The 57,671-nt window shown below is 41.1% G+C and carries 53 protein-coding genes, 2 tRNA genes and 1 pseudogene (1 of these 56 running past the window's edge); 24 read left to right on the forward strand and 32 right to left on the reverse strand.

The genetic code is table 11. From position 1 onward, the window contains the following. Window positions 1-306 precede the first annotated feature (306 nt). From tig to ppiD, 6 genes are all read left to right on the forward strand, one after another. Window positions 307-1,611, forward strand: coding sequence for a trigger factor (tig, locus tag H5200_RS10160; RefSeq protein WP_149980757.1), 1,305 nt, complete (start codon window positions 307-309; stop codon window positions 1,609-1,611). A gap of 164 nt (window positions 1,612-1,775) precedes the next feature. Further along, a complete protein-coding gene (gene clpP, locus H5200_RS10165) occupies window positions 1,776-2,393 on the forward strand; it encodes an ATP-dependent Clp endopeptidase proteolytic subunit ClpP (protein WP_145241466.1) in 618 nt (205 codons plus the stop codon). 135 nt (window positions 2,394-2,528) lie between these two features. Further along, window positions 2,529-3,812 carry an ATP-dependent protease ATP-binding subunit ClpX gene (clpX, locus tag H5200_RS10170; protein WP_145241464.1) on the forward strand — a complete coding sequence of 428 codons (1,284 nt, stop codon included), beginning with the start codon at window positions 2,529-2,531 and terminating at the stop codon, window positions 3,810-3,812. 150 nt (window positions 3,813-3,962) lie between these two features. Next, window positions 3,963-6,323 (forward strand): endopeptidase La, encoded by a 2,361-nt coding sequence (gene lon / locus H5200_RS10175; protein WP_145241462.1) that lies wholly within the window; start codon window positions 3,963-3,965, stop codon window positions 6,321-6,323. A 185-nt stretch (window positions 6,324-6,508) separates the two neighbouring features. Then, window positions 6,509-6,811 (forward strand): HU family DNA-binding protein, encoded by a 303-nt coding sequence (locus H5200_RS10180; protein WP_301562686.1) that lies wholly within the window; start codon window positions 6,509-6,511, stop codon window positions 6,809-6,811. A 170-nt stretch (window positions 6,812-6,981) separates the two neighbouring features. Further along, entirely contained in the window at window positions 6,982-8,886 is a 1,905-nt protein-coding gene (ppiD, locus tag H5200_RS10185) for a peptidylprolyl isomerase (protein ID WP_182761436.1), read from the forward strand. A 162-nt stretch (window positions 8,887-9,048) separates the two neighbouring features. Here the strand turns inward: ppiD and H5200_RS10190 are convergent. The 11 genes and pseudogenes from H5200_RS10190 to pspF form a co-directional block, all read right to left on the reverse strand. Then, a pseudogene (locus H5200_RS10190) lies at window positions 9,049-9,270 on the reverse strand (Txe/YoeB family addiction module toxin); the annotation flags it as partial. A 103-nt stretch (window positions 9,271-9,373) separates the two neighbouring features. Continuing rightward, on the reverse strand, window positions 9,374-10,228 hold the full coding sequence (locus H5200_RS10195; RefSeq protein ID WP_182761437.1) for an acyl-CoA thioester hydrolase/BAAT C-terminal domain-containing protein: 855 nt from the start codon (window positions 10,226-10,228) through the stop codon (window positions 9,374-9,376). An 18-nt stretch (window positions 10,229-10,246) separates the two neighbouring features. Continuing rightward, window positions 10,247-10,957, reverse strand: coding sequence for a LytTR family DNA-binding domain-containing protein (locus H5200_RS10200; RefSeq protein ID WP_182761438.1), 711 nt, complete (start codon window positions 10,955-10,957; stop codon window positions 10,247-10,249). Then, window positions 10,951-11,973, reverse strand: a complete 1,023-nt coding sequence (locus H5200_RS10205) for a sensor histidine kinase (RefSeq protein WP_182761439.1) — start codon at window positions 11,971-11,973, stop codon at window positions 10,951-10,953. The genes H5200_RS10200 and H5200_RS10205 overlap by 7 nt, the downstream gene beginning before the upstream one ends. Window positions 11,974-12,609: 636 nt before the next feature. Then, window positions 12,610-13,434 carry a metal-binding protein gene (locus H5200_RS10210; RefSeq protein WP_182761440.1) on the reverse strand — a complete coding sequence of 275 codons (825 nt, stop codon included), beginning with the start codon at window positions 13,432-13,434 and terminating at the stop codon, window positions 12,610-12,612. Between the two features lie 364 nt (window positions 13,435-13,798). Continuing rightward, a complete protein-coding gene (locus H5200_RS10215) occupies window positions 13,799-14,560 on the reverse strand; it encodes an ATP-binding cassette domain-containing protein (protein WP_145241455.1) in 762 nt (253 codons plus the stop codon). Continuing rightward, window positions 14,560-15,552, reverse strand: coding sequence for an oligopeptide/dipeptide ABC transporter ATP-binding protein (locus H5200_RS10220; RefSeq protein ID WP_182761441.1), 993 nt, complete (start codon window positions 15,550-15,552; stop codon window positions 14,560-14,562). Before H5200_RS10220 ends, H5200_RS10215 begins: the two co-directional genes overlap by 1 nt. After that, window positions 15,553-16,446, reverse strand: coding sequence for an ABC transporter permease subunit (locus tag H5200_RS10225; protein WP_182761442.1), 894 nt, complete (start codon window positions 16,444-16,446; stop codon window positions 15,553-15,555). Then, on the reverse strand, window positions 16,433-17,467 hold the full coding sequence (locus tag H5200_RS10230) for an ABC transporter permease subunit (protein WP_145241448.1): 1,035 nt from the start codon (window positions 17,465-17,467) through the stop codon (window positions 16,433-16,435). The genes H5200_RS10225 and H5200_RS10230 overlap by 14 nt, the downstream gene beginning before the upstream one ends. Then, window positions 17,467-19,074 carry an ABC transporter substrate-binding protein gene (locus H5200_RS10235; RefSeq protein WP_145241446.1) on the reverse strand — a complete coding sequence of 536 codons (1,608 nt, stop codon included), beginning with the start codon at window positions 19,072-19,074 and terminating at the stop codon, window positions 17,467-17,469. The genes H5200_RS10230 and H5200_RS10235 overlap by 1 nt, the downstream gene beginning before the upstream one ends. Window positions 19,075-19,092: 18 nt before the next feature. After that, a complete protein-coding gene (gene pspF, locus H5200_RS10240) occupies window positions 19,093-20,151 on the reverse strand; it encodes a phage shock protein operon transcriptional activator (RefSeq protein ID WP_145241444.1) in 1,059 nt (352 codons plus the stop codon). A 187-nt stretch (window positions 20,152-20,338) separates the two neighbouring features. Between pspF and pspA the strand changes: the two genes are divergently transcribed. The 11 genes from pspA (at window position 20,339) to H5200_RS10295 (ending at window position 31,713) form a co-directional block, all read left to right on the forward strand. Next, on the forward strand, window positions 20,339-20,998 hold the full coding sequence (pspA, locus tag H5200_RS10245; protein WP_145241442.1) for a phage shock protein PspA: 660 nt from the start codon (window positions 20,339-20,341) through the stop codon (window positions 20,996-20,998). 67 nt (window positions 20,999-21,065) lie between these two features. Further along, the gene (gene pspB / locus H5200_RS10250) at window positions 21,066-21,299 is read left to right on the forward strand and encodes an envelope stress response membrane protein PspB (RefSeq protein ID WP_145241440.1); all 234 of its coding nucleotides are present in this window, start codon (window positions 21,066-21,068) and stop codon (window positions 21,297-21,299) included. Beyond that, window positions 21,296-21,697 carry an envelope stress response membrane protein PspC gene (gene pspC, locus H5200_RS10255; RefSeq protein WP_145241438.1) on the forward strand — a complete coding sequence of 134 codons (402 nt, stop codon included), beginning with the start codon at window positions 21,296-21,298 and terminating at the stop codon, window positions 21,695-21,697. The genes pspB and pspC overlap by 4 nt, the downstream gene beginning before the upstream one ends. Window positions 21,698-21,755: 58 nt before the next feature. Next, window positions 21,756-23,171: a YcjX family protein gene (locus H5200_RS10260; RefSeq protein WP_220497014.1), complete on the forward strand. Its 1,416-nt coding sequence runs from the start codon at window positions 21,756-21,758 to the stop codon at window positions 23,169-23,171. Beyond that, window positions 23,168-24,214 (forward strand): TIGR01620 family protein, encoded by a 1,047-nt coding sequence (locus H5200_RS10265; RefSeq protein ID WP_182761443.1) that lies wholly within the window; start codon window positions 23,168-23,170, stop codon window positions 24,212-24,214. Before H5200_RS10260 ends, H5200_RS10265 begins: the two co-directional genes overlap by 4 nt. A 140-nt stretch (window positions 24,215-24,354) precedes the next feature. After that, a complete protein-coding gene (gene megL / locus H5200_RS10270; RefSeq protein WP_182718139.1) occupies window positions 24,355-25,536 on the forward strand; it encodes a methionine gamma-lyase in 1,182 nt (393 codons plus the stop codon). Between the two features lie 212 nt (window positions 25,537-25,748). Further along, window positions 25,749-26,546, forward strand: a complete 798-nt coding sequence (gene phhA / locus H5200_RS10275) for a phenylalanine 4-monooxygenase (protein ID WP_145241432.1) — start codon at window positions 25,749-25,751, stop codon at window positions 26,544-26,546. Window positions 26,547-26,555: 9 nt separating this feature from the next. Then, the gene (locus H5200_RS10280) at window positions 26,556-26,900 is read left to right on the forward strand and encodes a 4a-hydroxytetrahydrobiopterin dehydratase (RefSeq protein ID WP_149980747.1); all 345 of its coding nucleotides are present in this window, start codon (window positions 26,556-26,558) and stop codon (window positions 26,898-26,900) included. 170 nt (window positions 26,901-27,070) lie between these two features. Continuing rightward, the gene (gene hrpA, locus H5200_RS10285) at window positions 27,071-30,958 is read left to right on the forward strand and encodes an ATP-dependent RNA helicase HrpA (RefSeq protein WP_182718138.1); all 3,888 of its coding nucleotides are present in this window, start codon (window positions 27,071-27,073) and stop codon (window positions 30,956-30,958) included. Between the two features lie 72 nt (window positions 30,959-31,030). Beyond that, window positions 31,031-31,408: a PleD family two-component system response regulator gene (locus tag H5200_RS10290; RefSeq protein WP_145241521.1), complete on the forward strand. Its 378-nt coding sequence runs from the start codon at window positions 31,031-31,033 to the stop codon at window positions 31,406-31,408. Between the two features lie 8 nt (window positions 31,409-31,416). Beyond that, on the forward strand, window positions 31,417-31,713 hold the full coding sequence (locus H5200_RS10295) for a PilZ domain-containing protein (protein WP_182761444.1): 297 nt from the start codon (window positions 31,417-31,419) through the stop codon (window positions 31,711-31,713). Between the two features lie 34 nt (window positions 31,714-31,747). Here H5200_RS10295 and H5200_RS10300 read toward each other — a convergent pair whose 3' ends face one another. Continuing rightward, on the reverse strand, window positions 31,748-32,938 hold the full coding sequence (locus tag H5200_RS10300; protein ID WP_145241424.1) for a class I SAM-dependent methyltransferase: 1,191 nt from the start codon (window positions 32,936-32,938) through the stop codon (window positions 31,748-31,750). Window positions 32,939-33,076: 138 nt separating this feature from the next. Here H5200_RS10300 and H5200_RS10305 point away from each other — a divergent pair, with 138 nt between their 5' ends. Both H5200_RS10305 and H5200_RS10310 read left to right on the forward strand, forming a co-directional pair. Then, window positions 33,077-33,742, forward strand: a complete 666-nt coding sequence (locus H5200_RS10305; protein ID WP_145241422.1) for an HD domain-containing protein — start codon at window positions 33,077-33,079, stop codon at window positions 33,740-33,742. After that, on the forward strand, window positions 33,742-34,131 hold the full coding sequence (locus tag H5200_RS10310) for a VOC family protein (protein WP_145241420.1): 390 nt from the start codon (window positions 33,742-33,744) through the stop codon (window positions 34,129-34,131). Before H5200_RS10305 ends, H5200_RS10310 begins: the two co-directional genes overlap by 1 nt. A 7-nt stretch (window positions 34,132-34,138) precedes the next feature. On the opposite strand, the gene H5200_RS10315 is transcribed toward H5200_RS10310, so the two are convergent. From H5200_RS10315 to H5200_RS10325, 3 genes are all read right to left on the reverse strand, one after another. Next, on the reverse strand, window positions 34,139-35,128 hold the full coding sequence (locus H5200_RS10315) for a two-component system response regulator (RefSeq protein WP_182761445.1): 990 nt from the start codon (window positions 35,126-35,128) through the stop codon (window positions 34,139-34,141). Then, window positions 35,128-38,469, reverse strand: coding sequence for an MHYT domain-containing protein (locus H5200_RS10320; protein ID WP_182718136.1), 3,342 nt, complete (start codon window positions 38,467-38,469; stop codon window positions 35,128-35,130). Before H5200_RS10320 ends, H5200_RS10315 begins: the two co-directional genes overlap by 1 nt. 249 nt (window positions 38,470-38,718) lie before the next feature. Further along, the gene (locus H5200_RS10325; RefSeq protein WP_145241414.1) at window positions 38,719-39,699 is read right to left on the reverse strand and encodes an ion channel; all 981 of its coding nucleotides are present in this window, start codon (window positions 39,697-39,699) and stop codon (window positions 38,719-38,721) included. Between the two features lie 85 nt (window positions 39,700-39,784). Here H5200_RS10325 and H5200_RS10330 point away from each other — a divergent pair, with 85 nt between their 5' ends. Then, window positions 39,785-40,516, forward strand: a complete 732-nt coding sequence (locus H5200_RS10330) for a M48 family metallopeptidase (protein ID WP_182718135.1) — start codon at window positions 39,785-39,787, stop codon at window positions 40,514-40,516. A gap of 38 nt (window positions 40,517-40,554) precedes the next feature. Here H5200_RS10330 and H5200_RS10335 read toward each other — a convergent pair. Together H5200_RS10335 and H5200_RS10340 are read right to left on the reverse strand one after the other, a co-directional pair. Continuing rightward, window positions 40,555-40,639, reverse strand: a tRNA-Tyr gene (locus H5200_RS10335). A 49-nt stretch (window positions 40,640-40,688) separates the two neighbouring features. Further along, a tRNA-Tyr gene (locus H5200_RS10340) sits at window positions 40,689-40,773 on the reverse strand. 112 nt (window positions 40,774-40,885) lie between these two features. Between H5200_RS10340 and H5200_RS10345 the strand changes: the two genes are divergently transcribed. The 3 genes from H5200_RS10345 to H5200_RS10355 all read left to right on the forward strand — a co-directional run bounded on the left by H5200_RS10345 (window position 40,886) and on the right by H5200_RS10355 (window position 43,020). Beyond that, window positions 40,886-41,407 (forward strand): VC2046/SO_2500 family protein, encoded by a 522-nt coding sequence (locus H5200_RS10345; protein WP_182718134.1) that lies wholly within the window; start codon window positions 40,886-40,888, stop codon window positions 41,405-41,407. Window positions 41,408-41,566: 159 nt separating this feature from the next. Further along, entirely contained in the window at window positions 41,567-41,869 is a 303-nt protein-coding gene (locus H5200_RS10350) for a DUF6172 family protein (RefSeq protein WP_145241408.1), read from the forward strand. A 206-nt stretch (window positions 41,870-42,075) separates the two neighbouring features. Beyond that, the gene (locus tag H5200_RS10355) at window positions 42,076-43,020 is read left to right on the forward strand and encodes a general glycosylation pathway protein (protein WP_182718133.1); all 945 of its coding nucleotides are present in this window, start codon (window positions 42,076-42,078) and stop codon (window positions 43,018-43,020) included. 45 nt (window positions 43,021-43,065) lie between these two features. Here H5200_RS10355 and H5200_RS10360 read toward each other — a convergent pair whose 3' ends face one another. Both H5200_RS10360 and H5200_RS10365 read right to left on the reverse strand, forming a co-directional pair. After that, the gene (locus H5200_RS10360) at window positions 43,066-44,685 is read right to left on the reverse strand and encodes a M28 family metallopeptidase (RefSeq protein ID WP_182761446.1); all 1,620 of its coding nucleotides are present in this window, start codon (window positions 44,683-44,685) and stop codon (window positions 43,066-43,068) included. Between the two features lie 233 nt (window positions 44,686-44,918). Then, window positions 44,919-45,158 (reverse strand): RNA-binding protein, encoded by a 240-nt coding sequence (locus tag H5200_RS10365; RefSeq protein WP_145241401.1) that lies wholly within the window; start codon window positions 45,156-45,158, stop codon window positions 44,919-44,921. A 200-nt stretch (window positions 45,159-45,358) separates the two neighbouring features. Here H5200_RS10365 and H5200_RS10370 point away from each other — a divergent pair, with 200 nt between their 5' ends. Further along, on the forward strand, window positions 45,359-46,069 hold the full coding sequence (locus H5200_RS10370) for a hypothetical protein (RefSeq protein WP_182761447.1): 711 nt from the start codon (window positions 45,359-45,361) through the stop codon (window positions 46,067-46,069). A 162-nt stretch (window positions 46,070-46,231) separates the two neighbouring features. Here the strand turns inward: H5200_RS10370 and lipA are convergent, their stop codons facing one another. The 13 genes from lipA to leuS all read right to left on the reverse strand — a co-directional run. Then, entirely contained in the window at window positions 46,232-47,197 is a 966-nt protein-coding gene (gene lipA / locus H5200_RS10375; protein ID WP_145240533.1) for a lipoyl synthase, read from the reverse strand. After that, window positions 47,194-47,847 (reverse strand): lipoyl(octanoyl) transferase LipB, encoded by a 654-nt coding sequence (lipB, locus tag H5200_RS10380; protein WP_145240535.1) that lies wholly within the window; start codon window positions 47,845-47,847, stop codon window positions 47,194-47,196. Before lipB ends, lipA begins: the two co-directional genes overlap by 4 nt. A gap of 19 nt (window positions 47,848-47,866) precedes the next feature. Next, entirely contained in the window at window positions 47,867-48,145 is a 279-nt protein-coding gene (ybeD, locus tag H5200_RS10385) for a DUF493 family protein YbeD (protein ID WP_145240537.1), read from the reverse strand. A 221-nt stretch (window positions 48,146-48,366) separates the two neighbouring features. Beyond that, complete coding sequence (locus H5200_RS10390; protein ID WP_145240539.1) at window positions 48,367-49,527, reverse strand: serine hydrolase; 1,161 nt, start codon at window positions 49,525-49,527, stop codon at window positions 48,367-48,369. A gap of 54 nt (window positions 49,528-49,581) precedes the next feature. Next, the gene (locus H5200_RS10395; protein ID WP_145240541.1) at window positions 49,582-50,355 is read right to left on the reverse strand and encodes a septal ring lytic transglycosylase RlpA family protein; all 774 of its coding nucleotides are present in this window, start codon (window positions 50,353-50,355) and stop codon (window positions 49,582-49,584) included. Further along, entirely contained in the window at window positions 50,355-51,461 is a 1,107-nt protein-coding gene (rodA, locus tag H5200_RS10400; RefSeq protein ID WP_145240543.1) for a rod shape-determining protein RodA, read from the reverse strand. Before rodA ends, H5200_RS10395 begins: the two co-directional genes overlap by 1 nt. After that, the gene (gene mrdA, locus H5200_RS10405; RefSeq protein WP_145240545.1) at window positions 51,458-53,326 is read right to left on the reverse strand and encodes a penicillin-binding protein 2; all 1,869 of its coding nucleotides are present in this window, start codon (window positions 53,324-53,326) and stop codon (window positions 51,458-51,460) included. Before mrdA ends, rodA begins: the two co-directional genes overlap by 4 nt. A 9-nt stretch (window positions 53,327-53,335) precedes the next feature. Continuing rightward, entirely contained in the window at window positions 53,336-53,806 is a 471-nt protein-coding gene (gene rlmH / locus H5200_RS10410) for a 23S rRNA (pseudouridine(1915)-N(3))-methyltransferase RlmH (RefSeq protein ID WP_145240546.1), read from the reverse strand. A 36-nt stretch (window positions 53,807-53,842) separates the two neighbouring features. After that, on the reverse strand, window positions 53,843-54,160 hold the full coding sequence (gene rsfS, locus H5200_RS10415; protein WP_145240548.1) for a ribosome silencing factor: 318 nt from the start codon (window positions 54,158-54,160) through the stop codon (window positions 53,843-53,845). A 53-nt stretch (window positions 54,161-54,213) separates the two neighbouring features. Then, window positions 54,214-54,849 (reverse strand): nicotinate-nucleotide adenylyltransferase, encoded by a 636-nt coding sequence (gene nadD / locus H5200_RS10420; RefSeq protein WP_182761460.1) that lies wholly within the window; start codon window positions 54,847-54,849, stop codon window positions 54,214-54,216. 16 nt (window positions 54,850-54,865) lie between these two features. Beyond that, window positions 54,866-55,903 (reverse strand): DNA polymerase III subunit delta, encoded by a 1,038-nt coding sequence (gene holA / locus H5200_RS10425; protein WP_182761448.1) that lies wholly within the window; start codon window positions 55,901-55,903, stop codon window positions 54,866-54,868. Further along, window positions 55,903-56,397 (reverse strand): LPS assembly lipoprotein LptE, encoded by a 495-nt coding sequence (lptE, locus tag H5200_RS10430; RefSeq protein ID WP_145240554.1) that lies wholly within the window; start codon window positions 56,395-56,397, stop codon window positions 55,903-55,905. The genes holA and lptE overlap by 1 nt, the downstream gene beginning before the upstream one ends. Before the next feature lie 2 nt (window positions 56,398-56,399). Then, window positions 56,400-57,671, reverse strand: the end of a protein-coding gene (gene leuS / locus H5200_RS10435; protein ID WP_145240556.1) for a leucine--tRNA ligase. The gene runs 1,317 nt beyond the window's last position; the window shows 1,272 of its 2,589 coding nt (coding positions 1,318-2,589); the start codon falls outside the window, past its right edge; the stop codon is at window positions 56,400-56,402.

A 57,671-nucleotide genomic window follows, 5' to 3' on the forward strand; every position in this document is an offset into this window, starting at 1 on the left:
CTAACTTGCTAACTTGCTAACTTGCTAACTTGCTAACTTAAACGCCTACTTTTTATCCGCTATGCTTGCTTAATCCGCTATCTGACCAAATAATTGCCCCCTAGACTCGACTATCATAAATATTAGGTTATAATGCCGCGTCTATTGTTTAACATAGTGCCCGAAGGGCAGAGCAGCATTGGTATCTTATAGTGAAGATGGGGTTGATAAGTCGCTTTAATGACTTTAAACGTGCCAAAACGCATAGTGATTACCGTGTTTGTAAGGAAGGCGAACAGTCGCCAAAATTGAAGATTGAGGTATATCATGCAAGTTTCTGTTGAGACGACTCAAGGCCTTGAGCGCCGTCTGACCATCACCGTTCCTGCAGAGAACGTTGAGACCGAAGTAAAAAAACGCTTACAACAACTGTCTAAAACCCAGCGTATTGATGGTTTCCGTCCTGGTAAAGTACCAACGTCTGTAATCAACAAACGTTACGGTGGCGCAGTTCGTCAGGAAGTTGCTGGCGAAGTAATGCAACGTAATTTTTATGAAGCTATCGTAGCTGAAAAAATTAACCCTGCTGGCGCACCAACATTTGCTCCTAAAGCACTTGAAGCAGGTAAAGATTTAGAATTTTCTGCAACATTTGAAGTTTACCCTGAAGTTGAAGTTCAAGGTTTAGATAAAATCACTGTAGAAAAACCAGCTGTAACTGTAACTGACGAAGATTTAGCAAACATGCTAGAAACACTTCGTAAGCAACATGCATCATGGGCTGAAGTTGATGTAGCTGCTGGCGAAAAAGACCGTGTAACGGTTGATTTCGTAGGTACTATCGACGGTGAAGTATTCGAAGGCGGAAAAGCTGAAGACTTCCCATTAGAACTTGGTCAAGGTCGTATGATCCCAGGTTTTGAAGATAACATCGTAGGTAAAAAAGCAGGCGAAGAAGTTGTTTCTGACGTAACTTTCCCTGAAGATTACCATGCTGAAAATCTTAAAGGCAAAGCAGCTCAATTCACTATCACAGTGAAGAAAGTTGAAGCGCAAGAGCTACCTGAACTTAGCGAAGAATTCGCAACTAAGTTTGGTGTAACTGAAGGCGGTGTTGACGCTCTTAAAGAAGAAGTTAAAAAGAACATGACACGTGAACTTGACCAAGCGGTTAAAGCTAACGTGAAAGACCAAGCAATTAAAGGTCTTTTAGCTAACAACGAAATCGACGTGCCTAAAGCGCTAGTAGATCAAGAAATTGATGCACTACGTCAACAAGCTGCACAACGTTTTGGTGGCGACGCTAAAAACATGCCTGAGCTTCCAGCAGAGTTGTTCCATGAACAAGCAGTAACACGCGTTAAGACTGGCCTATTATTAGGTGAAGTAATTAAAGCGAACGAGATCAAAGTTGATGATTCAAAAGTTGAAGCATTAATTGCAACAGTGGCTTCTGCATACGAAGATCCAACTGAAGTTGTAGAATACTACAAAGCAAATGATCAACTTATGCAACAAATGCGTAATGTAGCAATGGAAGAGCAAGCTGTTGAAGCTATTTTAGCTAAAGCAAATGTGACTGACGTTGAAAAAGCATTTGATGACATCATGAATCCACAGCAAGGTGCTTAATAAGTCATTGACTTAAGCCCTCGCTAACGATTAAATGGCTCGTGTTACTCTGTATTATGCAGTGTGCCCGAGCCATTTTAGTTTGTGGCCTTCAATTTCGCCAAAAAATAACTATGCTTCCTTATAATAAGGATAAGTATAAGCGCATAAGGAATTAGATAAATATGAACACTGGTATTACAGATCCACTCAATGCATTAGTACCTATGGTTGTTGAACAAACAGCGAAAGGCGAGCGCTCGTATGATATTTATTCGAGACTATTAAAAGAGCGAATCATTTTTTTAACAGGTCAAGTTGAAGACAACATGGCTAATCTGATCTTAGCGCAAATGCTATTTTTAGAATCAGAAAACCCAGAAAAAGATATCTTTTTATATATTAATTCGCCAGGCGGTTCAGTGACTGCGGGTATGGCGATTTATGACACTATGAATTTCATTAAACCAGATGTAAGTACTATTTGTGTTGGCCAAGCGGCGAGCATGGGAGCATTTTTATTGACTGCTGGTGCAAAAGGCAAACGTTATTGTTTACCTAATTCACGCGTGATGATCCACCAACCATTAGGCGGTTTCCAAGGTCAAGCATCTGATTTTGAAATACACGCCAAAGAAATTTTGTCTATTAAAGATAAATTAAACCGTTTAATGGCAGAGCATACCGGCCAACCATTAGATGTGATTTCAAAAGATACAGACCGTGATAACTTCATGAGCGCCAGCCAAGCTGTTGATTATGGTTTAGTTGATGCGGTATTTACTAGTCGCGACAGCAAGTAACAAATACAAGCTGGTAACTAACAGTACTAGCTTGAGCTGTTTACACTGTGAAAACCAATATTTTTTGGTATAGTTAAGCGTATTAAAATAGCTGCTAAGTAGTTTGGCAGCCAACGTATAAGATGAGGTAGCTGAATGTCTGACACTCCTACAGACGGCGACAAAAGTAATAAATTGTTATACTGCTCTTTTTGTGGCAAAAGCCAGCATGAAGTTCGTAAGTTAATTGCTGGCCCTTCAGTATACATTTGTGATGAATGTGTTGAGCTATGCAACGACATTATCAGGGAAGAGATCAAAGACATTGCGCCAAAGCACAATACCTCTGATAAACTGCCTGCACCAAAAGAAATTCGTAATCATTTAGATGATTATGTTATTGGTCAAGATCACGCCAAAAAAGTACTGTCAGTAGCGGTTTACAATCACTACAAACGTTTGCGTAATCAAACCGGTAAAACGGATATTGAGTTAGGCAAAAGTAATATCTTACTTATTGGCCCAACCGGCAGTGGTAAAACATTATTAGCTGAAACGTTAGCGCGTTTATTAGATGTGCCGTTTACAATGGCCGATGCAACCACACTAACTGAAGCTGGTTATGTGGGCGAAGATGTTGAAAACATCATTCAAAAGTTGCTACAAAAATGTGATTACGATGTAGAAAAAGCGCAACGTGGTATTGTTTATATTGATGAGATTGACAAGATTTCACGTAAATCTGATAATCCGTCGATCACTCGTGATGTATCTGGTGAGGGCGTGCAACAAGCACTGCTTAAACTAATTGAAGGTACTGTGGCATCTGTGCCACCACAAGGCGGCCGTAAACACCCACAGCAAGAGTTTTTACAGGTAGACACCTCTAAAATCTTATTCATCTGTGGTGGCGCATTCTCTGGTCTTGATAAAGTGATCGAGCAGCGTAGCCATAAAAATACCGGTATCGGTTTTGGGGTTAACGTAAAAGAATCTGCGGCGAGCCGTTCTTTAAGTGAAACATTTAAAGATGTTGAGCCAGAAGATTTAGTGAAATATGGTTTGATCCCAGAATTCATCGGTCGTTTACCTGTTGTGGCAACGTTAACTGAACTCGATGAGTCGGCTTTAGTGCAAATATTAAATGAGCCTAAAAACGCCTTAACGAAACAGTACGGCGCATTATTTGGTATGGAAGACGTTGAACTTGAATTCCGTGATGACGCACTGCGTGCTATCGCTCATAAAGCGATGGAGCGTAAAACAGGTGCCCGTGGTCTTCGTTCAATCGTTGAAGCGGTGTTACTTGATACTATGTACGAACTTCCTTCAATGGAAAACGTCAGCAAAGTCGTGATTGACGAAACCGTGATCAAAGGTGAATCAGATCCTATTTTGATTTATCAAAGCGCTAGCCAAGATAAAGCAGCGTCTGAGTAAAATTTACTCATTTTGATAATAAAAAGGAGCCTAGTGCTCCTTTTTTTATAATTTATTTAATCCAGTTGCGTTAAATTGTTGAACTTTACTTAGGTTATCCCCATATACTTGAGTAATCTTTAAAATAAATGAAGAGCGAAGAGAAAAATAATGACGCTTGAGAGAACAGATCGAGTCGAAATCCCGGTGCTAGCACTGCGCGATGTCGTGGTATATCCGCACATGGTGATCCCGCTTTTTGTAGGCCGTGAAAAATCAATAAAATGCCTTGAAGCGGCAATGGATAAAGACAAACAAATTTTCCTTGTTGCGCAAAAAGACGCGACCGTAGATGAGCCTGAGCAAGATGATATTTACCGTGTTGGTACCATAGCCACGGTATTACAATTGCTTAAACTTCCTGATGGCACAGTCAAAGTACTGGTTGAAGGCACACAGCGAGCAAAACTAGAAAGCTTTATTGATAATGAAGACTTTTTTGTTGCTAATGCGCAGTTTATTGGTTCAGAAGAAATCGATGAGCAAGAGCAAGATGTATTTATTCGCAGTGCCATCAGTCAGTTTGAAGGCTATGTAAAGCTAAATAAAAAAATACCACCAGAGGTGTTAACCTCGGTCAGTGGCATTGATGAAGCGCCGCGCCTTGCCGATACTATGGCAGCGCACATGCCGCTGAAAGTGCCTGAAAAGCAAAAAGTACTCGAAATCACCAATGTTACAGAACGTCTTGAATATTTAATGGCGTTGATGGAAGGTGAAATTGATTTACTGCAAGTTGAGAAAAAAATTCGTACCCGCGTTAAAAAGCAGATGGAAAAGTCGCAACGTGAGTATTACCTCAATGAGCAAATGAAAGCCATTCAAAAAGAATTAGGCGAGCTTGACGACGTACCAGATGAATTCGAAGCACTGAAAAAGCGCATTGAAGAATCAGGTATGAGCAATGACGCACAAGAAAAAGCGAACTCTGAACTTGCTAAGCTTAAAATGATGTCGCCTATGTCGGCAGAAGCCACGGTTGTACGTTCATACATAGACACATTAATTAATGTGCCGTGGAAAAAACGTTCGAAAGTGAAAAAAGACTTAGCGGGCGCACAAAAGATTTTAGACAGCGACCATCACGGTCTTGATAAAGTCAAAGAACGCATCATTGAATATCTCGCTGTGCAACAGCGTACCAATAAACTCAAAGGCCCTATTTTGTGCCTTGTGGGTCCACCGGGTGTTGGTAAAACGTCATTAGGTCAATCGATTGCTCGTTCTACAGGGCGTAAGTATATTCGTATGGCACTAGGTGGTGTTCGTGATGAAGCAGAAATTCGTGGCCACCGTCGTACTTACATAGGTTCAATGCCAGGTAAGTTGATTCAAAACATGAGTAAAGTGGGCGTTAAAAATCCATTATTCTTGTTAGATGAAATCGATAAAATGTCATCAGATATGCGTGGCGATCCTGCATCGGCACTGCTTGAAGTACTTGATCCTGAGCAAAATAGCCATTTTGCGGATCATTACTTAGAAGTCGATTATGACTTATCTGACGTAATGTTTGTTGCTACATCAAACAGCTTTAACATTCCTGGTCCGTTATTGGATCGGATGGAAGTGATCCGGTTATCGGGTTATACCGAAGATGAAAAGCTGAATATTGCCAAAGAGCATTTAATTGTTAAACAAGTTAAACGCAATGGCTTAAAAGATGGTGAATTAATCATCGAAGACAGTGCAATCATCGGCATTATTCGTTATTACACCCGTGAAGCGGGCGTACGTAACTTAGAACGCGAAATATCTAAGTTATGCCGTAAAGCGGTGAAGAATATCTTGCTTGAAAAAGGCACTAAAACAGTCACTATTAATGCTGACAACCTTGAAGATTTCTTAGGTGTGCAGCGCTATGATTATGGTAAAGCTGAAGACGGCGATCGCATTGGCCAAGTTACAGGTTTAGCGTGGACTGAAGTGGGCGGTGATTTGCTGACCATCGAATGTGCCGCAGTACCAGGCAAAGGTAAACTAAGCTACACCGGGTCACTAGGCGATGTAATGCAAGAGTCGATTCAAGCAGCTATGACAGTTGTACGTAATCGCGCTGATGCATTTCGTATCAACAGTGATTTTTACGAAAAACGTGATATTCATGTTCACGTACCTGAGGGGGCAACTCCAAAAGATGGACCAAGTGCTGGCGCCGCGATGGTAACAGGTTTGGTATCAAGTCTTACAGGTAACCCGGTACGTGCTGATGTGGCGATGACGGGTGAAATCACCTTACGTGGTGAAGTATTACCAATTGGTGGCTTAAAAGAGAAACTATTAGCCGCTCATCGTGGTGGAATTAAAACGGTCATTATTCCAAAAATTAACGAACGTGACTTAAAAGAGATCCCTGACAATGTATTGGCAGGACTTGATATTCACCCAGTTACGTGGATTGATGAGGTTTTAAAACTGGCTTTAGTACACCCAGTTGAGAGTTTTTCAGTCGAAACATCAAAAAACCAGTAAAAAAGCGAAAAAAAGTGCTTTAAAGGGCTTTTCAAATCTAGATGGTATGATAAGTTAAGCACTGGTTTTCAAGCCGAGGCCTTATGTGGCCTAGGCTGAAGAAAAATTACAATCGTATGAGCATGAAAAAGTTTGCTCTAAAATTTTCAAAATAGTGATGTTAGTTTAAAAAACAATCGCTCTTGATAATAACAATGAAAGAGGATGATATTGTGAATAAATCTCAATTAATCGATCAAATCGCAGCTGATGCTGACATTTCTAAAGCGGCTGCGGGTCGTGCACTTGATTCATTCATCGAGGCTGTTTCTGGCGCTCTTAAAGATGGCGACTCAGTAGCATTAGTTGGTTTCGGTACTTTCTCAGTACGTGAACGTGCTGCACGTTCAGGCCGTAACCCACAAACAGGCGAAACAATTCAAATCGCTGCAGCGACTATCCCAGCTTTTAAAGCAGGTAAAGCGCTTAAAGATGCATGTAACAGCTAATCACTGCTCTTTAGTGAGTTAGTTTGGTAGTGTAAGAAGTTAATCGCTTTTACAGCTTAATTAACGTTCTTTCTCGCCAATTGCTTCAAGTAAAAAAGCGTATCTGGTAAGATACGCTTTTTTTACATAAGCAAGGCGATTTCTGCCTCGAATAGAATAGAGATAAATAAATGCTTGAGAAAATCAGAGAAGGTTCACAAGGACCGGTAGCTAAAATTATTTTAGGCGCGGTGATTTTATCTTTTGCCTTAGCAGGGATCGGTGGTTACTTAGGTCAAACCACAGAGCAGCCCGTAGCTGAAGTAAATGGAGTTAAAATTAGCCAAACCGAGTTTAGCCGTGCGTTCCAAAATGAACGTGCACGTTTAGAGCAACAATTTGGCGAATACTTTGCACAAATTGCTGCTGATCCAAATTACATGGCACAAATTCGTCAAGGCGTCGTTGACCGTCTAGTACAACAAGAATTGCAAACTCAACTAGCGGCCGAACTTGGCTTACGTGTTAGTGACGACAGTGTTCGTAAAGCGATTTTAGAATTGCCATACTTCCAAATTGGTGGGCAATTTAACAACGATCGTTACTTACAAGTTATCCGTCAAATGAACTTTCAACCTGACGCATTTCGTGAATATTTACGTGAAGAAATGACTCGTAGCCAGCTAATTTCAGCGGTTGCAGGTACCGATTTTGCTCTAAATAGCGAACTGACTAATGCCGTTGCGCTACAACAGCAAACGCGCAATATTGACTATGTCGTGATCAGCAAAGAGTCTTTACAGCAAAACGTGACAGTAACAGAGCAAGAAATTGCCGATTACTATGATCTAAATATGTCGCAGTTTTTAGCGCCAGAGCAAGTATCAGTAAACTACATTGATTTAAATGCAGCTAACTTAACACTTGAAACTCATGTTAGCGAAGCAGACGTTAAAGCATATTATGATCAAAACAAAGCACAATACGTCGAACCTGAAAAACGCCGTGTATCGCATATCTTAATTGATAACAGTGAAGATGATGATGCAGCAAAAGCCAAAGCAGAAGACTTGTTAGCACAATTACAACAAGGCGGTGATTTTGCGGCATTAGCAGAATCATCATCTGATGATACCGTTAGTGCTGAAATGGGTGGTGACTTAGATTGGATCGAACGTGACATGATGGATCCTGCTTTTGAAGATGCGGCATTCGCATTAGCAAATAAAGGGGATTTTTCAGACGTTGTACAATCTGAGTTTGGTTACCATATTATTCAGTTAACTGATATTCAGAGCCAACAAGTAAAAGCGTATGACACTGTTAAAGCTGATTTACGTGCTGAGCTTGAGCGTACTGAAAAAGTAAATGCATTCTATGAAAAGCAAACAGAAATGGGCGCTATTGCATTTGAAATTTCAGATACCTTAGTTGATGCTGCAGAAGTTGCCGGTGTTGAAGTACAAACAACAGCATTAGTTGACCGTAATTCTCTACCTGCGCCGCTTAATACACCAGCGGTATTAGCTGCAATTTTCTCACCAGATGTGCTTGAAGATAAAATGAACTCTGAAGTTATCGAAGTGGGCGATGAGCATGTTGTGTTAGTGCGTGTTAAAGAGCATGTACCAGCTGCAACAAAAGCACTTGCTGATGTATCAGAGCAAATTAAAGCACGTTTAGTTAGTGAAAAAGCATCAGAGCTTGCGAAAGAAAAAGCAACAACACTATATGCTGAAATTGAAGCTGGCAAGAGCTTAAATGACCTAGTAACTGAGCAAAGCTTAGAACTTCGTCAAGAAGCGGCACTAACTCGTCAAGCTTACACTGTTTCGCCTGCAATCGTTCAACATGCCTTTAAAATGGCACACCCAACTGACACGCCAGTAGTTGAAAAAGTTGATCTAAACAACGGTGATGCGGCAATCGTAGCACTTAAAACAGTGACTAACGCTACTGTTGAAGGCGAGATTGACGCTCAGCTTAAGCAAAATATTACTATGGCCCAAGTTAACAAAAACTACATGGTATTCATTGAAGCTTTAAAAGCAAATGCAGAATTAAACTTACCTAAAGCGCAAGCCGCCACAGAGTAATGCTTAATTAAGCAAACCGAAAAAAGCGCCTAATGGCGCTTTTTTTGTAAGCAAAATATAAAGGTTAAAGGTTAAAGGTGCTAGGTAACTAGGGGCTAGGGGCTAGGGGAGTTGGTTTGGAGACTCGAGTTTACCTTTACCTCGTGCAATGATTGTAATTTTTTAAGTACTGTAGTGATATCTTAATTGCGCGATTAAAAGTGTATCGTCTTGGTACTTGTATACGATTCTATGCTCATCATTTATGCGGTGAGACCAATATCCTGATAAACCATGTTTTAATGGCTCAGGCTTCCCTAACCCTTCATGTGGGCTGCATTGAATATCTTTAATTAATAAATTTATACGTTTCAGTATTTTTTTATCATGACCTTGCCAATAAAGGTTAAAGGCGCTAGGTAACTAGGGACTAGGGGAGTGCGATGTTGTAGGCTCGAGTTTACCTCGCGCTGCTTTTATGTAACATGCCCCCCCATTTTGTCCATTACTACTTATTCGCGCAACGTGCTACCAAGGTTTCGCTTAAAAATTGATTTACCTCAGTTTTCACTTTTTTGTTAAAACTGTAGTGACCCGAATTAAGTGCGATATGTTTAAATGGATGAGAGAAACTAGCTTCGTGTAAACCAGCTTCTATATATCCAGCCATTCTGTACGATGGCCAAATTTCATCGTGTTTGGCAGAGACCAGTAGCACTGGCCCATTGGTTTTTTCAACCGGGATACGAGCGGCTGCAATTGCTTCAGGAGTTGCCTCAGCCAATGCAGCCTCAAAGGCAGGTGTAAACTCACCCGTTACATTCCCCTTTTGCATTTTCCATGACAGCAGTGGTGCATCAATGTAGTCCAGAGCATTGCCGCTGAGCGTCCAACTCGAGCGAGAAGACAAGGTCTTAACAGCATTCCAGCTTATGTGACTAGGCATGATGGACACAACATGGTTTATCTCCTCAAAGTGCGCACCGAGTAACAATGCAAGCTCTGCTCCTTTAGAAAAGCCATATACCGCCACGCAGTTTTGGTTTATCTTTGGGTCTGCACTCAATGCTTTTATCCGTTTGGCTATGCCATCCAAAGATAATTCAGCTGCACTGTTCGGTGTATTATCAGTGCCATAATAACCAAGTGCCGCGACTGAGATACCGATATCATTAAAGCCATCTAAAAATGGTTGCCACTGAGGATTAGCGAGTGTATTTCCCCCTTCGCTGCCACCTAACACCACAACCAGTGGGTGAGTCTGACCATCGTCGATAAACTGGCGCTTAATATCAGGAATAGTCGCATTTGAACAGGCCGCAAGAAGCCCTACCAAAGAAAATGGCATCATAATTTTAATCATTTTATTACCTTTTTTGAGTTAGCTGAGCCCTGTGTTGCTCAGTTGTTGTTTGAGTAGTTTTGCACCGCCACGGCTGTTCACAACTTGCAAATTGCTATCACGTAATTTGACAAGGTAACCCCCTGTAACCCAACGTTCAAAAGCAGTTATCGCACTTTGGTTTACAATGGCATGACGGTGAACTCTTAAGAAATGTGTTGGCAATTGGTGTTGGATCTCCTCAAGGGAGCCATCAATGGGATATTGTTGTCCATTGCTAAACGCGATGGCTTGACCGTATTCCAGTTTTATAAGTTCGATATTACTGACATCAATTAGCGATGTTTTTCCCGCAACCTTACTTGTTAAAGTAGCGACTGACTCTGTTGTTGTAACACGATTGACTCTCGATAAAGCGAGCGCTAGGCGTTCAGTACTATAGGGTTTGAGCAGATAATCAACCGCACCGAGCGTAAAGGCCTCAACCGCAAACTCACTGTAAGCCGTGGTAAAAATTATCGCACCTGAAAACCCCGCCCCTTGTAGTTCTTCGACCAAAGTGACACCATTGCATTCGGGCAAGTTAATATCTACAAACACAATATCTATCGCAAGCTCTTTATGTGCATCAAGAAATGCTAATGCCGTGTTACAAGTTAGTATTAGATTGTGCTTAGTGATCTGGCCAAGTTGTTCAGTTAACTTATCAATGGAAGGTTGCTCATCTTCCACAATCGCAATGTTCAACATTCCTTTGCTCCTCGTGTGAGTGAAAAGCTGACAACTGCACCGCCACTGTGCATGTCGTTACAAAGCTCAAGTTCGGCATTTTCTTCCAACTTTAAGCGTGAGCGCGTGATTGAAAGACCGAGTCCCGCGTCTGAAGAACCCACTTTGTCCAGCTCCTTAAAGCCCATCCCGTTGTCACTGATTTTAAACACTAACTGGTTCGCTACCCTTTTGATTAATACATCAATGTGAAGCGGCCTGCTGTTGCCATGTTTTACTGCATTTTCCAAAATCGGCTGTAAAATCATTGGCGGTATTACTTCGCTCAACAGCGCGTCGTCGATATCAAAGTCGATAATAAGCGCATCCCCAAATCGGTTTTGCTCTATCTCACACCATTGATTTAGTGCAATAAGCTCATCAGCAACGGATACTTTGCTCGGTATTTTTCCGTTTGTTACTGAATGCGTTAATGAATACCTTAATACCGCAGCGAGGTTATGAACCAAAGACTGTGCTACTTCTGGTTGTTTTGGTACAAAGGCTGCGATTGTGTTGAGGCTGTTGAACATAAAGTGCGGGTTTAACTGGCTGTGTAATAACTTAATTTCAGCAAGTTGGCGAAGCTGTTTTTCTTGTTTTAGCAACTTTTGGGAAAGGTAGAACTTAACCACCATAAAAATACCGCTAGACCAAGGCAGTGCGATGGTTAGCGCCTCAAACAGTGAAAATGCATGGGTATTTAACATTCCACTCCTGAGTACACCCCAACATAAGCAGCCCATTACCATCAACCCGTAAAAACCAATATATTGCAGCGGCCAATTGCCTATATTGAAACGAATGATGAGTACGTAACTTATCATCATAGGTAGCCAGTAGAGCAGCACAACAGCCAAAATAGAAGAAAGCGCGATATTCGCCGACAACAACATGCTCCGCTGCACCCAATCAGTAAGGCTGATAGCAAAGCTTATGGCGGCAACGATAGCTAAAATTGCGAATTGTTCATTTCGCTGCAATGTGAGATTGGCCATGATCAATACAAGTAGTTAATGAATATGTTCATGGTACGCATTTAGCGTCGAAAAGCACCCTGAATATTGCTGAATGGTCGCTTTTCAATGCTAAATGGTTATTTGCTTTAGTCGCACTGTTACATCCAAGTAAGCATTAAAAAAGAAGAGATTAACTCACTTTGAATTAAAGCCACAGGAGCTAGGTACAAGGCTAAAGGTGCTAGGTATCTAGGGTCTAGGGGAGTGGCTTGTAGGCTCGAGTTTACCTCGCGCTGCTTTTATGTAACACGCAAGGTAGGGTAGAGTGAAACGAAACTCAACGAAAAGATACCTTGTGAGTCTGGATCTAGGTACTGCATTATCGAGTGTTTTTATTTCTTCGATGTATTCTCAATTTCGGGAAAGCCCTTTAAGTAATTTATTCACAAAGAGGTTAAGAGACGCTGCGCTAAAGAGAAAACATTAAAAATATATCAGTCATGGTGGTAAAAATTAGACCGAAGTGTATGCATATATAGTCATTCCAAAAAAACTGGCAAAAGGCAAGACCCTACTTTCGGCCTTTAAATTTCCACTTTACCTCCTATGACAGTTAACGTCGATTAAGTTTGAGCTAGTACACATAACTCACTGTTTTTTAGTTTAAATGCCTTTTTATACCTTTGTATTTTTAACTGGATAGCTAATTATTGCCTGACATTCATATAATAAATACATTGAGTTTCCATGTAATTCAACAAAAGGGAAATCTACATACTTGATATTGTGTAAAGATAAGTTAAGAACAAGTTTGCTCATTGTTAATTCAAGCTTCTGTGCATGTGCTGGATATATTCCTGCATTTTTAGGGGTAATTAGAAATGCCAACGGATAAAATGCCAATAAGCTAATACCAGCAGAATGCCCTTTATTTACAAAATGGACATATTTTGCACTGACATGACGATCACGGGGGTAAAACCAAAAATACAAATCATGTGTTTCATTAAGTGCATTATCATTACCCAATACGAAATCCTGAAGAGGTGTAAAGTATGGTGAGGGTTCAGATGGCTGAAGACATTCAGTAACAGATGTGGCCGCTAAAATATGTCCAATCATTGCACGAGCATAATTTAATGCATTTATATTCACAGAGACAGAATTATAAATATTATTAAAATACTGAAAATGATCTTTGATTTTTAAAGTTAAATTTTTACTTACCATTGCAACTTCAGAGTCAACTACGCCCAAAACTGTACTGTTACATTTATTACAAATAGTACGGAATTTGCTACCATTTGTAGATGGAACACCTTTGATAGAAGTTGCCTTAATACCAATCATTTCACAGATATGTCTTTGTTCAACTTTCGTTATAGTAACTGCCCCTTGAGGAGGAACATGATCTATGGACAACTTCCCATGTGTACTACATATTAAGCAGTAGCCATGTGTAATTCTCGTATGTTTAATGCGTTCGGATATTTTACTCATAGCACCCTCCGTAAAAGGTATAAAATTTTTATCAGAGGACACTTTGCCTATTTTTACGCGAAAACATCCTTATTTTATGAGCTTCTATTATTAGCCAATAGTGTAACTTATTGCCAGTTATAAATATTATGCTTAGTGTCGGTTATTTCACCATATGAAAAAAGGGCAAGTTTCTTTTTAATATTACTAAGCTAATGACAATAGCCTTGAATGACAGGTATTCGCTCTAAGCCGTCTATCAGCTAGCACACTAAACGTTGGGTTTCGTTGCTCTCTACCCAACCTACACAACCAACGTTAAAATTTAACGCCGGGCTACTCTGGCTTTTCCTAGAACCTTTCACCTAGCACCTCGTAACTATATTCAACAACTCAACAATTTCTGAGTGACTTTTGATTGTGGCTTTTGGAATACATCCTCGGTTCTACCGTATTCAACAATTTCACCGTGATCGAGTACTACAAGTTGATCGCTGATGTGGCGTACTAAACTTAAGTGGTGAGTGATCAAGATATAACTGAGACCCGTGTCCTGTTGAAGCTTGAGTAGCAGGTTGACGGTTTGTGCACGTACAGAAGGGTCCAGAGACGATAATGCTTCATCAAGTACCACAACCTTAGGGTCGAGTATTAATGCACGTGCTAGAGCGACACGTTGCAGCTGACCGCCACTAAACATATGTGGGTAGTAATACTGATGGTCGTTTAATAAACCTACTTTAGACAGTGTTGCGGTGATTTTTTCAGCGCGAGTTACTTTATCCAAAGAAGTATTATATTGCAGGCAATCGTCGAGCATATCGCCGATCGTTAAACCTGGGTTTAGCGAGGCTTCGGAGTCTTGAAAAATCATTCTAATATGGCGGCATTGCTGATCGCGAACGCCTTTGTTTTCGATGATGTTGCCATCGAGTAGGATTTGCCCAGCATCTGCGCTGTCTGCTCCAGCGAGTAATTTTGCTAGGGTACTTTTACCAGAGCCAGTTTCGCCAATAATAGCCAGTGTTTCACCTTGCTCTAAACAAAACGAGATGTTTTTTAATACCTCAAAACGCTTACGTGAAAATAACCCAGCACGCAGGTTAAAGCTTTTTGACAAGGCTTGCACTTTTAACAGAGGTTGCATTATTTCATCACCTTAATCAATGGAAAATGACACGCATAACTATGACCATGTTGTTTAGTTAAAGGCGGTGTTACTACACAAGCTTTTTGTGCCTGCGGACAGCGAGGACCAAGACGACAGCCTATGGGCAAATGCTGCAAGGTTGGGATTGTACCTTTTAGTGCATAAAAAGGTTCTTTATGGGCAAGCCCTTGCTCATAATCCGGTAAGCTTTTTAATAATGCTTGCGTATAAGGGTGGCGAGGCTGGGCAAAAATACGCTGGGTTGGACCTGCTTCAACCATTTGCCCGCAGTAAAGTACATGCATACCATGGGACCAATTAATGATTTCTTCAAGTTCATGGGAGATCATTAAAATTGACATGTTTTTAAGTTGATTTAAACTTTTTAATAACCGAAATACTTGCGCGCGGGTGGTACTTTCCAGCGCGGTGGTTGGTTCATCGGCAATCAGTAACTTAGGTGTACGAGCAATGGCCATAGCAATCATGACCTTTTGACATACGCCTTCTGAGAGCTCGTGAGGGTAGCTCGATAGTACTTTTTCGTGATCTTTAATGCCCACTTTATGGATCAACGCTTTTACTCGGTCTTTACGTTCGCGGTTACGCTTTAAGAAAAACCCGGAGTTTGCTATTTCTGGGAGCGTTTCGGCTATTTGCTCAAATATTTTTGCGGTTGGATCAAGACAGCGACTGGGATCTTGATAAATCATTGCGATGTCACTACCAACAATTTTACGTCGTTGTTCGTTTGATAGACGCATTAAATCTACGCCACGCCAATGCATTCGGTCGGCTGTAATGTGCCAGCGTTTATTTAATACACCCACAATGGCTTTAGCAATTAAGCTTTTACCTGAGCCAGATTCGCCCACTAATGCATGTACTTCACCTTCTTTGAGGCTCAAGTTCACTCTATCTACGGCGCGAATAACAGTATCAGAGGTGCGCAGCTCTATGGTCAGATTTCGTATATCAAGTAATTGCATTTAGTCAGCCTTACGTGCTTTGAGCACTTGGCGTAGCCCGTCGCCCACTAAGTTGGTCGACAGCACGGCTAAAAAGAGTAATACCCCAGGCAAGCCAACGGTCCAAGGTGCTAAATAAATTAAACCCAGATTTTCAGCTAAAATTGCACCCCACTCTGTGGTTGGTGGTTGTGCCCCTAGTTTTAAAAAGCCCAAAGCGGAAATATCTAAAATAGCGGTCGATAATGCCATCGTAAAAATAACCACAATATGCTCATAAATATTTGGAAAAATCCCTCTGGAGAGAATATGCCAATTCGATGCGCCATCAAGTTTAAATGCAGTAATGTAATCTTTATTAAGCTCAGTGACGATGAGGTTACGCACCGAGTGAATAAATTGCGGTAATAGCGCTAAAATAATTGCCCACACGGTATTCATCAGGCCTGGGCCTAATATCGCAATAATAATAATCGCTAATAATAAAGACGGTATTGATAAGGTTATATCAAGTAGATGATTTAAAAAGCTTGAGCGAATACCTCGGCTAATGCCGGCAAATGTGCCTACTAACACACCTATGATGGTGGTGATCAGCGCAGCAATGACTGATAAGCCAAAGGTATAAGTTGCGCCATTCATAAGCCGTGAGAGTACATCGCGACCTAAATCGTCAGTACCGAGTATAAAACGTACATCGCCCATTTCATGCCACGATGGAGGAATAAGTAACGCTTCACTGTGTTGTTGGTTTACCCCATATGGTGCAATCAGTGGCGCAGCCGCAGCTAAAATAGCAAAGGCGATAAAAATCCATAACCCCACTAAGGCAGGATGATTGGATTTAAATTTGCGCCAAAATCGCGCTAATGGCGATTTGTTTGACTCTTCTGAAAATAAATTAAACTTTGCCATGCGCTTGATTCCGTGACAGCGGGTCGAACAAGGTATAGGTTAATTCTGCAATAATAGTCGCCAGAATTACAAACATCGATACCGCTAATAAGCCACCTTGAATGGCAGGGTAGTCTCGTTGATAAATACTATCAATTAACCAACGGCCAACACCGGGCCATGAAAAAATCACCTCAGTGATCATCGCCAGAGTGATCAAAGTACTAAACTGCAAACCAATTTGCTTTATAACCGGTAACAAGGCATTACGTAAGGCATGATGCATAATTAATTGGGCACGGTTTAAGCCTTTGGCTCGGGCGGTTTTAATAAAACTTTGCTCAAGCACATGCAACATCGACTCTCGTGTAAAGCGCACTAATACAGTGGTTGGGTACATTGCCAGAACAATGGTCGGCAGGGTTAAATGATGCAGAGCATCAAGCATTGCTAGACCAGAATAAGGAAAGTCTGCTAATACAATATCAATCAAAATAAAGCCAGTTTGGGAGGGGATCTCGTACAGTAAGCCCATTCGCCCTGACATCGGGAACCAACCTAGTTGTAATGAGAACACCATGATCAGCAGCAAAGCTAACCAAAATACCGGCATTGAGTAGCCTACTAACGTTGTGGAGTTAACCAGTTTATCTGGCCAGCGCCGATGATAGGCCGCCGCCAAGATACCTGCCGGAACGCCAACCACAACAGAAATAATTAACGCATAAATACTCAGCTCTAACGTGGCAGGGAATAGCTCGATAATATGAGTAAATACGCTGTCGCCCGAAGCGAACGACACGCCCCAGTCGCCTTGCACAATACGCGCAATAAAAGCAAAATATTGCATTAAATAATTATCGTTAAAGTGATATTTTTCTTGTAGTTCACTGGTTTGTGAAAAACTGGTATTACTGATACCACTTAAATTACTAAGCGGATCGCCGGGAAATAAATAACTGAGTGAAAATGTAAATACACTCAAGGTAAACATCATAAATAACAGTAAGCCTAAACGGCGTAAAATATAATTTAACACCATTATTTTTTCCTCGCGTTGGCTAAGGAAATTGCGCCAAATGGGCCAAGTGGAATACCTTCTACATCGGCACTACTTGCTTGAAAACGCATACCGTGGGCAAGTGGTAATAAAGGTAGTTCACGCACTATCATCGCTTGTGCTTGTTGATAATAGGCTTTTCGTTTGGCTAAATCGGTGGTATCAAGCGCTTGTGTCAAGAGTAAGTCAAACTCAGGATCACACCAATTCGCAGGGTTTTTACCACTAAATGCCGCGGTGCAACTGAGTAGCGGGCTAAAAAAGTTATCTGGATCCGGTGTATCTGCAGCCCAACCTAATAACACGCTGTCATGGCGGTGTTCACCTATTCGTTGAATAAAGGTGTTCCACTCATACTCAACGATACTGACGTTTACACCAATTTTTCGTAAATCGCTTTGCATTAGCTCGGCCATTTTACGTGCGTTAGGATTATAAATTCGGCTCACTGGCATAGCCCAAATGGTCATATCAAAGCCATTAGGAAGGCCAGCCTCAATCAGCAGTTTTTTTGCTAGATCAGGGTTAAATCCGGGTAGTTTAGCTTGTGGTTGATATGCCCATGATGTTGGCGGTAATAACGATTGCGCACGAATACCGTTGCCGTAATAAACTGCTTGCATGATTTTTTCAACGTCAATGGCATGGGCCAGTGCTTGGCGTACTCTTAAATCGTCAAATGGTGGGCGCTCGGTATTAAACGCCCAATAACCTACATTAAGATTGGTTTCTTTTTGTACGTTAATGTCGTCGCGTTGGGCTAAAATACTTAACTGTGCGCTACTTGGGTGTGCGGTTACATCGCACTCTTTAGTGAGCATTTTTGCAATTCGGGTGGTGCCATTTGGGGTGATGTCGTAAACCAACTGCTCCAGCACTACATGGTGTTTCCAATAGTCAGGATTACGATAATAGCGGACTAAGTGATCGCGACGATACTCTTTATAAACATAGGGGCCAGTACCAACAGGGTATTGATCAAAAAGATTAACTTGGTCGCGCTGTTTTAATTGCATGGCATATTCGCGAGACAAAACCACTGCAAAATCAGTTGCCATATTGGCTAAAAAACTGCTTTCGGCATTAAATAATTCAAAGCGCACTTGGTAGTCGGACACGCGAACAATTTGCCGAATTAGCTGGTCAATGCCGACACTTTGAAAATAAGGGTAATTGGCATCCCCAACAAAGTGATAAGGATTATACACATCGAATAAACGGCTAAAGGTAAAGATTACATCATCAGCGTTAAACTCTCTGCTTGGGGTAAAGTATGCAGTAGTATGAAACTTCACTCCTTTGCGCAAGGTAAAGGTAACTGACTTGCCGTCTTTACTTATTTTCCAGTCAGTGGCCAGTTCACTTTTAAATTCAGCGGTCACGGGATCGATACTGATCAAACGGTCATACAATTGATTTGCAATAATATCGATCGTCGAACCTGTGGTCGTCACTTGGGGATTGAACGACACAGGGTTAGCCTCAGCGCAATAAACTAAGCCCTGATTCTTTTCTTCTAGCGTTTTTTCTTTGGTATCTAAGCAACCCGTTAGGCATACCGTTAAGATACCAAGTAATAATTTATACACTCGTTTAGCCTCTGACTATTATTGTTGATCTAACAAGTTGTATTTTTTCAAATAGCCTCGTAGTTGATGATACGTTAAACCAAGTACTTCTGCAGTTTTCTTTTGATTAAATTGACTATATTCAAGCGCTTTTTTTATTAAATCAATTTCAAATTCATTTGAGAGGTCTTTTAAGCTACATGGAAACTGAAATTGCGGGGTACTTGTTGCAACTATCGGTTCATTGGCTACAACTGCAACAGGAGCTGCTTCTACGGCTTTAGTGGGGAGTTTTTTAATTCGTTGCTTAGGTCTAAAGCGGCTTTCAAATGGGTCTAAAATAATCTGGTGAACGGGAATATGTTCACTGCCATGGCGATATAAGCTTCGTTCCACGACATTTTTAAGTTCACGTATATTACCTGGCCAATCATGCCCTTGCAGTATTTCCACAGCACTGCGGGTGAAACCACTGAATAGTTGCCAGTCCAAATCACGGGCCATATTCATCGCAAATTGCTCAGCGAGTAACATGATGTCTTCCTGACGTTCGCGCAGTGGCGGTAAAGTGATTACATCAAATGCGAGCCTGTCGAGTAAATCGCTTCTAAATTCACCTTGCTCGGCTAAATAAGGAAGGTCTTCATTGGTTGCGCAGACTAAGCGAGTATCGACCTTGACGGTTTGTTTGCCACCGACTCGCTCAAATTCACCGTATTCAATTACCCGTAATAGTTTTTCTTGCACCATGGCAGAGGTATTTGCTAGTTCGTCTAAAAATAGCGTACCGGCATTGGCACGTTCAAAGCGTCCTTCGTGGCGTTTACTTGCGCCGGTAAAGGCACCACTTTCATGGCCAAACAATTCGCTTTCAAGCAAGTTTTCGTTAAGTGCCGCACAGTTGAGCTTAATGTAGCTTTGCTCCCAGCGCTTTGATAAAAAGTGTAAACGGGCGGCGATCAGTTCTTTACCTGTGCCACGTTCACCAATAATCAGTACTGGTTTATCTAAACTTGCCAGCTGTGAAACTTGATCAAGTACCGCTAAAAAGCTGTCTGATTGGCCGAGTAAATTATCTTGTTGGCGAAATTGGCTCATATTCCCTAACTCTTAGTCATTTTTACTAACAGTTAGTGTATTTCATAATTAGGGAGAACTAAAGGAATTTGTATTTTTAGTTTAACATTATGAAAATATTACTGTATTTTATGTTTTATAAAGTTGGCAAGCATATTGTAACAGTAACAGCAGACCAATTAAGTTAAACACTACAGAGGTAAATGTTATGGGAATTTTTTCGCGTTTTGCAGATATTGTTAATTCTAATATCAATGCCATTTTAGATAAAGCAGAAGATCCTGAAAAAATGGTACGTCTGATCATCCAAGAGATGGAAGACACATTGGTTGAAGTACGTTCAACCTCTGCGAAAACATTAGCAGAGAAAAAAGAATTAGTACGTCGTGTCGATACATTAAAAGAGCAAGTCGCTCAATGGCAAGATAAAGCCGAGCTGGCATTGAGCAAAGACCGTGATGATCTAGCCCGTGCTGCATTGCTTGAAAAGCAAAAGTCAGCACAAGCGGTTGCTGCTGTTGAAGATGAACTCAGTCACATAGAATCTCACATTGATAAGCTGCAACAGGAAGTAAGTACGCTACAAGACAAGTTAGCGGATGCAAAAGCACGTCAAAAAGCGATTATTTTACGTCAACGCTCAGCTGAGTCACGCCTAGAGGTGAAAAAAGCATTAGACAGCTCTAAAGTTGAAGATGCATTAAATCGCTTTGAGCGCTACGAAACTAAGATTGATGGACTAGAATCACAAGTAGAATCGTACGACTTAGGCAAAAAGTCATTGGCTGATGAAATTGCTGAGTTACAGCAAAACGAAAAAATCGATGATGAATTAGCAGCACTTAAAAAGAAGCTTGCTGATAAATAAAGATAATAAATAAAGGGGGAGTCATCCCCCTATGCTTGATAAATTAATGGATGTGTAGGAGAGGGTTATGTTTGATGCAGAAGTGTTTGTTGCTCCAATTATCATTTTTATGGTTGTGGTAGCACCCCTTTGGTTAATTTTACATTACCGAAGTAAAAAGCAAGTAAGCCAAGGCTTGAGCGAACACGAACACCGCCAGTTACTTGAGCTTGCTCAAAAAGCAGATAAAATGGCTGACCGAGTAGAAACTTTAGAAGCACTACTTGATCAAGAGGCCCCACAGTGGAGGCGTAAGGTATGAGTGCTAAACGTGAACTGCTAAGAGATCCAGCACGTGGTAAAATAGCCGGTGTATGTGCAGGGCTCAGTGATTATTTCAATATGGAATTGTGGTTAGTACGTATTATCGTAGTAACGGCAGTGTTACTAGCTGGTGGCCCGTTGTTTGTTGTGGCTTACATCGCAGCGTGGTTTATTTTAGATAAAAAACCTGCCAATGCACAAAGCAAAACTGATGCGGCAAAACACGAAGATCCTCTTGAAGTAAAATTTAAAGTATGGCAAAAAGGTGAGCCACCACGTCGTGCTTTACAAGATTTAAAAGACCGTTTGGGACGTGTTGATATACGTTTACAAGATATGGAACGTTATGTTACTTCAACCGAGTTTACGGTTAGCCGTGAAATCAATAAGCTGTAAAGGACTTAATAGCACTTTAGCCACCTAACTAATAATGGCGCTGAAGTGCTAGCTCATTATGATAAACACTTCATCTGCAAAAAACGCCTTTAATAAACTCAAAGGTAAGGCTGAAAAAGCTGTTCACCGTAGTTTAGATCAACACGTAAAATTAGCGGTAACTGGCCTCAGTGGCAGTGGTAAAACCGCTTTTATTACCGCTTTAGTAAAGCATTTAACCAGCCAAGCAACAGACAAAAACTTACCGTTTTTTGATGTTATGCAGCAACAGCGCCATATCGCCACAAAAATAGTACCGCAACAAGCGCTGACCATTCCTACATTTGATTACCCTAAAGCCCTAAGTGCTTTATTGCCGCTTGAAGGACAACCACACTGGCCTGCATCAACCGAGCGCATAAATACTTTACGCCTAGCAATTAAATATCGTAGTAACGCAGGCTTACGTGGTCACTTTGCACCGCAATCAACCTTATATTTAGACATTATTGATTACCCCGGTGAGTGGCTGCTTGATTTACCCATGCTAGAGCAAAGCTATCAACAATGGAGTGAGCAGCAATATGCACTGTTACAGCGCTCTCCTCGGGTTGAAAAGGCACAAGCATTTTTAACTGCACTGAGCGAACTTGATTTAACTGCACCGGTAGATGAAAGTGCGCTAAGCGCGATTGCTACGCACTACCAAACGCTGTTAGTGAGTCTTAAAAGAGACACTAAATTGGCGATGCTACAACCTGGACGCATGCTGATGCCAGGTGAGTTACAAGGTGCACCGTTATTACTGTTTTTCCCAGTTGCGCAGGCTAATGATGAGGTGGTTGCAGGGTCTAATTTGGCGCACTTGCAAAAGCGCTTTAATGCTTATGTGAAAGAAGTGGTTAAGCCATTTTATACACAACACTTTCGCAACTTTGATCGGCAAATAGTGCTTGTTGATGTGCTCAGTGCGCTCAATGAAGGGCCTGAGACGCTGCAAGAGCAAGGGGATGTGATCAAACAATTACTCGCGCATTTTAACTATGGCGAAACTGGCTTTTTAAAACGCTTGTTTAAACCCAATATAGATAAACTATTGTTTGCTGCGAATAAGTCAGATCATATTAGTAGTGCACACCATAAAGATTTAGCGCTGTTGTTGGACTCATTAGTGCACGAGCAAAGTAATCACTTAAAATTTGATGGCGTTAAAATAGAAACTATGGCGATGTCATCTATTACGGCAACCATGCCAAAACAAGTGGTTGAGCAAGGTAAAACCCTCAATTGTATTTATGGTAAGCCGTTATCAGAGTCGCAATGGTTGACCTACTTACCACCGCAGCCACCAATGCGCATGCTCAATAAAGATGAGTGGCCAAGCCATGGTTTTGAGTTTTTATCGTTTGCACCAATGCCAAGTCCAGACAAGCAACTAAAACACATTCGTTTAGATCATGTCATGCAGTACCTTTTAGGAGACAAACTAACATGAGCAAGACCGCTTCAGGCTTTCAAGCCGGCAGACGTATTGATACTAGTGAACAGCCAATAGACAATGAACTTACCTTGACCCCAGCTAAAGTGATCGATCAAGGGGAGTATGAATATGAGCACGTTATCGATGAGCCCCAAGATGAAGAGATTGATTTAACCCCTGTTTATAAAAAGTCAAAATGGCAAACTCTGAAAGGGGTGTTTGCGATTAGCTTTATAACTTTAGTGTTAGCTGAATTTATATTTTCTATGGTTGTGACATTTCAGCAATCCATCATTTTAGGCAGTGTATATTTAATTGCACTGCTCAGTGGCGTGTTGTTGTTAGGCAAGCTCTTATGGCGTGAGTATAGAATGTTGCGCAGCTTAAAGCGCAATCAATTACATCGTCATGAAGCGGATCGTTTGCTCAATAGCGAACAGGTTGGTGGCGCACTACCTTGGCTTGAAAAACTCAATAAACATCAGCAGTTAACCGGCTTTGATGAGTTTAAAGCAAGCATTGATAGCCATCATAGCGATAAAGAGATCATGACCTTGTACGCCGATAGTTTGTTAGTGAAACAAGATACTCAAGCTAAAAAGCTGATCAACCGTTTTGCCACTGAATCAGGCTTGTTAGTGGCATTAAGTCCATTAGCGCTGGTGGATATGATGGCAGTGCTTTGGCGGGGCACAAAACTGATTGAGCAAATAGGTAAGATTTACGGTATCGGATTTGGTTATGCTAGCCGGATCAAGCTCTATCGTATGTTGATCAAGCAAGTGATGTTTGTTGGCAGTGCTGAGTTAGTATCGGATTTAGCTGCTACAGCGCTCAGTGCTGAATTACTAGGTAAATTATCAGGACGTGCAGCACAAGGCTTAAGCGCGGGTATATTTACCGCACGCATTGGTTATAAAGCGATGGAACTAAGCCGTCCTTTACCACGACTTGAGCATAAGCGCAGCTTGCTTAAAGGTACTGCGCAATTGATTGCCAGCAAAATTATGAGCCGCAAAGCTTCGCCGTCAGGAGCAGGCACGAAAGAAACGAGCTGACAATAAATCTGTACAGTGGTGAACGGCCACTGTACTAACTACATCCAAATTTATAGCCATCTGAGCATCTGGCATGCTTGTGCTTTATCCTGCGATACGTTTTGATTATGGGATCAATAATAATCAAAAAAGATCAGACAATGAACAAACTCCACATCGACAGCCAATGTATCCATGGACCAGAAAAAGCCAATGATCCGCATGGCGCACTTACTGCTCCTTTATACCAAACTTCAACGTTTCATTTTAGCAGTGCCGCGCAAGGTGCAGCACGTTTTGCTGGTGAAGAACCGGGCTATATTTATACCCGTTTAGGTAACCCGACGACGACAGAGCTTGAACAAAAAGTCGCACAACTTGAAAGTTGCGAAGCCGCTGCAGCAACAGCCACAGGAATGGGCGCGGTTTCTGCATCGGTATTAAGTTTTTTATCGCAAGGCGATCACTTAGTCGCATCAAGCGCTTTGTATGGCTGTACGTTTGCTTTCTTCGCACATATGTTGCCGCGTTGGGGGATTGAAGTGACGTTTGTAGATATGACCGATGAGCAGCAATTACGCGATGCAATTAAACCGAATTCAAAAATGATTTTTGCCGAAACCCCAGTTAATCCAACTATGGCGGTAATTGATTTAGCGTTAATAGGACAAGTGGCAAAACAACACAATTTGATCAGTGTAATAGATAACACCTTTCTCACGCCGTTACTGCAAAAGCCAATTGATTATGGCATTGATTTAATTGTTCACAGTGCTACTAAATATTTAAATGGTCACGGTGATGTTGTGGCTGGTTTGGTGTGTGGCAGTCAAGAGCACATTACATTAATTAAAATGACCGTACTTAAAGATATTGGTGCAACAATCAGTCCACACGATGCATGGCTTATTAATCGTGGTTTAAAAACCTTAGCGATACGAATGCAGCGTCATTGTGAAAGTGCGCAAATTATTGCTGAATTTTTAGAGCAGCATCCCCAAGTTAATACCGTTTATTACCCCGGACTTGCATCTCACCCAGGGTTTAAGTTTATCGGTAAGCAAATGAAAGCCTCTGGTGGCGTTATTGCCTTTGAATTAAAAGGCAGCCTAAAAGATGGCGAGCAGTTTATTAATAATACCCAATTGTGCACACTCGCCGTGAGTTTAGGAGACGCCGAAACACTCATTCAACATCCGGCATCGATGACTCATTCACCGTATTCACCCGAAGAAAGAGCAGCTGCGGGTATTAGCGATGGTCTGATCAGACTATCTGTTGGCCTTGAAGATGTTAACGATATAATTAACGACCTTAACCGCGCTTTTACTTTTATTGCATAGTCTGTAATTTTATATTTACGGTTTGTGTTGCTTCTAGCCCTTTAAAAATAGCGCTGTAAACTTTTTGATCTTAAAGTGTAATGTTTGGTGTACAAAAGGCGGTTTGGTGCTAATAGCTGATGTTGTCTCAGCTATTAAACTTTGCCTTACATTTGCTTAGTATCTCCTTAACAGGTTGACACCGATATCGGTTTAACACTAAGAAGGTTATTATGGCTAAAGCAAGTAAATACACCTCCAAGACACCAGATGAAAATGGCGTTATCCATTGGAGCGAAGCAGAAAATAAAATATGGTCAGAACTAGTCGCACGCCAACTAAAATGTATTGCAGGCAAAGCTTGCAATGAATACATGGAAGGGCTTGAAAAAATAAACCTGCCTCATGACCGTATTCCGCAGTTAAGTGAGCTTAATGAAGTATTACTAGCGACTACCGGCTGGCAAGTTACGCCTGTGCCAGCTTTAATCGACTTTGATGAATTCTTTCGTTTATTAGCAAATAAGCAATTTCCAGTCGCAACCTTTATTCGCAGCCGTGAAGAGTTTGATTACCTGCAAGAACCTGATATTTTTCATGAAATATTTGGTCATTGTGCAATGCTTACTAATCCTGATTTTGCCAAGTTTACGCATAAATATGGCCAGTTAGGTTACGCTGCCGAGAAAAAAGATCGGGTTTACCTTGCCCGTATGTATTGGTTTACGGTTGAGTTTGGCCTAATGCAAACAGATGATGGTCTACGTATTTATGGTGGCGGTATTTTATCAAGTCCAGGTGAAACACAATACGTGTATTCAGATAAGCCCGAGATCAACCCGATGAATGTATTGGATGTATTACGCACGCCGTACCGAATTGATATTATGCAGCCTTTGTACTACACCATTAATTCTATCCATGATTTATTTGATATTTCACAGCTGGATATTATGGCGTTAGTTGCGCAAGCAAAAGAATTAGGGTTACATGACCCAAAATTTCCTCCTAAAGAAAAATTAGCAAGTTAAGGATTTAAGATGTCATCATTAAGCGCACAAAAATGTGAAGCCTGTCACGTAGACGCTCCACAAGTATCAGATACCGAGTTAGCTGAATTAATTAAAATGATCCCAGATTGGGTGCCTGAAGTACGCGACGGTATTATGCAATTAGAGCGTGTTTATAAATTTAAAAACTTTAAACAAGCCATCGCTTTTACTAATAAAGTAGGTGATATGGCTGAAGATGAAGGCCATCACCCGGGCTTGCTAACAGAGTGGGGCAAAGTAACGGTAACGTGGTGGAGCCATTCAATTAAAGGCTTACACAAAAATGATTTTATTTGCGCTGCCAAAACAGATGAAGTTTTCGCTGCGCTATAAATAAAACACAGCAATTGTTCTGCCCAAAGAACATGAAAGGCGCTTAATTAGCGCCTTTTTTATTGTTTTAAGCTTTGGTTATTACATTTTATATCGCAGCAAAGTTAACCCCTGCGGCGAAGTTTGCTACAATCGCTCGTCTTTACTCAAATTTTATAAGGTAGTCGCGGGTGGTTAACCTAGGTCAATTGTTTGGTGAACTAAAAACGTGTTTAAGAAAAGATCAATTCATCTTTAAAAAACGCCTTCACGGCATAAAAAAAATAACCGATGAAACAAAACAAGCAGCCGTGATTGAAAAAATCACTGCAGATATAGCACGTAGCCAACAATTGCGAGAGGTGCGCTTAGCTCAGTTACCTAAAGTAACTTACCCTGAGCAGCTCCCCGTCAGTCAGAAAAAAGACGACATTAAAGAGGCTATCGCCAATAACCAAGTGGTTATTATCGCGGGTGAAACCGGCTCAGGTAAAACCACGCAAATTCCTAAAATGTGTTTAGAACTTGGCCGTGGCGTTGATGGTTATATCGGTCACACCCAACCAAGACGTTTGGCTGCGCGCAGTGTCGCGGATCGGATTGCTCATGAAATGCAATGTGAACTTGGCCAGCAAGTGGGTTTTAAAATTCGTTTTAGCGATCAAGTATCAAATAACAGCTATATAAAGTTGATGACTGACGGTATTTTACTGGCGGAAATTCAACAAGACCGATTTTTAAACCAGTATGACACCATTATTATTGATGAAGCTCATGAACGTAGTTTAAACATTGATTTTATTTTAGGTTATTTGAAAAACCTATTACCAAAGCGTCCTGATTTAAAAATAATTATTACCTCTGCGACCATTGATCCAGAGCGATTCTCAAAGCATTTTAATGATGCACCGATTATTGAAGTGTCAGGACGAACATTTCCGGTGGATGTGCGTTATCGTCCTTTGGTTGAAATTGATAAAAATGATATGGAGGCTGAAGGCGACCAGCTGCAAGGTATTTTTGATGCCGTTGATGAGCTGTGCCAAGAAGGCCCAGGCGATATTTTAATCTTCTTAAATGGTGAACGGGAAATACGCGATACTGCTGATGCCCTTAGTAAACGTAATTTAAAAGGAGCGGATGTTTTACCTTTGTATTCGCGCCTTTCTAACGCAGAACAAAACCGTATTTTTGCTCCCCATAGTCGTCGTCATATTATTTTATCGACCAACGTTGCTGAAACCTCACTTACTGTGCCGGGTATTCGATACGTTATTGATCCTGGTACCGCGCGCATTAGCCGTTATAGTTATCGTACTAAAGTGCAGCGTTTACCGATTGAGCCAATATCACAAGCCAGTGCCAATCAGCGAAAAGGCCGCTGTGGCCGTGTTGAAGCGGGTATTTGTATTCGTTTATATGCTGAAGATGATTTTAATTCGCGCCCAGAGTTTACTGATCCAGAAATACTACGTACTAATTTAGCCTCAGTTATTTTAAAAATGCTCGGCTTAGGGTTGGGCGATATGGCCGAGTTCCCATTTGTACAAGCACCAGATAGCCGTAATATCAACGATGGCTTAACGTTACTAGAGGAACTTGAAGCGGTAAAACCTAGTCGTCACAATAACAATACACAGCTTACTAAATCGGGTATTGAACTGAGCCGCTTACCGGTTGACCCGCGTTTAGCTAAAATGGTACTAACAGCACAAAAGCTGGGTGCGCTGCGTGAAGTGATTATTATTGTGGCGGCGTTATCGATTCAAGATCCACGCGAGCGCCCGCAAGAAAAACGCGCTGCTGCAAACGAAAAGCATGGCCGTTTTGACGATCCTGATTCAGATTTCATCGCCTTTTTAAATTTATGGAATTACTTAGAAGAGCAGCAAAGTGAGCTAAGTAACAGCCAATTCAGAAAGCTGTGCCAAAAGGATATGCTCGCTTATATGCGTATTCGTGAGTGGCAAGATATCGTTTATCAGCTCAGTACTGTGTGCAATGAAATGGGCATGAAAGCGACCAGCAATGTTGCCGATGGCGATAAAATCCATCAAGCGCTATTGAGTGGCATGCTCAGTCACATTGGTTTTAAAGATGAAAAGCAAGTATATAAAGGCGCTCGCAACAGTCAGTTTCATGTATTCCCAGGCTCTGGATTATTTAAGAAAAGCCCAAAATGGTTGATGTCGGCAGAGCTGGTTGAAACCAGTAAATTATATGCACGTATTAATGCCAAAATTAACATCGATTGGGTTGAACCATTAGCACAACACTTAGTAAAACGCAGTTACAGTGAGCCGCATTGGGAGAAAAAGCCCGGCGCAGTGATCGCTTTCGAACAGCAGGTATTATACGGGCTGATCATAGTGTCAAAGCGTCGCTGTGTGTACAGTAACATTGACCCGAAAGTTAGCCGCCAGTTGTTTATTCGCAGTGCCTTAGTAGAGCAAGATTTAGGTCAAAATGAAGGGTTTTTGCAGTTTAATCGCGAACTGATTGAAGATATTCAAACTCTAGAAAATAAAAGCCGCCGTCGTGATATTTTAGTTGATGAGCAAACCTTATATGAGTTTTACGATAAGAAAATTCCTGCTCAAATAAACAGTCGTGCAGCATTTAATAAATGGTATAAAACGCAAAAGCAGCAGGATAAACATTACTTGCAAATGACACGTGATGATTTAATGCAACACGGTGCTGATAGTGTTACTGAGTTTGATTACCCCGATGTATGGCAACAAGGTAATTTAATGTTGCCGTTGAGCTATCATTTTGATCCAGGGCAAGCGGTCGATGGGGTTGCAGTGCAAATTCCGGTGGCCTTACTAAACCAAGTAGAAGAAGCTGGCTTTGACTGGCATATTCCTGCATTTCGTCATGAGTTGATCACCGGTTTAATTAAATCTTTACCTAAATCACTACGTCGTAATTTTGTGCCTGCGCCAAATTATGCAGATGCGGTTCTTGCAGCAATCGAGCCTATGCAAGGTAACTTCATTGAGGCACTCAGTACGCGTTTATTACGTATGACAGGTGTAAAAGTTGATCCAGAGGCCTGGGATTTAACCACCCTTGCGACTCACTTACGACTGCAGTTTGAAGTTCGTGATGAAAAAGATAATGTACTTGCCCGAGGTATGGATTTAGCGAAACTCAAAGCGCAATTGCAGGGTAAAGTGACGCAAACGCTGTCTAAAGTGGCAGATAAAGGCATTGAAAAAGCTGACCTATTGCAATGGGATTTTGGCAAGTTACCGGTATCCTATGTGAAAAAACAAGGCCAGTATGAAATCAAAGCGTATCCTGCGCTGGTAGATAAAAAATCATCGGCGGCAGTGGAGCTATTTGATAACGAAGTTAAAGCGCAAACCGCCCATCAGCAGGGGTTACGCCGTTTGGTATTACTGAATGTACCTTCGCCGATAAAATATTTGCAACAAAACTTACCCAATAAGGCTAAATTAGGTCTATATTTTAATCCGTTTGGTAAGGTTGCTGATTTAATTGATGACTGTATTGCCGCAGGCGTTGACAGTTTATTGGTGAAATTAGGCGATGTACGCACCGAACAAGCGTTTGAGCAAGTAAAAGAGCACGTGCGCGGTGAGCTCGGCGATGCGGTTGTTGCTATTGCAACCCAAGTTGAGCAAGTGTTGAGTATTGCGCATGCGTTACATAAAAAAATGAAAGGGCGAGTTGATTTAACCATGATCACTGCACATGGAGATATAAAAAGCCAACTGGGATCTTTGGTATTCAAAGGCTTTGTTTCAAATCATGGCGCAGACAAACTTAGTGATTTAATTCGTTACTTAAAAGCAATAGAAAAACGCTTAGAAAAGTTGCCAGTTGATCCAAATCGTGACAGATTATGTGTACTTGAGTTAGAAAAGGTTGCTCAAGAGTATCAAAAACAGCTGAAAAAAGTGCCGCCTGGAATGCCTGCTCCGCAACAATTGCAGGATATTTTTTGGATGCAACAAGAGCTTAGAGTATCCTTGTTTGCGCAAACGTTAGGGACACCGTATCCGATTTCAGCTAAGCGTGTATTGAATGCTCTGAAAGAAATTGATTGAGTTTGGTATTTAGTAAACATCGAATACCTTGGAAGGAAATATTTGTTAGATGAGAAGGAACTGATATTAACCATGCGCTCATCCGCTAATACACACCCGCGTTTACTAGTTGTAGATGACGAGTACTTTAATTTTGAAATGCTCAAAGTCGCTTTATCAGCGGATTTTGAGCTCAGTTATGCTGAATCAGGTAAGAGCTGTTTATCGTCGGCTATTGCAAATCCACCGGATGCGATTTTACTCGATGTATGTATGCCCGGCCTAGATGGTTACGACACGTGTCGAATGTTGAAGAACACCCCTGAAACTCGTAATATTCCTGTTGTTATGGTGTCAGGCTTAGAATCCGTACAGGAACAACAAGCTGGTTTTGATGCCGGTTGCGATGCCTATGTGGTGAAGCCTTTTTCGGTCGTGGGGTTATTAGAAAAAATCAATACGGTTGTTTAGGAGTTATTATGCTAAATGAAGATAAACGTAATTTTAGACGTATGCAATTAAATGCACAGGCAAAATTAACCACACTTGAGCCAGTCGCTGATCAACATTTTGATGCTGTATGTGTCAATTTAAGTGCAACTGGGTTGTCACTGCAGTTGGATGAATTACTTGAACTGGGCACCATTGTGAAGGTGAATATTGATTCGACCAGCCCTGCCATTGCACCACTTGATGCAACAGCAAAAGTCGTTCGTGCCAGCAAAGAAAGTGATGGCACGGTAACCGCTGGGCTAGAAATAATGCAGTTTAATTAACCTGATGAACTCAGGTTAATTAGTTGCAGTCAGTTTAGTAAACTTTACAGATCAGGCCTTTTAGGTAAAAACCTTCAGGGTAACTGCCTGCGATTGGATGATCAGCAGCTTGGTTTAAACGCTCCATGATCAACAAATCCTTACCAGCATCAAGGGCTGCATCAGCAACCACTTTTTGAAATAAATTTTGCTCCATTAAACCTGAACATGAGAACGTAAGCAACGTACCACCTGGTTTAAGAATTTGCATGGCAATCATATTGATATCTTTATAGCCACGACACGCACCCGTTAGTTGTGCTTTGTTATCAGCAAATTTAGGTGGGTCCATAACGATAGTATCGAATAACACCCCATCTTCACGGTATTGGCGTAGTAATTTAAATACATCTTGTTTTATGAAGTCAACTTTATCTAAATCAAGATTATTGTGCTCGACATTACGTTTTGCGGTATCAAGCGCGGGTTGCGATACGTCAACGTTAGTAACATGCTCGCAGCCGCCACGCAGCGCATACAATGAAAAGGTACCAGTGTAGCTAAAACAGTTAAGTACTCTTTTATCTTTTGAAAAACGCTCTAATGCAGCACGGCTATCACGTTGATCAAGGTAGAAACCGGTTTTATGACCTTCGAGAATGTCTACTTCAATTTTAAAACCATTTTCTTCAATTAATACTGGCTGCTCAGGCTTATTACCCCATAACACGCCCATAGTCGGCTCTAAGCCTTCTTTGGTGCGCACATCGACATCAGAGCGCTCATACACGTTACAGCCTGGGAAAATAGCGATTAAAGCGCCAACTATTTCACCTTTATGGCGCTCAGCACCGGCACTTAATAACTGACACACTAAAAAGTTGTCAAATTTATCAATGGTTACACCTGGTAAAAAATCAGACTCGGCGGCACATAACCGAAATCCCGTTAAGCCACCTTCAGTAATTACTTGCTCGCGTGCCGCAAAGGCACGACGTAAGCGACGTTCAAAAAAAGCTTGGTCGATGATTTCTGTTTCATCAAAGCTCCAAACACGCGCGCGGATCTGTGAGTGCGGACTGTAAGCCGCTGTAGCTAAAAATTTACCATTACTATCGTGAATGGTCACTGTGTCACCTAAACCTGGCTTACCTTTTATTTTTTTGATGGCTTTTGAAAACAACCATGGGTGTTTTCTTTTTAGTGATTTTTCACGACCAGCTTCTAGGTATACGACAGATGACATTAGGCTTCTCATTACGGATAAATTAAGAGCGTATTTTAGTGAAGCAGGCTCGAACATACAATGAATGTTTTGCACAACAGCCTATAACCGCGGTAAAGTAACAGTAATTCAATGCATTAATTTGAAATTACAGGATTTATGGAACAACGTTTGCCCGTTTTAGTATTATCTGAGCCGTTGCAACAGCTAGAAAATCATTGCCGTGCTTTTATTTTGTCGTTAGTGAGTGCTGATGTCGCCCACGATATTACCCATATTGAACGAGTCGTGCGTGTTGCAAAACAGCTCTGCTTTGCTGAAGATGCTTCGATGGACGTGGTGTTACCCGCAGCATGGTTGCATGACTGTGTTGCAGTGGCTAAAAACCACCCGGATCGCGCTAAAGCTTCAACAATGGCCGCAGATAAAGCAATTTCATTTTTAGCGTCAATAGGGTACGACGCGCAATATTTTGATGCCATTCATCATGCTATTGTAGCCCATAGTTTTAGTGCTAACATTGCAATTGAAAGTGTGGAAGCACAAATCGTTCAAGATGCTGATCGTATGGATGCTTTAGGAGCAATTGGTGTCAGCCGCTGTATGAAAGTAGGGGGCTCAATCGGACGCAATTTATATCACCCTGACGATCCATTTTGCGCCCACCGCAGCCCGGATGACAGCTTGTATACATTAGATCACTTCTTCATCAAGCTATTACATATTGCACAGAGTATGAATACACCTTCAGCAAAAGCAGAAGCGGTGCGTCGTACTGAATATATGCAGGTATTTATTGAACAACTTAAGTCGGAGATTGGCTAATGGCAATGCCTACTTTATCTGGTGTCGATCATTGCCATTTAAATGTGACTAACCTTGCGCAAGCCGTCACGTGGTACAAAACAGTCCTTGGATTTAATATTGTGCCAGAGCTTGCTTTTTGGGATGAGGGTACTGGGCCTTTAACACTAGAAGATCCTGCGGCAACTATTCGCTTAGCGTTATTTGAGCGAGAGGGCAGTAGTAAAGGGATTGCATTTGGCGCATCTGGAGAGCAGTTTATCGCTTGGCTTAAGCATTTGGCTGACTTAAATATTAAAACCGTGGTTGCTGATCACAAAGTTACATACTCTGTTTATTTTCAGGATTTAAGTGGTAATAGTCATGAAATCACCTCTCATGACTATGCATATATCTCGGCCAACATCTAGCATATGGTTAGCTTTGGTAGGCAGAGTACACTGCTAAAACAGCATCTAGCTGGCCTTCAAATAGTGCGATAAGCTGAGGATCAAAGTGTTTACCAGCTTGCTCGCGCATATGACTTATGGCTTCATCAACGCTCCAAGCTTGCTTATAGGGACGTTTAGAGGTAAGTGCATCGAATACATCGGCGATTGCCACAATACGTCCTTCAATCGAAATTTCCTCACCTTTAAGACCGTTTGGATAACCTGATCCATCCCATTTTTCATGATGCTCCATCGCAAGTATATAGGCGAGCTGCAATAACGGCGATGACGAGTTTGCTAAAATTTTAGCGCCGATTTTGGCATGCTGTTTCATGTGTTCAAATTCTTCGGCTGTTAATTTCCCTGGTTTAAGCAAGATTGCATCGGGAATGCCGATTTTACCAATGTCATGCATCGGTGCTGCTTGTTTGAGAAGCTCAGCATGTTGTTCAGTCATTCCATAGGCTAGTGCTAAAATTTTACTGTATTTACTCATGCGCACAATATGCTCGCCAGTATCGGTGTCTTTATACTCGGCAGCGCACCCTAAACGATGGACTAAATCAACGTGAGCCAACTTTAGCTGCTCAGCCTGAACTAGGGATAAATGAGTTTTAACACGCGCTCTTACGATTGCAGGACTAATAGGCTTGGTTATGTAATCTACCGCGCCAATTTCAAAACCTTTAAACTCATCACTTTCATCCGCAAGTGCAGTCACAAAAATGACTGGAATATGCTCAGTAGCAGGGTTTTGTTTAAGCAGCTGACATACTTCAAAACCACTCATATTTGGCATCATAATATCGAGTAGAATGAGTTTGGGTGGCTCTTTTTCAACTAACGCGAGCGCGGCATCACCCGATTTAGCAAAAGAGAGGCGATATTGATTCCCTAATACTTCGCGCATGACTTTAAGGTTGGCGGGTTCATCATCAACAATAAGAATTCGTGGGCGTTCGGTTATTAAGTCCATCAGTGTGTTTCCAAATTTGCTGCCTGATTGAGCAGCTCTATTAATGCAATAAGAGTACTCTGGGCATTGTCAAAGTCAAACTGGTCGAAATATTCGATTAATGCATCCACATCACTTTGATAAGTAGCGGGGGCATTGTCTGCTAATGTTGCTAACAACTCATCATTGAGCTCTGCATTTTCTGCGTCTTTACGCAGTTGTTCACACAGTATTTTAAATTCGCTGAGCGATAGTACTTGGGTATTTTTTTCGCTGCTTTGCACTGCTATACAGCTGCTGGTTTTTCTAGCTAACAACTCATTGACCGCATTAAACTCTATCTGCAATTGCTGAATTATTTGCGCCTGCTGCTCAGGGGCTTGGCTGTTTTCTAAGGTTGAAAGTAGGGCCATCATAGTCGGTAAACCTAAATTACCAGATAAGCCTTTAAGGGTATGTAATGTGCCATTAATATCTTTTAAGGCATTTAGTCCATCATTAAAGATAATGTCACATGTTGCCTGCTGCTCTTTAAAAAAACGGTGTATTTCGCTCAGCTGTTTACACTTACTGCCCCAAAGTTGCTGTCCTTTTTTAAAATCAATATGCTGTGCTGTGGGATCACTGTGAGCAATTTGCGTTTCTATATTTAAACCAAAGCCAAGCACTTGCGCAATCTCTTGATTCAATTGATTGATATCAACAGGCTTATTGGCGAAGCCATTCATACCCGCTTTTTTAGCCGTTAATTTATCTTGCTGTAAGACACTGGCGGTGAGCGCAATGATCGGAGTCTTTTTTAGCTGTCGTTGTTGCTCAATTTCACGAATTTTTTCGGTCGCGGCAATACCGTCACATTCAGGCATATGGATATCCATTAAAATGACATCAAAATCTTGTTTTTCAAAAATAGCGATCGCTTCTAAGCCGTTGCTTGCAGAGCTAATCGTATGCTGATCTCGCGACAATAATAACTGTAGTAGCTCAACATTTTGTGCTATGTCATCAACGACTAAAATGCGCAGCTTAGGTAATTGCGTATACAACTTATCAAAGTAATTGACTTGGGTTTCATCACCGACCTCTAAAGGCAATGAAAAATAAAAGCAGCTGCCTTTATCTTCTTCACTGACTACGTTGATTATGCCACCCATCAGCTCAACGAGTTGCTTACTGATAGTAGTACCAAGTCCAGTGCCACCAAAACGACGTGTAGTAGTCCCGTCAGCTTGTTCAAAAGGCTGAAATACCGCTTTAAGACGATCTTTAGCAATACCAATACCGGTATCTTGTACTTCAAAAAATAAGTAATTATTTTGTGTCGTACTGACAGTGACATTCACTGAGCCCTGAGCTGTAAACTTAACTGCATTACCAATTAAATTTGTTAAAACTTGGCGAATTCGGTCTGGATCACCGTAATAAGTAGGGTGAACAGACTCTTTGATGGTAAGTGTTAGTTCTAGATCTTTCTTTTTTGCTTCTAACCAAAATGTAGAAATAATACTATCAAGCACCGCTTGAAGATTAAAATGCACTAATTCAATGGTCAGCTTACCTTTTTCAAGTTTTGCAGAATCCAATATTTCATTTAATAGCCGTAACAGCGAGCGAGCCGCATTATTTACGATAATTAAGTGCTTTTGTTGGTCTTGATCAAGTGGTGTATCCATCAATAAATCACTAAAGCCAATAATCGAATTCATCGGTGTGCGAATTTCGTGACTCATATTCGCCATAAATGACTGTTTGGCTTGAGCTGCATCTTCGGCGGCTATTTTCGCCAACTTTAATTTATCTTCGTATTCACGACGTTCACTAATATCGATAATAACGCCGTCGATCCAAATCGCTTCACCTTGCTTGTTGAACTCAAAGCTACCTTTCTCAAGCACCCAAATTAGCTTGCCACTTCGATGACGTAGTCGGTATTCAATTGAGTATTGCGATTTAGCAGCGATCGCTTGCTCGACCGATTTATTGATGCGTTTGTTATCATCTTTAAAAATCAAATCACTAAACTGAATATGCTGATTGATAAATTCCGATGGGACATAGCCAGTTACTTCATTAATGCTAGGGCTAATAAAAATCATGCTCCAGCTTTTATCCAACTGGCAGCGAAATACCACGCCAGGCATATTATTCATCAGCGAGCGGTATTGTTGTTCTTTCGCTATGAGGTTTTGTTGTAGTTTGCGTTGCTCAGTCAAGTCAGTAATAAAGCCAACAAATATTGACTCTTGTCCTGGCTGGTTTGCTTCACCAATACCTAAGCGAATAGGAAATAGGTGACCTTGTTTATGTTTAGCAAGAACATCACGATTGACGCCAATAACTTTACCTAAATCGATGTGATGTGCCTTTAATAGATATTCATCATGCTCGGCTGCGATATCATCTGCCATCAGCATTTTTATGTTTTTACCCTTTACATCAGTGCTATGCCAGCCGAAAATATTCTCTGCAGCGTTATTAAAGCTTAAGATAATACCGCGATTGTTAATTGTTACAATGCCATCTATAGCGGTCGATAAAATAGCCTCTAAGCGAGATTCATTCCCTGTTTTTTCTTCAAGTAACATGCGATAGCGTACCATACCGTTAATGATAGCAACTATCGCGGTTAGAATAATGGTGGCGAACACTACGCTAATAGCAACAAATGTAAGTTCTGAGCTGGCGCTGTCATTACCAATTAATGGCGAGGTTGCAACAAACCGTGTTGCCGCCATTCCCATGTAATGCATACCTGCAACAGCAAAACCCAAAATGATTGCGCTGATCAACCGCGTCTGCAAAGAATTTAGTGTTGGGAGGTGCTTTTTAATATTAAAGCGAGCATATAAAGATATAAACGCCAGTACAACGGCAACGATAATTGACAACCCAAACATCAATGGATCGTAGCGTAGCAGCGGGCTCAATTCCATTGCTGCCATACCACTGTAATGCATAGTGCCGATACCTGCGCCGAGTAGTACCGAGGGCAGTATTAAACTGAAAATAGTGGCGTTATTTTTTACTAATAATGACACGCCAGTTAGGCAGGCTAAAAATGCTGGAATGAAAGATAAAAAGGTGAGTGTTGGGTCGTAGCTGATATTTGTACACAGTGAAAATGCCAACATACCAATAAAATGCATACTCCAAATACCGCCAGAAAGTACCAAGGAAGCCGTTGAGTTGGCTAATTTTTGATAACTTTTGAAGCGTGTTTCTTTGGCCAGATCGATCATGTAAGTTGCAAAAAATGCAGAGAAAATAGCCGTTAAAACAGACAGAGCGACTAAAAATGGGTCATAAACACCATTAATAAGAAGGCTCGGATCGTGATCGGTAATAAAAAAAGCGGTAAGCATAACGGCTCAATACACTGTTATTTCAGTAATAACTAATATCACCTGAAATATATGTTAAGACAATTAATTAATTTTGCGCAAATGCCTGTTATTTGTTTACATATTTAGCTGCAAAATTTAACAAAATCAAAAACTTTTTAAAATCAATTCGCTAAGTTTCATTGTGCGCAATGATAGCATCATTTATAACCAGTTTTATAGCAGGTATTTAGCTGAACTATTTATTTTCGCAGATAAAGTAATCGGTAATTATCGGGTCATACGTTTGACAAATACGACTACGAATAATGCCAGAGAGAAACTCCCGCAAAACGCTTCAACTGCAGCAACGAATCGGGAGAAACCAACCGGAGTAATATCGCCATATCCTAAGGTTGTAAAAGTAACCACGCTAAAATAGAAGCTATTAAGTAGGGCTAATAAATTATCACTTAATGTTGCCGCCGGATTGAACTGCATAATACGACCAGCATCCATCACCCCAAAAATAAAATAACACAGGGCGCAGCAGATGATCAGTGACAAACTAAAACGGATCACATTTTCAGGCTTTTCACCATACCCGCACAACATATCAATACAGCTCGAGGCTAATCGTTTTTTTGAACCTCGTGGATATTGTGCGTGACGCATCCGCAGTTCTTTGTACGTGAAATTACCCGCCAGTTCAAATAAGCCTTGTTGTTCTGATGCTTTACGTAAATTGCGAAATATTTCTTCTGATTGTTCAAATAAGTCAAGGGCTGCGCTTTTATCTGTATGTTTAAGCGCTGCTTTAGCTTGTTTTTCCTGTAATAGTTCAGCGCCTAGCTCAATGTTATCAATACGGGTGTTGTTTAGTTTTATACCCAATAAATTTGTATCTTGTAGGTTGCAGTAATGCAGGCTTGCTTCGTGCAAGTTGGCTTTCATCAGTGAACTGTGGGCTATTTTATTATTAAACAGATGAGCGTTGGTGAGCGTTGCACGATAAAAATTACTGTAAGATAAATCAAAGCCATCCTCATCATCTTGTTTTATCAAATTAAGCCCATTAAGGTTAGCGCGTTTTAATTGCAATCCCTGTAATAATCCTCCCTTTTTTGCATAGCGCTCTAATTTTTGGGTCAGATCTAAGCCTGACTTATCAAATTTGGCATCATGCCAAAAACAAAAACCTGAACCCATGTCTGTTTCTTGACAATGATGGCCATCGGGAGAGGTATAACGACAACAAGGCTTATCAGGCATGTTTGATATCGCTTTATTTAATTCTACTTAGATATAGATTAGCAGTTATTTTGCAAGGTATTATAGTGACCTGTTAATTAGTTTAATGACTGTCGGTCAATTACAAGAGTTAGGTTTGTTTGAATATACATTAAAACGTAGTCGCCGCCGCAAAACTGTCGCTATCAAAGTCCAGCAACAAAGTGTCACAGTTTATGCGCCTGTTGGGGTTGCTAAAAAGGAACTTGAAAGCTGGCTGCTAAGTAAAACTGACTGGATCAATGCGCAAATTAACAAGCAAAGTCAAATGCTTGATACTCGCCAATACCCATTACAAGATAATCGCGTACTGGTTTTTTCACAACCTGTGATACTGACTTATGGTGTCAGCTCGCGCAGCGCATGGCAGCTAGTAAAAAATCAGCAGGGAGATGTGTTACAGCTAAATCTTTCTGGACGGGTTAAGCATCAGCAGCCAATGTACCAAACCTTGCTCGAAAGTTTTTTACATGAGCAATTAGAAAATTATATTGAAATGCGTGTACATGCTTATTGCCTACAAATGGCAGAGACTTTACCTAGCAGTATTCGCATTCATACTTATAAGCGTCGTTGGGGCAGTTGTAATCGACGACGAGAATTGACCTTTAATTTGTTATTAGCCAGTGCGCCGCAGAGTATTATTGATTATGTGATTGTGCATGAACTAGCTCACTTGAAATATTTAAATCACAGTGCCGCATTTTGGCAGCGCGTCAGTGAGTTTTATCCTGATTATAAGCAAGCAACAAAATGGCTAAAGCAACACGGTGCGAGTTTACAATGGGTAGTCGAATGAGTTAGCGAGAATAAAGTTTTGCTGATAGATAAGAAAAGTGGTGGAGGGAGCTGGATTCGAACCAGCGAAGGCTGAGCCGTCAGATTTACAGTCTGATCCCTTTGGCCGCTCGGGAACCCCTCCACACTAATTTTGTCGCATTTGGCCCCACTTAACTTAGCGGTAAGAAAAGTGGTGGAGGGAGCTGGATTCGAACCAGCGAAGGCTGAGCCGTCAGATTTACAGTCTGATCCCTTTGGCCGCTCGGGAACCCCTCCAATGCAACGGCGCTGATAATAGCAAAGTGAGCATTTAAGTAAAGAAAAAAGCTAAAGAAATATTAAATAAAGCCGATAAATATCTATTACTAACTGCAATCGGCTAAAGTCTATGCAAATCGATGATTTGTTAATCACAGAGAGTCAACTTAACAATCGTCTTGCCAAAAGTGTCTCAGAACACCGTCGTGGCGAGTTTGCATTATTATTGGCAATGCTTTCTCATGACGTGTTAGATTTTAGTCAATTTCATCTCCCTAAAACCCCATTTGATGCACATGCTTCAACACCAACTGAAGCGCAATTACGTGAACAATTAGGGGCAGGGCCTGAGCAAGCATTGGCTCCAGATGAATTTGATATGCTCATTGGCCAACATAATGCACAGCTATTACAACAAGGCAGCATGGCAGATATTCGTTTACGTTCGTGCCTTGCGCCGGAACCATTAGTGATCAGAGATGATAAAAACCATATTCCACTAATGGTGATTGATAATTGCGAACTAGTCGTGCGAAAGCGTCATTTAGATAAAGAAACACAGCTAGATCATCCGCAAATGGATGCGGCTGCATTTTACGATAGCCTTAATAATGCAGATCTTCATCAACCCTTACACCTTGCCCAAGCGTGATATTAAGCTGTAATAATTATCGGTAAAAATATTTTATTTATTTTAGTGTAAAAAAAGCATCCACAAACTAAATGCAATTGCTATAATGACCCCAAATGGCATTTCCAATTTACTTGGTATTATTGCCATCATCATTAAATCAAGGTAATTAGGAACGTAATGAAGAAAACATTCACGCTGAATCACGAGAAAATCAAATACCCTCGCATGGTAGATGCTGCAAAGCATGAAGTAAAAAAGTATTTGAAAAGAGAGCGTAACAAAACGTTGCCAATTGATGCTGATTACTGGGCATTTGATTGTAAATTTGGTAACACAGCTGAAGATGCCCAAGTGGTGCACGTTGCTGAAATTAGCAACTCAATCAGCGAAATTGAAAAACAAGGCTTAGAGTCGTTTTATGTTGAAATCATTGCTAGAGCTGCACAACGTCAAGTGCAAGACTCTGATGATGAAATTTAAAAGTAATTGATTTAATGAAAGAATGGGCTAAGTAGCCCATTTTTTGTGCTTGCAAAAAAGTAAGTCCAGCAGTTTATTTTGCACCCGGTTGGTGCGAAATGGATCTTTTCTCTTCTTCAGATAATGCAACCAGTTGATTTATAAGTTTTTGTAAAGTTGGTTCCGTAATTGCTATTACTTTTAATAATGCAGTTAGGAGCAAACACATGGCAAGAATGAGTTATATCAGTAGCGTCGAACGTTACCAAGAATATCAAACCGTGATCCACGACTTACTTGACTCAGTGCTAGCAAGCTTAGAAGACGGTGTTAAAAAACAACAAGATAATCGTTACTTAATCGCTCAATACCCATTTTTAGAATTACAATACTGTCTAGATAAAAATGGCGTGCAGCTAGGTAACAATGTCTGCTTTAAACGTCAGTATATGAAAACCTTAAATAATCATGGCGATTCACAGGATTTGAGTGAACGGCCGTATTTTCAAGGTATCCAACAGCAGCAACATACTCGTTTTACGCCGCCCTATATTTCGATCGCGACCAATCACTTATGTATTTCAGCAATAAAATCGTTACATGCTTCATATGGCGAAAATCGCTATTTAGTGATTGATGTATGTCTAACGCAATTAATCGAATTTATTATGGGGGATCGTACTCGCGCCACGATGACGCCATTTTTTAAAGCGGGTTATGGCATTATTGTCAGTTGCTTATTTATCTTAGTGTTATTTTTACTTGGTAGGGTGTTTGGTGATATTTATAGCTTACTGTTTGTCCGCTCTATAGAAAATGATCCGCTCGAACCGTTTACGATCATCATTTTTATCACCCTCGCGTTAGCAATATTTGATTTAGGTAAAACGATTCTCGAAGAAGAAATTTTAATGCATAAAGATATCTTTAGGCACAGTTCAACGCGGCGCACTATCACACGGTTTATTTCAACTATTTTAATTGCAGTGTCTATTGAAGCGTTATTAACGATGTTTAAGGCAGCGCTGGGGCAGTCGCAGTATTTATTACCGGCAATTTATATGATGTTAGCGGTTGTAGGGCTATTGATTGCGTTGGCTATTTATGTGTATTTAGGGGCAAAAGCCGAAACCTTATTATTGAGCGCACAACGCAATAAGAAAGGGCATTAATAAAAATGGGGTAGGCGATGAATGCCTACCCCAACTCAACTTAATTTATTCTGCGCGGTCTTGGGCGCGACGAGTTTTAAAATCTGAATCGGCTTGCCATTTTGGCCAATCACCGTTGTTTGCCAATTGTGATGCGATATCAACAATTAACTCGATGTCTTGTTTTACACCACCTAATGACCACTGAGCAGAGTAATCATCAGCTTCTTTATGGTATTTATGAGCAATATAATCTGGATCTGTATCACCTAAACTCATAAACAGTAAACCAGGTACGCCTTGTTTAGCTAGTGAGAAGTGATCTGATCGGAAGAATAGGCCGTTTTGTGGCACGGGATCCATTTTTACATGACGGCCTTGTTTGCTTGCGGCTTTGCTAAGGTAGTCTTCCATTTGTGATAAGCCTTTGCCGTATTGCAGTATGTAATCGGTGCCATCTAGCACATTCATACCATCAATATTTAACAGAGCGACCATCTGCTTGGTAGGGATAAGTTCGCCACTGGCAAATTGCTCTGAGCCAATTAACCCTGTTTCTTCGGCGGTAAAGTTCGCAAAAATAATCGAGCGCTTAAACGGTTTTTGTTTATGCATGTTACTTAATATACGAGCGATTTCAATTGTGGCAGCACTGCCTGAGGCATTATCAACTGCACCATTATAAATTTTTGGCCCGCTATCAGTTTGCTTAGTGCCAAAATGATCCCAATGTGCGCTGACCACAATATATTCATCAGGCGCTTCACTGCCCGTTAATTGCGCAACAACATTGTGTGATTTAGCATGTGACACTTCGTTTTTAAATGCAAGGTTCGCTGTTAAATTAAGCGCAGTAGCTTTAAAGTCGTCGTTAAGTGCTTGTTGCTTTAATTGTTGATAGCTCAAGTTTGCTGATTTAAATAACTGCTCGGTTGCATCGAGTGTTAGCCAACCCATTACCGGTAGTTCTGATGCGTTTAGGTTGTTATCCATTAAGGTGTATTTTGTGCCTGTATTTGAGCTTTCAACTACGCCCCAAGGATATGCAGCTGGCGCTGTTTCATGCACAATAAACACTGCGGCTGCGCCTTGGCGAGCGGCTTCTTCGTATTTGTAAGTCCAGCGACCGTAGTAGGTCATAGCGTTGCCGGTAAATAGCGCATCGTCTTGCGTAGCAAACCCAGGATCATTTACTAACACAACAACCGTTTTACCCGTTACATCAATATTTTTATAATCATTCCAATTATACTCGGGCGCATTAATGCCATAACCAACAAATACTACCTCTGAATTACGAACATCAATAAGTGGCTGTAATTGTTTCGTTCGCGCCGTAAAATCTTTACCAGCGGTAAAGCTCAAGTCGCCAATTTTTAATTGCATGTTTTGATCAGCGGTTACCATCGCCATTTTTACCGGCTGTAAAAACTTATTATTATATGCACCAGTTAATCCAAGCGCTTGGTATTGGTCACTTAAGTAACCCACAGTTTTTACTTCACCGCGCGTTAATGGACCGCGTCCTTCAAATTCGTCTGAGGCAAGGGTTTTAATATGTTGTTTAATATTGCTTAAATTTACACTGGTTGTATTGTCAAGCGTCGTTTGTTCTTGAGCAGGCTCTGAACAGCCAGTTAAGCCCAATAATAAAGTTACACTGAGCGATTTAAAAAGAGGAGTCATAATTGCAGGTTTTTAAGGATACATACTGTGACTATATGGGGTGTCGGTTTTGCTGTCTAGTTTTTTGCCATGAAGCGCAGATATTTTTATAAAATACAATTAGTTGATTTTGGGTACTATGATTTAGGGGCTGAATTAAATTTCGTTGGGTGAAAGGGACTGGCGCAGAAGTTGTGTGAAAAAAAGCTAAAAGCCAGCGAAGAGTGCTGGCCTTTTGCAACAAAATAACACGTTTAAGCGTCAGCTTTCTTTACGCGGATCTTGCTTTTATCAACAGTACTTTGATTCAATGCTTTTATTGCTACAGCAGCTTCTGCATCGTTTGGCATTTCTACAAAGGCAAAGCCTTTCGATTGGCCGGTTTCTTTATCTAGTACTAAATTACAATCGGCTACTTTACCGTGTTCAGTAAAAAGTACGCGGATTTCATGTTCAGTGATAGTGCGTGATAAGTTTCTAACTAATAGTTTCATAAAGAACCATGTTTTAAAAATAACAGGGGTGATTGTCTCAAGGAAAAGCCGTTTGACCTAATGATTAATTACAAACCGCAAAAATAGTTTTTGGCTGATAGCCAAAGAATAAAGTAGGTTCCTTTTTTGGGGGGGAATAGTTAAAGCATAAGAATAGTTAGCCGATAACAACTTAGCTATAAAAAAAACAAGGACGTAATATGCAAGTTAACTCGCAAGATACATATCCACTATTGCAACCTACTTCAAACAGTTCGGTGGTCGAAATCAACACGCCAGTGAATAGTAAAGAGCAATTAAAAAGTGAAATGGAGCGCCTAGCGAAGGACATCTATCATAAAGGGCAGTTTAAAGAGCCTGATGCAACATACTATAAGCCTGTAAATAAAGATGCCAATATATTAAGACCTATTGAAGAGGTTATGTATGATATTGGCGTTGCTACAGTTCATTTGTATATGCCTGGTGGTGATGTCCCTAAAGCAGTTGAGAAGATGCTTTCACCCTATGATAGCGTTATGGCTGAATTAAGGAGTGAACAGCCTTCTTTAGCAAATAAAAGTTGGGGTATTTCTATCAATGAGTCAGGTGAGCTTACAGTAACGGGTTCTCTTAATGATGATGAAAAGGCAATCATTGCAGAAAAACTAAATAGTAATGAAGAGCTAGTCACTGCCGTTAATGATTTTAAGTCTAATTATTTAAAGTATATTAAGATGGAGCCTAGAGGCTGGGGTAATTATGACGTAAATGAAAGTAATTTTGCGGACGTCTTTGATTTTAGAGAAATGTTAGAAAGCTCAAGGAGTAGCGAAGAGTTTAAAGCAACGTGGGATTATGAAACAAATTGGCTTAAGTTGAACGATAATGTTTCAGCACAATTGAGAAGCAATGCTTCGAAACGAAAATAAACGTTGAAAAATATATGCTAAAAATTTTTACAACAACTAAGAAGAAATGCTCTTAAAATTAACTTTAAGGGTTTAGCATGAAAGGTAAGACCATTAATATAACAAAAAAGCCGTTAGTGATTTAATCCATTACTAACGGCTTTTTCAATTCTGTAAAAATGATTACTTCACTTCTTTACCCGCAGCTTGTTGATCAGCATGGTAGCTTGAACGAACAAATGGGCCTGATGCGGCATGAGTAAAGCCAATTTCATCAGCGTACTCTTTAAGCGCGTCAAACTCTGCTGGTGGCACGTAGCGTTTTACAGGTAAGTGATGCTTTGATGGCTGTAGGTATTGGCCAACCGTTAGCATATCGACATTATGCGCGCGTAAATCACGCAGTACTTCTTCGATTTCGCTAATTTCTTCGCCAAGACCAACCATTAGGCCTGATTTAGTTTTCACTTCAGGGTGTGCTTCTTTAAAGCGACGCAGTAATTCTAATGACCATTTGTAGTCAGCACCTGGGCGCGCAAGTTTATATAAACGCGGTGCAGTTTCAAGGTTATGATTGAATACATCTGGTGGCGTTTCTATTAAGATTTCAAGCGCTCGGTCCATGCGACCACGAAAATCAGGCACTAAAATTTCGATGGTGATTTTTGGGTTATACTTGCGAATTTCACGAATACAATCAGCAAAATGTTGTGCGCCGCCATCACGTAAATCATCACGATCCACAGAGGTGATCACCACATAGCTTAACTTCATATCGCGAATAGTAAGAGCCAACTTTTCAGGCTCTGCGGCGTCTGGTGTTAACGGACGGCCATGGGCAACATCACAAAATGGGCAACGACGAGTACAAATTGCGCCTAAAATCATAAAAGTTGCTGTACCGTGATTAAAGCATTCTGATAAGTTAGGGCAAGAGGCTTCTTCACACACTGAATGCAGTCCGTGCTTACGCATGGCTTGTTTAATGCCGTCGATCCGCTCGGTTGATTTAGGTAAGCGAATTTTTAGCCACTCTGGCTTGCGTAACATTTCGTTTTTTTCAGTGGGTAATACTTTTACTGGGATCAACGCCATTTTTTCAGCGTCGCGTAGTTTTACCCCTGGTTCCATCTTGACTGGTTTATTCATTCGTTTTCAAACCCTTCAGTATACTTAACCTGTGTCGCATTAAGTTTTTTAATCATATGTTTTACGAGACCAGCACCTGCTTGCGCAAGGTTTTCTGGGCCGTTCAAGTCGGTTGTTTGCACCATGTTCATACCGGCGTAACCACATGGGTTGATACGTAAAAACGGACTCATGTCCATGTTTACATTCAATGCTAGACCATGAAAAGAGCAGCCACGGCGAACACGAAGTCCTAATGATGCTATTTTGCTATCGTTAACATAAACCCCTGGGGCATCTGCTTTTGCGTAGGCTTTAATACCGTAATCATTGAGTGTATCGATAATACACTCTTCAAGCCATGTGACCAATTCTCGTACGCCAATTTTCAAGCGACGTAAGTTAAATAATACGTACATCATTTGCTGGCCCGGTCCGTGATAGGTTACTTGACCACCTCGGTCAACCTTGATCACTTCTATGTCGCCAGGGGCAAGTAGGTGTTCATCTTTACCTGCTTGGCCTTGCGTGAATACTGGCTCATGTTCAACGAGCCATATTTCATCCGCATCATGCTCAGTTCGAACATCAGTATAGTTTTGCATTTGTTGCCAAATTGGCATGTAACGCTGTTTACCAAGTTGACGGACGATTAAGGTATTTTCGCTCACAGCTTACTCCGCTTAGCGTTTAAAGCATGTGTCGTACGTCATCAATCGCACTTATCACGTTATAAATTTCTTCAATATGAGTGCCGCTGGTCACGGTAACGACTAAGCTAACTGACTCATAATTACCTTTGCTGCTAGGTTTAACTTTTGGCGCGTAATCGCCAGGGGCAATAGGTTGTAACTTAGTTAGAATTTGGTCAGTTAAGTTGACGTTTGCCAACCCCATTACTCTAAATGTAAAAGGGCAAGGGTATTCTAAATATTCATCAAATTTAGTATTTTTTACCGGTGTAGCCACGACGTTGATTCCTCATACTTATGTGCGTTTAGTACTATTTTACTAAACAATAAACCGATTAGATAACCTGTTCTCGACCTTTATAGCAATTGAATTAATCGCTTACGTAAGACAATTGGTATTCTGGTTATTTGCGGGTTAGATATGGGGCGCATTCTACCATCTTTAAAGCAAAAAAAAACGCCTTGCTTTGCAAGGCGCTTATATTATTTGGTAGCGTTTTACATTATTTGTAAACGTAGGTAATCATAAATTTTACTAAAGAAGCTACCTTCTTCAACTTCTTCAAGCGTTACCAGAGGATACTGAGCAATTACTTCGCCTTCAAGTTGTAAAGATAAAGTACCTACGGTAGAGCCTTTCGCTAATGGCGCCTCTAAAACTTTATCAAGTTTAAAGTCGGCTTTTAAATTTTTACGTTGGCCACGCGGAATAGTGATCGGCGTATCAACTAAAATGCCTAACGATACATTTTCTTTGTTACCCATCCAAATACGTTGCTCGGCAAAACTGTCGCCGGCTTTGTAAGGTGTGATTGTTTCAAAAAAACGAAAACCATAGTTAAGTAATTTTTTACTTTCTACTTTACGTGCACGTTCACTCGAAGTACCCATAACCACGGCGATTAAACGCATATCATCTTTAGTCGCTGAACTTACTAAGCTGTAACCGGCTTCCGATGTATGACCGGTTTTTATACCATCAACGTTTAAGCTTTCATCCCATAACAGTGAGTTACGGTTGTATTGCTTAATGCCGTTAAAAGTAAATGATTTTTGTGCGTAAACTGCATACTCGTCAGGCACATCACGAATAAGTGCTGCACCTAAGGTGGCCATATCTCGAGGGGTTGTGAAGTGTTCGTTGGTATCTAAGCCATGGCTGTTAATGAAGTGGCTGTTACTCATACCTAATTTCTCAGCATGGGCATTCATTAAGTCTGCAAATGCGCTTTCGCTACCGGCAATATGTTCTGCCATAGCCACACAGGCATCATTACCTGATTGAATAATTATACCGTGGTTTAAATCATCGACAGTGACCTGCTTACCGACTTCGATAAACATTTTTGATGATTCAGGAAAGTTTTTAGCCCACGCTTTTTCGCTCACTGTGACCATATCGGTTGGGGCAATGTTACCCGCTTTGATTTCGGTACCAATGACATAGCTGGTCATCATTTTAGTTAAACTGGCAGGTGCTAGGCGAGTATCAGGTTCACCTTCAGCTATAATTTTACCTGTAGTAAAATCAACAAGAAAATAACCTTTTGCATTAACTTGAGGTGGGGCTGGGATGATTTGGGCGGTCGCAGAAAAAACGGCAGCAGAGCAAACAACGCTACACACACCGCTAATAATTTTGGATTTAATAGATTTCATCATACTCATTAATGGTTAAAGTTAAAGATTCGCGTTTACCTCATTCTAAAGGTGTTATTCACTATAAAGCAAGAACGCGTTTTGAAATTGATCCTGTTTTAATTTTTCAAGTACTTGCTGAGCTTGCTCAGCATTTTTAATTGGCCCTAAACGCAGCCTATAAATAGCATCTTTTTCCACAATATTAGTGGGTAATTGATATTGCTGGCGTAGGGTGTACGCTAATGCTTCAATATTTTCTAAGGTACTGCCTGCAGCGACTTGAATATAACTCAAACGCGCAGTCGAATCAGGCATTGTGATAGCCTCAAGCTTAACCTTGGCTGTACCATGATGATAGTAACCAAGTTTATACGCTGCTGCATAGGATAAATCGATTAAGCGGTCATCATGAAATGGGCCACGATCATTTACACGGACAATCACAGACTTGCCATTACTGGTGTTGGTTACTTTTACAAAGCTTGGTAAGGGTAACGTTTTATGAGCGGCAGTCATCGCGAACATATCATATATTTCGCCATTTGAGGTGTGGTAACCATGAAATTTGCGCCCATACCATGAGGCGATACCTTCTTCGCTATAGCCAGTTTCATCCAGCATCGGAGTATAGTTTTTGCCATTAACGGTGTAAGCGCGGCCAGCACTGGCACTTTTGGTAACTTTAGTGACTATGGCATCTTGCATTTCTAATTCAGTTGGCGCGCGAAGTGGTGCAGAATCATGGCGCATACTATACCGGTCACTGTGATTTATGCCTGAGGAACTACAAGCGCTTAAAACAATCATTAACCATGAACAACTGAACAACTTTAGACAGTAACGCATTACTTTAATAGCATCCTTTTATCAGTTGCGATAGACATAATAATGCCAAATCCAGCCATTAAGGTAACCATCGATGTACCGCCATAACTTATTAATGGCAATGGTACACCCACTACAGGCAGTAACCCTGATACCATGCCAATATTTACAAATACATAAACAAAAAAAGTCAGGGTCAGTGCACCTGCCAGTAATTTACCAAATGCATCTTGGGCATTAACCGCGATATATAAACCGCGACCAATGATGAATAGATACATGCATAATAAAACACATACACCAAAAAGACCAAACTCCTCACTAAGTACAGAGAAGATAAAATCAGTATGGCGTTCGGGTAAAAATTCTAATTGTGATTGGGTGCCTTGCAACCAACCTTTACCTTCAATACCACCGGAGCCAATTGCTATTTTTGATTGAATAATATGGTAACCAGAGCCAAGAGGATCGCTTTCTGGATTGAACAAAGTTAGTACCCGCTGTTTTTGATAGTCATGCATACCGTAATGCCAAAAAGGCCACGCAGCTAAAGCAACCAAAGCGCTCAAAAAGCCGATTAATCGCCAGCTTAGACCAGACAAAAATAATACAAATATCCCTGAACTGGCGATTAAGATAGATGTGCCTAAGTCGGGCTGCTCTTTGATCAGGAGTGTGGGAACCATAACAATGGTAAAACCAACAACTAAGTGTAGTGCTCTAGGCGGTAAATGATTACGGCCAATATACCAAGCCACCATCATAGGCACGGCTATTTTCATTAATTCAGCAGGTTGAAAACGGGTAATACCTAAATCTAACCAGCGCTGAGCGCCTTTGGAGCTGACGCCAAATAACAGCACCGCAACTAGCATCAGTAATCCAGCACAATATAAAGGAATAACTAAACGCTTTAAGGTCGCTGGTGAAAATTGCGCCAAAATAAGCATGCCTAAAATTGCGCCGCCCATCCTGGTAATATGGCGGATCATCATTGCCGGGTCTTGACCACTGGCGCTATAAACAACGGTTACACTGCCTGCCATCATTAATAGCAATGCCAGTAGTAGCGGCAAGTCAAGATGCATACGCACCCAGATTGAACGACCATCATGTAGAGTAGTCATGGTGTGTTATTCCTGGCAAGATTAACGGGATTTGCAGCAAAGTAGTAATCCATTAGTTGGCGAGCAATTTGCACACCGCCATGATTGTTTTCTAGAACAACAGAAACAACGATTCTGGGATCCTCATAAGGTGCAAAGCCTACATAGATAGTGTTATCACGTTGACGCTCTTTGAGGGATTTTGCATCGTAGCGTTCACCTTGAGCAATACTGACTATTTGTGCGGTGCCTGTTTTACCTGCTGAATCGTAATTTGTTCCTTTAAATGCTTTGTGAGCGGTACCAGAGGCTTTTTGTACTGTGTTGTGCATAGCATCTAAAGCGATTTGCCAATGGTGAGGTTCTTTTAAAAAAATCGGGGGTTTTTCTTCATTATTGATTTGTGTAACTTCATCGTCTTTTTTCACAACTTGTACTAAGTGTGGTGGGTGGTTAATTCCACGGTTCACTAATATATTCATCGCGTTTGCGATTTGTAGGGGGGTTGCGGTCCAATAACCTTGGCCAATGCCAACTGAGATTGTATCGCCACGCCACCATGATTCTTTAAAACGGCCTTCTTTCCATTCTTTTGAGGGCAAAATAGCCGTGGTTTCTTCATGAATATCAATGCCGGTTAAATCACCGTAGCCAAACTGTGCCATAAAATCACTGATTTTTGTGATCCCTAATCGATAAGAGACATCATAAAAGTAGGTATCGCACGACTCTTCAATGGCTTTGTAAACATCAACATGACCATGGCCCCAACGTTTCCAATCTCGCCATTTATGATCAACATTCGGAATTTGAAAGAAGCCAGGATCCCACATTGACGTTTGCTCGGTAACGAGACCTTCTTCAAGAGCAAGAACTGCCATGTGAGGTTTTACCGTCGATGCTGGTGCATAACGTCCTTGTGTGGTTCTATTTATAAGAGGTCGGTCAGGGTTTAATAGGGCTTTATAGTTTTTACTGCTAATACCGTGAACAAATAAGTTCGGATCATAACTGGGATTAGAATACAGCGCTAACACGCCACCGTCTTTAGCGTCCATGACGACTACAGCGCCACGCATATCTTTAAGTGCATGTTGGGCAATCTGCTGCAAGCCAACATCAAGGGTGAGCACTAAATCATTACCTGGTTGCGGAGGAGTCATGCTTAAGGTTCGAATGACACGACCACGATTATTGACTTCAACCCGCTGCGAGCCTACTTGGCCATGCAGCAGTTGTTCATAATATTTCTCAATACCGAGTTTACCAATATCATGGGTTGCACGGTAATTAGTACCTTGCTCTTGTGATTCGAGCTGAGCCAGTTCTTTTTTATTGAGTTTAGCGACGTAACCTAACGCATGAGTTAGGGTGTCTGCAAACGGGTAGTAGCGTGCCAAACGTGCTTCGATACTAAACCCAGGGAATTTATACTGATTAACTGAAAAGCGCGCTACTTCTTGTTCGTTTAAACGTGCTTTTAATACTTGGCTCTTAAAGCGACGGTTATGCTTTATATCATCAAGAAAATCGTTTTTTTGTTGCTCTGAGATATCAATAAATTGTGTCAGTGCTGACAGTGATGCATCAAGATCGTCAACTTCTTCAGGAATGACTTCTAAATTATAAACCGGTTTATTTTCAGCAAGCAACACACCATTGCGGTCATAAATAAGGCCTCGGTTAGGAGCAATAGGAATAACTTTAATGCGATTGTCGTTAGAACGTGTTTGATAATCTTGGTGATCATCAACTTGAATGGTATATAAATTGGAAAGTAAAACCGCGACTAAAATAGTAACAAATACAAACCCCACAAAGGCGCGACGAGCAAATAGGTTAGCTTCTGCTGAGTGGTCTCTAATTGTGGGTCTGTGTTTGCGCATGAGTAAATGTTACTCGCGATGATACGGGTGGTTATTGTTTAAGCTCCAGCCTCTATATAGACTTTCAGCAACAATAATACGCACCAATGGATGTGGTAGGGTCAAATTTGATAATGACCATTTTTGCTCTGAGGCAGCAATACATTCTGGTGCTAAGCCTTCAGGGCCGCCAATTAGCAAACTTACATCGCGGCCATCCAGTTGCCACTTCTCCATGTCTTTTGCTAATTGGTGAGTATCAAGCGCTTTGCCTGTTACCTCAAGCGTAACAATACGATTGCCTTTAGGGATAGCGGCTAAGGTTTTTTCGCCTTCAATATGCAAAATACGTTTAATATCTGCATTTTTACCACGTTTACCTGCGGGAATTTCAATTAACTCCAGCGCCATATCTTTTGGAAAGCGGCGCTGATATTGTGCAAAACCCGTTTCTACCCACGCTGGCATTTTGGTGCCAACGGCAATCATCTGTATTTTCACGTGTTACATCCAAGCTCTAGTAAAATTAGTGAGCAATTAGCTCCATAGTTTTTCGAGGTCGTAATAGCTACGTGCTTGATCTTGCATTACGTGTACGATTACATCGCCTAAATCAACCAGTGCCCATTCACCATCGCTTTGGCCTTCATAACCTAGAGGCTCTTGACCTGCGTGACGAGCTTCTTTTGCTAAATGATCAGCAATTGACAATACATGACGTTTCGAAGTACCAGAGCACACGACCATAAAATCGGTGATGTCTGAGCTTGCGCTTACATCAATATTAACCACATCACGTGCTTTCATATCGTCAATTTTGTCTATTGCAAAGGCGAGTAGTTGTTTCGTATCCAAGGTGTTATCTCATTTAAAAGTGAATAGCTGTTATTTTATCACGCAACTGGTATTTATTCATCACTTAGATAAAGTTGCTGTGATTGAATATACTGACTCACGCCAGTAGGAAGAAGTTCATTGTAATCTATGGCATTTTTAATCGCCTTGCGAATATCGCTTGAGGCAATAGCCATTTCTTCGCCAGCTAAAAAATATAATTTTCCACCAGCTTGCGTTGTAAGCTCTGCGCTATTACTACATTCTGCGGCTTGTTGGTATGCGAGTAACTCGCCATGGGCAGTGCATTTTAGGCCCGGGCGTTGAAATACCACAATATGACAAAGCTGAGTAATTGTTTGCCACTCAAACCATTTATCTAAGTTATTAAACGAATCCATGCCAATTAAAAATAATAATGGTTGATCTGGAAATTGTATGCGGATCTCTTGCAGGCTTAATAATGAATATGACGGGCCACTGCGATTGAGTTCGCGTAAATCGAGTTGAAAATATGGGTAAGGTGCAATCGCAGCATTGAGCATTGTGATGCGATGCTGCGTGCTTATTCCCGGAGCTGCTTTATGAGCTGGGATCGCACATGGCATAAAGTATAAAGTTGTTAAATTGAAATGCTCGACACAATGCTTAGCCATATTGATATGGCCTAAATGAACGGGGTCAAAAGTCCCACCAAACAGTGCAATCATCATAAACGCCTAATAATTAGTAGAGCGGATGCGCAGGCAAAGGAAACGTCAATGGTTGGCAAAATACTAAACAAATATGTGCTAATGCTTGATACGGTTTGACTAAATTACCTTGCTTATAACTGGCATCAAATTGTGCGAGCAACTGGGTGATTTGCTCTAAAGTATGTATCGACAAACGATTAAGTGCTTGTTGAATCGGCCCTTGCTGATTTTTCCAGATGGCTTTTTGTTTAAATAGCGTTGCCAGTTGTTCACCTTGTTGTAAGCCTAATTGTAGGCTTAGTAAGGTATTTGCTTCTTTAGTAATGGTCCATAAGATACTCACAGCTTCAGTGTTATCGCCAGCGAGTTTATTTAATACTTTAATTGCTTGGTGACTATTACCTTGTAGCAGTGCATCACTTAAATCAAAAATATCAAACTTGGCTTGATTAAGTAGGCCTTGTAAAACCTGCTGTTGATCGATCATAGCAGTGCCATGCAATAACGACAGCTTTTCGAGCTCTTGAAAACACGCTAACAAATTACCTTCAGTAGCATCAATTAGGGTGCGTTTGGCATCTGCTTGCATATTGATTTTTAAGCGCTGGCACTGCTCATCAAGCCAACGGCTTAAATGATTGCCGGTCAGGGGGTAGCAGGGTACAAATACGCCCAGTTTATCTAACGACTTAAACCAAGCACTGCGCTGAATATCTTGACTGGCCTTGGCCCCTTTTACAATAAGTACGGTGTCGGGGTTGTTTAGTGCTACGAGCTGTTTAAACGTTTGGCTACCAACAATACCTGGCTTTTGAAAATTAAGGTCTAGCTCGATTAAAGTACGAGCACTAAATAACGACATACTTTGATATTGCGCTATTAGCTCTTGCCAATCAAAACCGGGCATTAAGGTAAATTTAACAACCTCATCAAAACCTTGCTGTTTCGCAATCTGACGAATTTGTTGAGCGCATTGTGCTACTTGAAAGGGTTCTTCACCAAATACTAAATAAAAAGGCTGTAAGCCTTTTTTTAATTCATTGGGTAATTGATTCGCATAACAGCGCATTATAGTTGCGACAGCTCTCTAACAATACGACGACTAGCTTGCATGCGAATTTCATTCAATAGCAACTCTAACTCTTTTGCTTTTGCTAAAGCGTTATCAGGGTCGTCTTGATAATTACGATAAAGCTCAAAACGTTGTTCAATTGCTTCTTTGCCAGGGCGCTTGAGTAAGTAGCGAACACTATAAGCTAACTCGTACTCGGCAACCTGACCATTTTTAAATAATGATAAGGTTTGACGTTCAAGACGATCTTTATATAAATACAGCTGAGCGACGTTTTTCTTAGGCGTGTCGAGTAACTCAACTTTGCTCAATGTGAGTTCTTTGCCAAGCATCGCAAATAACGCTGATTTTTCATCATCACCGTTTAAAGTTAAGGTGGCCAAGTCATCAGGCAGACTTGAGGCTTTTTTAAGGTGAAAGCCGCAGCTAGATAACAAAAAACAGACTAGCGCTAAGGCTAGTCCGTTTTTAATGGCATGAATAGCAGCCATAATTAGTTAGCAACCACGTTAAGTAGTTTACCTGGTACGTAAATAACCTTACGGATTGTTACGCCATCAGTGAACTTAGATACGTTAGGTTCAGCAAATGCTAGTGCTTCTACTTGCTCTTTAGTAGCATCAGCTGGCACCGTTAATTTTGCGCGTAGTTTACCGTTAACTTGCACGATGATCAGTTTTTCATCTTCAACAAGGGCAGACTCATCAACTACGGGCCAAGACGCATCTAAAATATCGCCTTCTTTACCCAATTCTTGCCACAATTGATGTGACAAATGCGGCGTAATTGGTGCAAGCATAATTAGCAGCGCTTCAAGCGCTTCGTTGGCAATCGCTACATCTTGTTTGTCAGCTAAAGGTGCTTTTAACAATTTGTTTGAGATTTCCATGATTGCCGCAATGGCAGTGTTGAATGTTTGACGACGTTCAACATCATCAGTCACTTTTGCAATTGCTTTGTGCAGCTCACGACGAAGCACTTTTTGCTCGTTGTTTAATGCTGATTTGTCTAATGCTTGGAAACCAACAGTGTTTACATCAACCGCATATTTCCATACACGTTTAATGAAACGATGTGCCCCTTCAACACCTGAATCAGACCATTCAAGCGTTTGCTCTGGTGGTGCGGTAAACATCATAAATAAACGTACCGTATCAGCGCCGTATTGAGCGATAACTTGTTGCGGGTCGATACCGTTATTTTTTGATTTAGACATTTTGCTCATGCCTGATGAGAATACTGGCTCGCCGTCAACTTTATGCCATGCTTTAGTCACGCGGCCTTTGTCGTCGGTTTCAGTATTTACATCACTAGGGGAAATCCAAATGTCGCCACCTTTTTCATCTTTACGATAAAATGTTTCGGCAAGTACCATGCCTTGGCATAATAAGCGGTCAAATGGCTCATCTGAATTAACTAAGCCAAAATCACGTAATAATTTATGGAAAAAGCGCGAATACAATAAATGTAAAATAGCGTGCTCAATACCACCAATGTATTGGTTTACTGGTAACCAGTAGTTTGCCGCAGCTGGATCTAGCATACCTTTGTCATGGCGTGGACTACAGTAACGTGCGTAGTACCAAGATGATTCCATAAACGTATCAAAAGTGTCAGTTTCATGAAACGCAGGTGCGCCATTAACTGTGGTTTTAGCCCATTGTGGATCTGCTTTGATTGGCGATGTTACACCGTTCATTACCACGTCTTCTGGTAAGCGCACCGGCAGCATATCTTCAGTCGCAGCAAGTTCGTTACCGTTTTC

Source organism: Pseudoalteromonas sp. SG43-7 (assembly GCF_014164295.1).
In the GTDB taxonomy this organism is placed as follows: domain Bacteria; phylum Pseudomonadota; class Gammaproteobacteria; order Enterobacterales; family Alteromonadaceae; genus Pseudoalteromonas; species Pseudoalteromonas rhizosphaerae.

Coding starts and splice junctions, on each gene's coding strand:
- H5200_RS10210 (WP_182761440.1), bottom strand. CDS start 13,434: ATGAGTAAAATATCCGAACGCATTAAACATACGAGAATTACACATGGC.
- H5200_RS10215 (WP_145241455.1), bottom strand. CDS start 14,560: ATGCAACCTCTGTTAAAAGTGCAAGCCTTGTCAAAAAGCTTTAACCTG.
- H5200_RS10200 (WP_182761438.1), bottom strand. CDS start 10,957: ATGTTGAACATTGCGATTGTGGAAGATGAGCAACCTTCCATTGATAAG.
- H5200_RS10220 (WP_182761441.1), bottom strand. CDS start 15,552: ATGCAATTACTTGATATACGAAATCTGACCATAGAGCTGCGCACCTCT.
- H5200_RS10370 (WP_182761447.1), top strand. CDS start 45,359: ATGCAAGTTAACTCGCAAGATACATATCCACTATTGCAACCTACTTCA.
- H5200_RS10305 (WP_145241422.1), top strand. CDS start 33,077: ATGGAACAACGTTTGCCCGTTTTAGTATTATCTGAGCCGTTGCAACAG.
- tig (WP_149980757.1), top strand. CDS start 307: ATGCAAGTTTCTGTTGAGACGACTCAAGGCCTTGAGCGCCGTCTGACC.
- H5200_RS10350 (WP_145241408.1), top strand. CDS start 41,567: ATGAAGAAAACATTCACGCTGAATCACGAGAAAATCAAATACCCTCGC.
- pspA (WP_145241442.1), top strand. CDS start 20,339: ATGGGAATTTTTTCGCGTTTTGCAGATATTGTTAATTCTAATATCAAT.
- pspB (WP_145241440.1), top strand. CDS start 21,066: ATGTTTGATGCAGAAGTGTTTGTTGCTCCAATTATCATTTTTATGGTT.
- H5200_RS10310 (WP_145241420.1), top strand. CDS start 33,742: ATGGCAATGCCTACTTTATCTGGTGTCGATCATTGCCATTTAAATGTG.
- H5200_RS10265 (WP_182761443.1), top strand. CDS start 23,168: ATGAGCAAGACCGCTTCAGGCTTTCAAGCCGGCAGACGTATTGATACT.
- lon (WP_145241462.1), top strand. CDS start 3,963: ATGACGCTTGAGAGAACAGATCGAGTCGAAATCCCGGTGCTAGCACTG.
- H5200_RS10300 (WP_145241424.1), bottom strand. CDS start 32,938: ATGTCATCTGTCGTATACCTAGAAGCTGGTCGTGAAAAATCACTAAAA.
- H5200_RS10345 (WP_182718134.1), top strand. CDS start 40,886: ATGCAAATCGATGATTTGTTAATCACAGAGAGTCAACTTAACAATCGT.
- H5200_RS10315 (WP_182761445.1), bottom strand. CDS start 35,128: ATGGACTTAATAACCGAACGCCCACGAATTCTTATTGTTGATGATGAA.
- pspF (WP_145241444.1), bottom strand. CDS start 20,151: ATGAGCCAATTTCGCCAACAAGATAATTTACTCGGCCAATCAGACAGC.
- clpX (WP_145241464.1), top strand. CDS start 2,529: ATGTCTGACACTCCTACAGACGGCGACAAAAGTAATAAATTGTTATAC.
- ppiD (WP_182761436.1), top strand. CDS start 6,982: ATGCTTGAGAAAATCAGAGAAGGTTCACAAGGACCGGTAGCTAAAATT.
- H5200_RS10280 (WP_149980747.1), top strand. CDS start 26,556: ATGTCATCATTAAGCGCACAAAAATGTGAAGCCTGTCACGTAGACGCT.
- H5200_RS10330 (WP_182718135.1), top strand. CDS start 39,785: ATGACTGTCGGTCAATTACAAGAGTTAGGTTTGTTTGAATATACATTA.
- H5200_RS10195 (WP_182761437.1), bottom strand. CDS start 10,228: ATGATTAAAATTATGATGCCATTTTCTTTGGTAGGGCTTCTTGCGGCC.
- H5200_RS10395 (WP_145240541.1), bottom strand. CDS start 50,355: ATGCGTTACTGTCTAAAGTTGTTCAGTTGTTCATGGTTAATGATTGTT.
- H5200_RS10365 (WP_145241401.1), bottom strand. CDS start 45,158: ATGAAACTATTAGTTAGAAACTTATCACGCACTATCACTGAACATGAA.
- megL (WP_182718139.1), top strand. CDS start 24,355: ATGAACAAACTCCACATCGACAGCCAATGTATCCATGGACCAGAAAAA.
- H5200_RS10295 (WP_182761444.1), top strand. CDS start 31,417: ATGCTAAATGAAGATAAACGTAATTTTAGACGTATGCAATTAAATGCA.
- H5200_RS10225 (WP_182761442.1), bottom strand. CDS start 16,446: ATGGCAAAGTTTAATTTATTTTCAGAAGAGTCAAACAAATCGCCATTA.
- nadD (WP_182761460.1), bottom strand. CDS start 54,849: ATGATTGCACTGTTTGGTGGGACTTTTGACCCCGTTCATTTAGGCCAT.
- rodA (WP_145240543.1), bottom strand. CDS start 51,461: ATGACTACTCTACATGATGGTCGTTCAATCTGGGTGCGTATGCATCTT.
- H5200_RS10290 (WP_145241521.1), top strand. CDS start 31,031: ATGCGCTCATCCGCTAATACACACCCGCGTTTACTAGTTGTAGATGAC.
- H5200_RS10205 (WP_182761439.1), bottom strand. CDS start 11,973: ATGGCCAATCTCACATTGCAGCGAAATGAACAATTCGCAATTTTAGCT.
- H5200_RS10320 (WP_182718136.1), bottom strand. CDS start 38,469: ATGCTTACCGCTTTTTTTATTACCGATCACGATCCGAGCCTTCTTATT.
- lipA (WP_145240533.1), bottom strand. CDS start 47,197: ATGAATAAACCAGTCAAGATGGAACCAGGGGTAAAACTACGCGACGCT.
- H5200_RS10260 (WP_220497014.1), top strand. CDS start 21,756: ATGATAAACACTTCATCTGCAAAAAACGCCTTTAATAAACTCAAAGGT.
- H5200_RS10325 (WP_145241414.1), bottom strand. CDS start 39,699: ATGCCTGATAAGCCTTGTTGTCGTTATACCTCTCCCGATGGCCATCAT.
- H5200_RS10390 (WP_145240539.1), bottom strand. CDS start 49,527: ATGAAATCTATTAAATCCAAAATTATTAGCGGTGTGTGTAGCGTTGTT.
- phhA (WP_145241432.1), top strand. CDS start 25,749: ATGGCTAAAGCAAGTAAATACACCTCCAAGACACCAGATGAAAATGGC.
- pspC (WP_145241438.1), top strand. CDS start 21,296: ATGAGTGCTAAACGTGAACTGCTAAGAGATCCAGCACGTGGTAAAATA.
- H5200_RS10355 (WP_182718133.1), top strand. CDS start 42,076: ATGGCAAGAATGAGTTATATCAGTAGCGTCGAACGTTACCAAGAATAT.
- H5200_RS10230 (WP_145241448.1), bottom strand. CDS start 17,467: ATGGTGTTAAATTATATTTTACGCCGTTTAGGCTTACTGTTATTTATG.
- H5200_RS10360 (WP_182761446.1), bottom strand. CDS start 44,685: ATGACTCCTCTTTTTAAATCGCTCAGTGTAACTTTATTATTGGGCTTA.
- lptE (WP_145240554.1), bottom strand. CDS start 56,397: ATGGCTGCTATTCATGCCATTAAAAACGGACTAGCCTTAGCGCTAGTC.
- mrdA (WP_145240545.1), bottom strand. CDS start 53,326: ATGCGCAAACACAGACCCACAATTAGAGACCACTCAGCAGAAGCTAAC.
- clpP (WP_145241466.1), top strand. CDS start 1,776: ATGAACACTGGTATTACAGATCCACTCAATGCATTAGTACCTATGGTT.
- holA (WP_182761448.1), bottom strand. CDS start 55,903: ATGCGCTGTTATGCGAATCAATTACCCAATGAATTAAAAAAAGGCTTA.